This window comes from Streptomyces sp. NPDC001508, assembly GCF_040298665.1.
Lineage (GTDB): Bacteria > Actinomycetota > Actinomycetes > Streptomycetales > Streptomycetaceae > Streptomyces.
Genome location: NZ_JBEPAP010000004.1, coordinates 115,343 through 171,220, shown reverse-complemented (window position 1 = coordinate 171,220; position 55,878 = coordinate 115,343). Strand labels below are relative to the sequence as shown.

At 72.3% G+C, this 55,878-nt stretch carries 51 protein-coding genes and 2 pseudogenes (1 of these 53 running past the window's edge); 22 read left to right on the top strand and 31 right to left on the bottom strand.

Annotation, left to right across the window (positions count from 1 at the left end; all coding sequences use genetic code 11):
* Positions 1-637: 637 nt before the first annotated feature.
* Positions 638-1,705, bottom strand: a complete 1,068-nt coding sequence (locus tag ABT245_RS06375; RefSeq protein WP_351729322.1) for an alpha/beta fold hydrolase — start codon at positions 1,703-1,705, stop codon at positions 638-640.
* A gap of 209 nt (positions 1,706-1,914) precedes the next feature.
* Between ABT245_RS06375 and ABT245_RS06370 the strand changes: the two genes are divergently transcribed.
* The 4 genes from ABT245_RS06370 (at position 1,915) to ABT245_RS06355 (ending at position 3,829) form a co-directional block, all read left to right on the top strand.
* Positions 1,915-2,139 (top strand): Rv3202a family protein, encoded by a 225-nt coding sequence (locus ABT245_RS06370; RefSeq protein WP_351729319.1) that lies wholly within the window; start codon positions 1,915-1,917, stop codon positions 2,137-2,139.
* 168 nt (positions 2,140-2,307) lie between these two features.
* Positions 2,308-2,952: a TetR/AcrR family transcriptional regulator gene (locus tag ABT245_RS06365; RefSeq protein ID WP_351729316.1), complete on the top strand. Its 645-nt coding sequence runs from the start codon at positions 2,308-2,310 to the stop codon at positions 2,950-2,952.
* Between the two features lie 154 nt (positions 2,953-3,106).
* Positions 3,107-3,334 carry a DUF3107 domain-containing protein gene (locus ABT245_RS06360; protein ID WP_351729313.1) on the top strand — a complete coding sequence of 76 codons (228 nt, stop codon included), beginning with the start codon at positions 3,107-3,109 and terminating at the stop codon, positions 3,332-3,334.
* Positions 3,335-3,559: 225 nt separating this feature from the next.
* Positions 3,560-3,829, top strand: coding sequence for a hypothetical protein (locus tag ABT245_RS06355; RefSeq protein WP_351729311.1), 270 nt, complete (start codon positions 3,560-3,562; stop codon positions 3,827-3,829).
* A 106-nt stretch (positions 3,830-3,935) separates the two neighbouring features.
* Here the strand turns inward: ABT245_RS06355 and ABT245_RS06350 are convergent, their stop codons facing one another.
* Positions 3,936-4,694, bottom strand: a complete 759-nt coding sequence (locus tag ABT245_RS06350; RefSeq protein WP_351729308.1) for a ferritin-like fold-containing protein — start codon at positions 4,692-4,694, stop codon at positions 3,936-3,938.
* A 494-nt stretch (positions 4,695-5,188) separates the two neighbouring features.
* Between ABT245_RS06350 and ABT245_RS06345 the strand changes: the two genes are divergently transcribed.
* Positions 5,189-7,690: a DEAD/DEAH box helicase gene (locus tag ABT245_RS06345; RefSeq protein WP_351729601.1), complete on the top strand. Its 2,502-nt coding sequence runs from the start codon at positions 5,189-5,191 to the stop codon at positions 7,688-7,690.
* 206 nt (positions 7,691-7,896) lie between these two features.
* Positions 7,897-8,865, top strand: a complete 969-nt coding sequence (locus ABT245_RS06340) for an alpha/beta fold hydrolase (protein ID WP_351729306.1) — start codon at positions 7,897-7,899, stop codon at positions 8,863-8,865.
* 16 nt (positions 8,866-8,881) lie between these two features.
* On the opposite strand, the gene ABT245_RS06335 is transcribed toward ABT245_RS06340, so the two are convergent.
* Entirely contained in the window at positions 8,882-9,772 is an 891-nt protein-coding gene (locus ABT245_RS06335; RefSeq protein ID WP_351729303.1) for an NYN domain-containing protein, read from the bottom strand.
* Positions 9,773-9,943: 171 nt separating this feature from the next.
* Here ABT245_RS06335 and ABT245_RS06330 point away from each other — a divergent pair, with 171 nt between their 5' ends.
* Positions 9,944-10,096: a DUF8834 family protein gene (locus ABT245_RS06330; protein WP_121887214.1), complete on the top strand. Its 153-nt coding sequence runs from the start codon at positions 9,944-9,946 to the stop codon at positions 10,094-10,096.
* 157 nt (positions 10,097-10,253) lie between these two features.
* Here ABT245_RS06330 and ABT245_RS06325 read toward each other — a convergent pair whose 3' ends face one another.
* The 4 genes from ABT245_RS06325 to ABT245_RS06310 form a co-directional block, all read right to left on the bottom strand.
* Positions 10,254-10,859, bottom strand: coding sequence for a MarC family protein (locus ABT245_RS06325; protein WP_351729301.1), 606 nt, complete (start codon positions 10,857-10,859; stop codon positions 10,254-10,256).
* A gap of 49 nt (positions 10,860-10,908) precedes the next feature.
* Positions 10,909-11,766: a PHP domain-containing protein gene (locus ABT245_RS06320; protein ID WP_351729298.1), complete on the bottom strand. Its 858-nt coding sequence runs from the start codon at positions 11,764-11,766 to the stop codon at positions 10,909-10,911.
* A 342-nt stretch (positions 11,767-12,108) separates the two neighbouring features.
* Positions 12,109-12,750, bottom strand: coding sequence for a DUF6758 family protein (locus tag ABT245_RS06315; protein WP_351729295.1), 642 nt, complete (start codon positions 12,748-12,750; stop codon positions 12,109-12,111).
* 378 nt (positions 12,751-13,128) lie between these two features.
* Positions 13,129-13,725: a suppressor of fused domain protein gene (locus tag ABT245_RS06310; RefSeq protein WP_351729293.1), complete on the bottom strand. Its 597-nt coding sequence runs from the start codon at positions 13,723-13,725 to the stop codon at positions 13,129-13,131.
* A 491-nt stretch (positions 13,726-14,216) separates the two neighbouring features.
* Between ABT245_RS06310 and ABT245_RS06305 the strand changes: the two genes are divergently transcribed.
* The 3 genes and pseudogenes from ABT245_RS06305 to ABT245_RS06295 all read left to right on the top strand — a co-directional run.
* Complete coding sequence (locus tag ABT245_RS06305; protein ID WP_351729291.1) at positions 14,217-15,350, top strand: magnesium and cobalt transport protein CorA; 1,134 nt, start codon at positions 14,217-14,219, stop codon at positions 15,348-15,350.
* A 420-nt stretch (positions 15,351-15,770) separates the two neighbouring features.
* Positions 15,771-16,286 (top strand): hypothetical protein, encoded by a 516-nt coding sequence (locus ABT245_RS06300; protein ID WP_351729289.1) that lies wholly within the window; start codon positions 15,771-15,773, stop codon positions 16,284-16,286.
* A gap of 313 nt (positions 16,287-16,599) precedes the next feature.
* Positions 16,600-17,796, top strand: a pseudogene (locus ABT245_RS06295) (HelD family protein); the annotation flags it as partial.
* Positions 17,797-17,857: 61 nt separating this feature from the next.
* Here the strand turns inward: ABT245_RS06295 and ABT245_RS06290 are convergent.
* Positions 17,858-18,610, bottom strand: coding sequence for a hypothetical protein (locus ABT245_RS06290; RefSeq protein WP_502982070.1), 753 nt, complete (start codon positions 18,608-18,610; stop codon positions 17,858-17,860).
* Between the two features lie 236 nt (positions 18,611-18,846).
* Here ABT245_RS06290 and ABT245_RS06285 point away from each other — a divergent pair, with 236 nt between their 5' ends.
* Genes ABT245_RS06285 through ABT245_RS06275 form a run of 3 tightly spaced genes read left to right on the top strand, consistent with a single transcriptional unit; the run spans position 18,847 to position 21,960 of the window.
* Positions 18,847-20,172 (top strand): magnesium transporter MgtE N-terminal domain-containing protein, encoded by a 1,326-nt coding sequence (locus tag ABT245_RS06285; RefSeq protein WP_351729287.1) that lies wholly within the window; start codon positions 18,847-18,849, stop codon positions 20,170-20,172.
* The gene (locus ABT245_RS06280) at positions 20,169-20,771 is read left to right on the top strand and encodes a DUF1003 domain-containing protein (protein ID WP_351729284.1); all 603 of its coding nucleotides are present in this window, start codon (positions 20,169-20,171) and stop codon (positions 20,769-20,771) included. The genes ABT245_RS06285 and ABT245_RS06280 overlap by 4 nt, the downstream gene beginning before the upstream one ends.
* A 55-nt stretch (positions 20,772-20,826) precedes the next feature.
* Positions 20,827-21,960, top strand: a complete 1,134-nt coding sequence (locus tag ABT245_RS06275; protein ID WP_351729282.1) for an Mrp/NBP35 family ATP-binding protein — start codon at positions 20,827-20,829, stop codon at positions 21,958-21,960.
* Positions 21,961-22,195: 235 nt separating this feature from the next.
* On the opposite strand, the gene ABT245_RS06270 is transcribed toward ABT245_RS06275, so the two are convergent.
* From ABT245_RS06270 to ABT245_RS06260, 3 genes are all read right to left on the bottom strand, one after another.
* Entirely contained in the window at positions 22,196-22,867 is a 672-nt protein-coding gene (locus ABT245_RS06270; protein WP_351729280.1) for a hypothetical protein, read from the bottom strand.
* A 260-nt stretch (positions 22,868-23,127) separates the two neighbouring features.
* On the bottom strand, positions 23,128-23,577 hold the full coding sequence (locus ABT245_RS06265; protein WP_351729278.1) for a sec-independent translocase: 450 nt from the start codon (positions 23,575-23,577) through the stop codon (positions 23,128-23,130).
* 126 nt (positions 23,578-23,703) lie between these two features.
* Complete coding sequence (locus ABT245_RS06260; RefSeq protein ID WP_502982072.1) at positions 23,704-25,380, bottom strand: S1C family serine protease; 1,677 nt, start codon at positions 25,378-25,380, stop codon at positions 23,704-23,706.
* Between the two features lie 511 nt (positions 25,381-25,891).
* Between ABT245_RS06260 and ABT245_RS06255 the strand changes: the two genes are divergently transcribed.
* Positions 25,892-26,053: a hypothetical protein gene (locus tag ABT245_RS06255; protein ID WP_351729630.1), complete on the top strand. Its 162-nt coding sequence runs from the start codon at positions 25,892-25,894 to the stop codon at positions 26,051-26,053.
* Between the two features lie 91 nt (positions 26,054-26,144).
* Here ABT245_RS06255 and ABT245_RS06250 read toward each other — a convergent pair whose 3' ends face one another.
* The gene (locus tag ABT245_RS06250; RefSeq protein WP_351729276.1) at positions 26,145-27,146 is read right to left on the bottom strand and encodes an anti-sigma factor family protein; all 1,002 of its coding nucleotides are present in this window, start codon (positions 27,144-27,146) and stop codon (positions 26,145-26,147) included.
* The gene (sigE, locus tag ABT245_RS06245) at positions 27,143-27,856 is read right to left on the bottom strand and encodes an RNA polymerase sigma factor SigE (protein WP_351729274.1); all 714 of its coding nucleotides are present in this window, start codon (positions 27,854-27,856) and stop codon (positions 27,143-27,145) included. Before sigE ends, ABT245_RS06250 begins: the two co-directional genes overlap by 4 nt.
* Before the next feature lie 234 nt (positions 27,857-28,090).
* On the opposite strand from sigE, the gene ABT245_RS06240 reads away from it, so the two are divergent.
* Positions 28,091-28,789, top strand: coding sequence for an O-methyltransferase (locus tag ABT245_RS06240; RefSeq protein ID WP_351729594.1), 699 nt, complete (start codon positions 28,091-28,093; stop codon positions 28,787-28,789).
* Positions 28,790-29,057: 268 nt separating this feature from the next.
* Here the strand turns inward: ABT245_RS06240 and ABT245_RS06235 are convergent, their stop codons facing one another.
* Positions 29,058-29,225 (bottom strand): DUF3117 domain-containing protein, encoded by a 168-nt coding sequence (locus tag ABT245_RS06235; RefSeq protein WP_018544333.1) that lies wholly within the window; start codon positions 29,223-29,225, stop codon positions 29,058-29,060.
* Between the two features lie 373 nt (positions 29,226-29,598).
* Between ABT245_RS06235 and chcB the strand changes: the two genes are divergently transcribed.
* Positions 29,599-30,402 carry a 2-cyclohexenylcarbonyl CoA isomerase gene (gene chcB, locus ABT245_RS06230; RefSeq protein WP_351729271.1) on the top strand — a complete coding sequence of 268 codons (804 nt, stop codon included), beginning with the start codon at positions 29,599-29,601 and terminating at the stop codon, positions 30,400-30,402.
* A 408-nt stretch (positions 30,403-30,810) separates the two neighbouring features.
* Here chcB and ABT245_RS06225 read toward each other — a convergent pair whose 3' ends face one another.
* The gene (locus tag ABT245_RS06225) at positions 30,811-31,401 is read right to left on the bottom strand and encodes a DNA-3-methyladenine glycosylase I (RefSeq protein ID WP_351729268.1); all 591 of its coding nucleotides are present in this window, start codon (positions 31,399-31,401) and stop codon (positions 30,811-30,813) included.
* Positions 31,398-31,751, bottom strand: a complete 354-nt coding sequence (locus tag ABT245_RS06220; RefSeq protein WP_351729266.1) for a DivIVA domain-containing protein — start codon at positions 31,749-31,751, stop codon at positions 31,398-31,400. The genes ABT245_RS06225 and ABT245_RS06220 overlap by 4 nt, the downstream gene beginning before the upstream one ends.
* 154 nt (positions 31,752-31,905) lie before the next feature.
* Here ABT245_RS06220 and folP point away from each other — a divergent pair, with 154 nt between their 5' ends.
* Entirely contained in the window at positions 31,906-32,766 is an 861-nt protein-coding gene (gene folP, locus ABT245_RS06215) for a dihydropteroate synthase (protein ID WP_351729263.1), read from the top strand.
* A 557-nt stretch (positions 32,767-33,323) separates the two neighbouring features.
* On the opposite strand, the gene ABT245_RS06210 is transcribed toward folP, so the two are convergent.
* Together ABT245_RS06210 and dapE are read right to left on the bottom strand one after the other, a co-directional pair.
* On the bottom strand, positions 33,324-34,082 hold the full coding sequence (locus ABT245_RS06210; RefSeq protein ID WP_351729261.1) for an LOG family protein: 759 nt from the start codon (positions 34,080-34,082) through the stop codon (positions 33,324-33,326).
* 155 nt (positions 34,083-34,237) lie between these two features.
* Positions 34,238-35,317, bottom strand: a complete 1,080-nt coding sequence (gene dapE, locus ABT245_RS06205) for a succinyl-diaminopimelate desuccinylase (RefSeq protein ID WP_351729258.1) — start codon at positions 35,315-35,317, stop codon at positions 34,238-34,240.
* A 96-nt stretch (positions 35,318-35,413) separates the two neighbouring features.
* Between dapE and ABT245_RS06200 the strand changes: the two genes are divergently transcribed.
* Together ABT245_RS06200 and ABT245_RS06195 are read left to right on the top strand one after the other, a co-directional pair.
* The gene (locus ABT245_RS06200; protein ID WP_351729255.1) at positions 35,414-36,415 is read left to right on the top strand and encodes a VldE C-terminal domain-containing protein; all 1,002 of its coding nucleotides are present in this window, start codon (positions 35,414-35,416) and stop codon (positions 36,413-36,415) included.
* Positions 36,416-36,738: 323 nt separating this feature from the next.
* Entirely contained in the window at positions 36,739-37,182 is a 444-nt protein-coding gene (locus ABT245_RS06195; protein WP_351729253.1) for an ATP-binding protein, read from the top strand.
* Positions 37,183-37,476: 294 nt separating this feature from the next.
* Here the strand turns inward: ABT245_RS06195 and ABT245_RS06190 are convergent, their stop codons facing one another.
* Complete coding sequence (locus ABT245_RS06190; RefSeq protein ID WP_351729251.1) at positions 37,477-38,574, bottom strand: bifunctional succinyldiaminopimelate transaminase/glutamate-prephenate aminotransferase; 1,098 nt, start codon at positions 38,572-38,574, stop codon at positions 37,477-37,479.
* A gap of 139 nt (positions 38,575-38,713) precedes the next feature.
* On the bottom strand, positions 38,714-39,034 hold the full coding sequence (gene fdxA / locus ABT245_RS06185) for a ferredoxin (RefSeq protein ID WP_030929316.1): 321 nt from the start codon (positions 39,032-39,034) through the stop codon (positions 38,714-38,716).
* Positions 39,035-39,174: 140 nt separating this feature from the next.
* On the opposite strand from fdxA, the gene ABT245_RS06180 reads away from it, so the two are divergent.
* Both ABT245_RS06180 and ABT245_RS06175 read left to right on the top strand, forming a co-directional pair.
* On the top strand, positions 39,175-40,260 hold the full coding sequence (locus ABT245_RS06180) for a GNAT family N-acetyltransferase (RefSeq protein ID WP_351729248.1): 1,086 nt from the start codon (positions 39,175-39,177) through the stop codon (positions 40,258-40,260).
* Positions 40,257-41,129 (top strand): transglutaminase family protein, encoded by an 873-nt coding sequence (locus ABT245_RS06175; protein ID WP_351729246.1) that lies wholly within the window; start codon positions 40,257-40,259, stop codon positions 41,127-41,129. Before ABT245_RS06180 ends, ABT245_RS06175 begins: the two co-directional genes overlap by 4 nt.
* Before the next feature lie 327 nt (positions 41,130-41,456).
* Here the strand turns inward: ABT245_RS06175 and ABT245_RS06170 are convergent, their stop codons facing one another.
* The 9 genes and pseudogenes from ABT245_RS06170 to ABT245_RS06130 all read right to left on the bottom strand — a co-directional run bounded on the left by ABT245_RS06170 (position 41,457) and on the right by ABT245_RS06130 (position 51,472).
* Positions 41,457-42,071, bottom strand: a complete 615-nt coding sequence (locus ABT245_RS06170; RefSeq protein ID WP_351729243.1) for a response regulator transcription factor — start codon at positions 42,069-42,071, stop codon at positions 41,457-41,459.
* A gap of 10 nt (positions 42,072-42,081) precedes the next feature.
* Positions 42,082-43,263 carry a sensor histidine kinase gene (locus ABT245_RS06165; protein ID WP_351729592.1) on the bottom strand — a complete coding sequence of 394 codons (1,182 nt, stop codon included), beginning with the start codon at positions 43,261-43,263 and terminating at the stop codon, positions 42,082-42,084.
* A 5-nt stretch (positions 43,264-43,268) separates the two neighbouring features.
* Entirely contained in the window at positions 43,269-44,009 is a 741-nt protein-coding gene (locus ABT245_RS06160) for an ABC transporter permease (RefSeq protein ID WP_351729240.1), read from the bottom strand.
* A pseudogene (locus ABT245_RS06155) lies at positions 44,006-44,854 on the bottom strand (ABC transporter ATP-binding protein); the annotation flags it as partial. The pseudogene ABT245_RS06155 and the gene ABT245_RS06160, both read right to left, overlap by 4 nt.
* Before the next feature lie 684 nt (positions 44,855-45,538).
* The gene (locus ABT245_RS06150; protein WP_351729234.1) at positions 45,539-47,809 is read right to left on the bottom strand and encodes a hypothetical protein; all 2,271 of its coding nucleotides are present in this window, start codon (positions 47,807-47,809) and stop codon (positions 45,539-45,541) included.
* A 194-nt stretch (positions 47,810-48,003) separates the two neighbouring features.
* Entirely contained in the window at positions 48,004-48,429 is a 426-nt protein-coding gene (locus ABT245_RS06145) for a DUF6113 family protein (protein ID WP_351729231.1), read from the bottom strand.
* A complete protein-coding gene (mshB, locus tag ABT245_RS06140) occupies positions 48,426-49,289 on the bottom strand; it encodes an N-acetyl-1-D-myo-inositol-2-amino-2-deoxy-alpha-D-glucopyranoside deacetylase (RefSeq protein ID WP_351729228.1) in 864 nt (287 codons plus the stop codon). Before mshB ends, ABT245_RS06145 begins: the two co-directional genes overlap by 4 nt.
* 216 nt (positions 49,290-49,505) lie before the next feature.
* A complete protein-coding gene (locus tag ABT245_RS06135; RefSeq protein ID WP_351729226.1) occupies positions 49,506-50,393 on the bottom strand; it encodes a helix-turn-helix domain-containing protein in 888 nt (295 codons plus the stop codon).
* 884 nt (positions 50,394-51,277) lie between these two features.
* On the bottom strand, positions 51,278-51,472 hold the full coding sequence (locus ABT245_RS06130; protein WP_351729223.1) for a hypothetical protein: 195 nt from the start codon (positions 51,470-51,472) through the stop codon (positions 51,278-51,280).
* Positions 51,473-51,674: 202 nt separating this feature from the next.
* On the opposite strand from ABT245_RS06130, the gene ABT245_RS06125 reads away from it, so the two are divergent.
* Positions 51,675-53,813, top strand: coding sequence for a S9 family peptidase (locus ABT245_RS06125; protein ID WP_351729220.1), 2,139 nt, complete (start codon positions 51,675-51,677; stop codon positions 53,811-53,813).
* 109 nt (positions 53,814-53,922) lie between these two features.
* Here ABT245_RS06125 and ABT245_RS06120 read toward each other — a convergent pair whose 3' ends face one another.
* Together ABT245_RS06120 and ABT245_RS06115 are read right to left on the bottom strand one after the other, a co-directional pair.
* Positions 53,923-54,975 carry an ABC transporter ATP-binding protein gene (locus ABT245_RS06120; RefSeq protein ID WP_351729218.1) on the bottom strand — a complete coding sequence of 351 codons (1,053 nt, stop codon included), beginning with the start codon at positions 54,973-54,975 and terminating at the stop codon, positions 53,923-53,925.
* Positions 54,968-55,878, bottom strand: the 3' portion of a protein-coding gene (locus tag ABT245_RS06115) for an ABC transporter ATP-binding protein (RefSeq protein ID WP_351729216.1). It continues 64 nt past the right edge of the window; only the last 911 of its 975 coding nucleotides appear in the window; its start codon lies beyond the right edge, outside the window; its stop codon occupies positions 54,968-54,970. Before ABT245_RS06115 ends, ABT245_RS06120 begins: the two co-directional genes overlap by 8 nt.

Sequence of the window (55,878 nt, the reverse complement as noted above, 5' to 3'; positions counted from 1 at the left end):
CCCGCGCGGGCGTACCGTCCGCCCTCCGCGGAACCCCCGGGGCGGGAGCCCCGTCCCCCTGCCGAGGTACCCCCCGAGGAGGAGCCCCGTCAGGCAACCCCGGAAACCCATACGCCGGCGTACCGTCCGGCAACCGGGGCACCCCTCGGGCAGGAGTCCCATCCGCCAACCGCGGCACGCCCCGCGCAGGAGCCCCGTCAGGCAACCCCGGAAACCCATACGCCGACGTACCGTCCGGCAACCGCGGTACCCCCCGGCCGGGAGTCCCGTCGGGCAGCCGCGGCACGCCCCGGCCCGGAGTCCCGTCATCCGACCGAGGTACCCCCCGGGCGGGACTCCCGTCAGGCGACCAGGGGACCCCCTGGGTCCCGGTCCCATCCACCGCCCGCGGAACCCCCCGCGCGAGCATCCCGTCGGCCGTGGGGCGTCGTTGGCCGGGCAATGGTCCCGGTGTGGGGCCGGGCCGCGCCGCCTGTCCCGGCGCGCTCCCCGCGCGGGGGGCGCCGGCGTCGTCCGGGCCGCCCGCGCCACCGGTGCCGCCCGTCGCCGGCCCCGCCGCGTCTCGCCGTGCGGTTATGTCCGCGGCGTCGCCCTTGGGGGCGGATCCGCGGCGGCTGTGCCGTCCCACCTCGCCCCCTCAGCTCCTGGCGCCCGTGTCGTCGAGATCGGTTCCGACCTCCACGTCGACATCGGCCAAGCCGGGTCCACCGGGCTCTTCAGGTCGCCGCGCCGAGACCGACTCGCCGTCCAACTCCCGCACATCGCACAGGAGTTCCCGGAAGGCCACGGCCACCGTCTCAGGGTATTCCATCATCGCCACATGCCCGGCGTCCGGCAGGGACAGCAGCCGGGAGTCACGGAAGGAACGGGCCGCCTTCTGGGACATGCGGTAGCCGACGAGCAGATCGCGGCCGCCGTAGATCAGCAGGGTCGGGGCGAGCACACGCTCGGCCTGGCGCCACAGCCCGTGCTGGCCGCCCAGCGTGTACGCGTTCACCAGCCCGCGCGCGCTGCGCGCCATCGCGTCCCAGAAGTACGGCAGCCGCAGCCGCCGTTCCAGTTCCTCCACGGCGTGCTGGAACGCCTCCGAAGTCACCCGCCCGGGATCCCCGTAGCACAGCCCCGTGACGCCGCGGACCCGCTGCTCGGCGGTCCACTGCCGGGTGATCCGGGTGAACAGCGCGGCCACGCCGGGCAGGCCCAGCAGGGCCGTCGGCACGGCGGTGCGCTGCACACGCAGCTCCGGCAGGGCGGGAGAGACCAGCGTGAGGGTCCTGACGAGATCCGGGCGGACCGCGGAGACCCGGGTGGCGACCGCGCCGCCCAGGGAGTTGCCGAAGAGGTGCACAGGGCCGCGCCCGGCCGCGTCCAGGTAGCGGATCACCGCGCGCGCGTGGCCGGTGACGGAGTAGTCGCCGTCGTCCGGCGGCGGGGAGTCTCCAAAGCCCGGCAGGTCGACCGCTTCGCCGTCGACGATGTCGTCCAGCTGGGCCATCAGCGCCGACCAGTTCTGCGAGGAGCCGCCGAGCCCGTGCACGAACAGGGCGGGCGGCAGTCCCTCGCGCGCGGGAGGCCGCGACCGGATCGACAGGGTGATCCCCGGCAGCCCGACCGACCTCAGCCGCTCACCCTCCTCGACCCTGACCAGGGCCACCCTCGGAAGGACGCTGGTGGCCGACACGGACGGCAGTTCGGTCGAAGACATGCGGCAATGTTACGAGACGATCACGCCGCGGATCCTGTGTTCGCCGTCACAGAACGGCCGACGCCCGGGCGTGTCGCGGGGTGCGATCCCGACGTCGGCCGGCATCTCATGGCATAGCGCCCGTGTCGGTGTCTTACGCTCGTAGACACAGGGCACCCGCAGTGTGACCCCTGCTGCTTCCGGGGACGTTCGTAGGAAGGGAGCCCGCCATGGCCTATGACCCCACCGATCCCGACACCGTCGAGGACGCGGAGGTCCGGGGAGTTACGGAGATCGACGTCGAGGCGCCCGAGGTCGACGCGGCCGAGCAGCACGCGGACGTCGCGCCGGAGCACGACGATTCCCTGACCGGCGTGGAGCCGGACCGCGCCAACGAGGCCGACCTCATCGAACAGGCACGGGTCGTGACCCTGGACGAGGACGACTACCGCTGACGCCCGCCCGGACACGGTCAGTGACCTGCCCCTGCTGAGGGGACCCCGATCGGCTACCGCCACCGTCCGGTCCGTGAAATTCTGCGCTCGCACCGCGCACACCACGGTTACCGAAAAGTACGATGGCGGCGCGGCGCACACCGCATGTGGACGATCTTGGGAGGCGGCGTGACAGCCATCGAGCAGACAGAGGCGGCACGCCCGAGAGGCACGCGCCTGCCGCGCCGTGCCCGACGGAACCAGCTCCTGGGCGCCGCCCAGCAGGTCTTCGTGGCGCAGGGCTATCACGCGGCCGCGATGGACGACATCGCCGAGCGGGCCGGTGTCAGCAAGCCGGTGCTCTACCAGCACTTCCCGGGCAAGCTCGACCTCTACCTCGCGCTGCTGGACCAGCACTGCGAGTCCCTGATCCAGGCGGTGCGGGGCGCGTTGGAGTCGACGACCGACAACAAGCAGCGCGTCCGGGCGACGATGGACGCCTATTTCGCGTACGTCGAGGACGACGGCGGGGCGTTCCGCCTGGTCTTCGAGTCCGACCTGACGAACGAGCCCGCGGTGCGCGAGCGCGTCGACAAGGTCACCAACGAGTGCGCCGAGGCGATCTGCGAGGTCATCGCCGAGGACACCGGTCTGTCGCGCGCGGAGTCGATGCTGCTGGCCTCCGGGCTCGGCGGTCTCGCCCAGGTGGTGGCCCGCTCCTGGTTGCACAGCGACCGGAGCGTTCCCCGGGACCAGGCGGTGCAGCTGCTGACGTCGCTGGCCTGGCGGGGCATCGCCGGCTTCCCGCTGCACGGCGCCGAGCAGCACCCCTGAGCGGCCCGGCCGCCACCGGCCCGGTCTTTGTTCCCGCTCGCTGTTCGCTCCTGGCGTTCTTGCGCGCAGCGTGTACGTCCCCTCACCGGGCTAATGTGTGCTGGGTACGGCGCGCTGGGTCGCGCACTTCACTGACCGTCGGAGGGACATAGCCGTGGAGGTCAAGATCGGCGTGCAGCACGCGCCCCGCGAGATCGTTCTGGAGAGCGGTCAGAACGCGGAAGACATCGAGCGCGTGGTGGCCGAGGCGCTGGCCGGCAAGTCGCAGCTGCTGAGCCTTGAGGACGAGCGCGGCCGGAAGGTCCTGGTCCCCGCGGATCGTCTGGCGTACGTCGAGCTGGGCGAGCCGACCACCCGCAAGGTGGGCTTCAGCACGCTGTAGTCCGCCGTGGGCCGCCGCCCGGCGCGCGTCGGACGCACCCGCGGCACAGTCGGACGAGGAGCCCGGTGGCAGGTTGCCGCCGGGCTCCTCGCGTGTGTCCGACGCGCGGATGCGCTTCCACATCCGACGCACAAGTCGTACACAGAGGAGGATTGCATTCCGCAGGTCACGGGTAGGACGGGCTACGACCGTGAAGCGCCGGCCGGCCGTGTGGAAGGACCCCTGATGATCCTGGAAGCTCTCGGTTCGGCCCTGGTCGGCCTCGCCCTGGCCGCCGTCGCGATGCGCCGGCTGTCTCACCGGCTGCCCGCCCGCCTCCTCGTCTTCTTCACCGGGGTCGCCGGGGCCCTGTTCGGCGACTTCGTGACGCACACCGCGCTGGGCGCAGGCCCGGTGCCGGTCAGCCTGCTCGGCGCGGCGGTGGTCTCCGCGGCCTCGCTGTCGCTGCTGCTGCGCCCGGCGGGGCGGCTGCGCCGGCGATCCGCCCCTGCATGAGCGCACGGCCGGTCGTGGCGGCGCAGCCACCGGCGGGCCCGCGGCCGGCGGCGCTCCTTGTGGCACTCCTCGACCCGGTCAGGCGGCGTGGCGCTCCCCCGCCCGGTCAGGCGGCCAGCCCCAGGGCGGCCATGCGCTTGGTGTGCGCCTCGGTGATCCGGGAGAACATCCGGCCGACCTCGGCGAGGTCGAAGCCGTCCGCGACACCGCCGACGAGCATCGTGGACAGCGCGTCCCGGTCGGCGACGACCCGCTGGGACTGCGACAGCGCCTCGCCCATCAGCCGCCGCGCCCACAGGGCGAGCCGGCCGCCCACCCGCGGGTCCGCGTCGATCGCCGCGCGCACCTTCTCGACGGCGAAGCTGGCGTGCCCGGTGTCGTCGAGGACCGCGAGCACGAGCCCGCGCGTGTCGGCGTCGAGCCGGACCGCGACCTCCCGGTAGAAGTCGCTGGCGATCGAGTCGCCGACGTACGCCTTGACCAGCCCCTCCAGCCAGTCCGAGGGCGCCGTCTGGCGGTGGAAGCCGTCGAGCGCGGCGACGAACGGCTCCATCGCCCGAGTCGGCTCCTCCCCGATCTCCGCGAGCCGGTCCCGCAACTGCTCGAAGTGGTGGAACTCGGCCGACGCCATCTTCGCCAGCTCCGCCTTGTCCGCGAGGGTGGGCGCCAGCTTGGCGTCCTCCGCGAGCCGTTCGAACGCCGCCAGCTCGCCGTACGCGAGCGCGCCGAGCAGGTCCACGACCGCGGCGCGGTACTGCGGGTCGGCGGAGGCCGTGGCCCACTCCTGGGCGGCGACTCCGGTGGCCTCGGGCGAGGCGTCCTCGGGGGCGTGGTCAGGCTTGTCAGAGCTCGTCATGAAGCGCACAATAACCCGCTCAACGAGCGGCGGAAGTCCTTGATCGATCAGTGTGATGACGACTACGTGGCCAAATCGGCCATCGCATGTGCACGAATCCGGGGTATGGTGGTAATGCGCCTGCTGGGGACTCCGTCGTTCCGACGCCGCTTCCGGTCAGGCCGCACGCATGAGGATGCCCGGTCGGTGGCCCGATCGGCTCCGACCCGACAGCCCTCCATGAACGTACGGCACATCGCGTACGCCGACCGGAGGGAACCCTCAGCGGCGAGAGCGCTAGAGCGTCGGCAGAGGTCCCGTGCCAAACGGCTTGCCCCCGCGGTTCGCCCGTGAGGCAGCCGACGTCCCCGGCACGGTCCGACACGACCCCCGCGCTCGCCTCGCGCCGCGCACACAGAAGAGGCAGCACCCTGACTACGACGTTTCGAGAACTCGGAATCCTTCCCGAGACAGCCGAGGCCCTGGAGGCCGTCGGCATCACCACTCCCTTCCCCATCCAGGAGATGACCCTCCCCGTCGCCCTCTCCGGCACGGACGTCATCGGCCAGGCCAAGACCGGCACCGGCAAGACGCTGGGCTTCGGCCTCCCGCTCCTCGAACGCGTCACCGTCCCCGCCGACGTCGAGGCGGGCCGGGCCGCACCCGAAGCCCTCACCGACGCCCCGCAGGCGCTCGTCGTCGTCCCCACCCGCGAGCTGTGCACACAGGTCACCAACGACCTGCTGACCGCGGGCAAGGTGCGTAACGTGCGGGTGACCGCGATCTACGGCGGCCGGGCCTACGAACCCCAGGTGGAGGCCCTCAAGAAGGGCGTCGACGTGGTCGTCGGCACCCCTGGCCGGCTGCTCGACCTCGCCGGGCAGAAGAAGCTGAACCTGAAGCACGTCAGATGTCTGGTCCTCGACGAGGCCGACGAGATGCTCGACCTCGGGTTCCTGCCCGACGTCGAGAAGATCATCGACATGCTGCCGGTCAAGCGCCAGACCATGCTGTTCTCGGCGACCATGCCCGGCGCGGTGATCGGCCTCGCCCGCCGTTACATGTCCCGGCCCACGCACATCCGTGCCACCGCGCCGGACGACGAGGGCGCGACGGTCGCGAACATCAAGCAGTTCGTGTACCGCGGTCACTCCATGGACAAGCCGGAGATGATCGCGCGCATCCTCCAGGCCGAGGGCCGCGGGCTCGCGATGATCTTCTGCCGTACGAAGCGGACGGCGGCGGACATCGCCGAGCAGCTCCAGCGGCGCGGCTTCGCCTCCGGCGCGGTCCACGGCGACCTGGGCCAGGGCGCCCGCGAGCAGGCGCTGCGCGCGTTCCGCAACGGCAAGGTCGATGTCCTCGTGTGCACCGACGTCGCCGCGCGCGGCATCGACGTCGAGGGCGTGACCCATGTCATCAACTACCAGTCTCCCGAGGACGAGAAGACGTATCTGCACCGCGTCGGCCGCACCGGCCGGGCGGGCGCGAAGGGTACGGCGATCACCTTCGTGGACTGGGACGACATCCCGCGCTGGCAGTTGATCAACAAGGCGCTGGAGCTGGACTTCAACGACCCGGTGGAGACGTACTCCACCTCCCCGCACCTCTTCTCCGACCTCGGCATTCCCGAGGGCACCAAGGGTGTCCTGCCACGCTCCGAGCGCACGCGCGCCGGGCTGGAGGCGGAGGAGCTGGAGGATCTGGGCGAGACCGGTGGCCGCGGTGCGCGCGGTCGTGGTGGGCGAGCCGGCCGGGTCGAGTCCCGGCCGGCCGCGCAGGAGCGCCCGGCGGGCACACCGCGCCGTCGCCGCCGTACGCGCGGCGGGGCACCGCTCGACTCGGCGCCCGCCGGATCCGGGGCGGCACCGGTCGGCTCCGGGGCGCCGGCCGCCGAGGCCGTCACCGCGGAGGAGGTCACGGTGCCGCGTACGCCGCGCCGCCGTCGCCGCACCCGTAGCGGGGCGCCCACGGAGTCGGTGGCGGTCGCCTCGGCGGCCGAGCCTGCCGAGCCGGCGCCGACCGCCGAGGCCGCCCTGACGACGGCGGAGGGCACGGCCGCGGTCGAGACCCCCGAGCGGCAGCCGCGCCGTCGGCGCACGCGCAAGTCGACGGAGCGTGAGCGCGCGGCGACACCGGCCGAGAGCACGCCCGAGGCGGTCACCGAACCCGAGGCCGTCGTCCGCCCTGAGGCGAGCGTCGAACCTGAGGCCGTCGTCCAGCCCGAGCCGATCGTCCGGCCTGAGCCGATCGTCGAGCCCGTGTCGGCCGTCGAGCCCGTGGCCGCGGCGCCCGCGCCGGAGGCAGCGGCGGTTGTGGAGCCGGAGGCGCCGGCGAAGCCGCGCCGTCGCACGCGCAAGACGGCGGCTGCGGCCGAGACGGCGACCGCCGTCGAAGCGGCGATGGACACCGCCGAAGCCGCGGAGGCGAAGCCCAAGGCCCGTCGGACCCGGAAGACCGCCGCCGCGCAGATCACCGCCGAGCAGGCGCAGGGCACGGCCGACGTCGCGGAGACCGCGGACGCCCCCACGCCCCGCCGCCGCACCCGTAAGACCGCAGCCGTGGCCGAGACCGCAGTGGACACGGCGGAGGCAGCGGAGGCCAAGCCGAAGCGCACCCGCAAGGCAGGGGCCACCGCCGAAACCACCCTGGACACGGCCGAGGCCACGGAAGCGAAACCGAAGCGCACCCGCAAGACCGCAGCTGCCGCCGAGACACCCGCGGACACCGCGGAAGCCGAGGCCAAACCGAAACGCACCCGCAAGACCACAGCCGCCGTGGACGCCGCGAACGGCGCCGAGGCCGCGCCGAAGGTTCGTCGGACCCGAAAGGCCGCCGCCGCGCCGGTGACCGGCGGGATCCCGGCGCAGGCCACCGAGGAGCCGGAGGTCAAGCCGAGGCGCCGCACGCGCAAGGCCACGGCCAGCGCCGAAACCGCCTTGGACACGGCCGAGGCCACGGAGGCGAAGCCCAGGGCGCGCAGGACCCGCAAGGCCGCCGCGGCGGCGGAAACCCCGGAGGCCTGACCGGCACCGCCGCCACGCCCACGCCGACGCCGACGGCCCGGCCCGCCCAGCGGGACCGGGCCGTCGGCGTTCCCCGCACGGCACGCCGACCATCACGCCCCGTCGGCATCACCTCGTGCGGGACCGGGTCGTCGGGTCGGCGGGGTTCATCCAGGGTCCTTCCGACCGTTCTGCTCCCGGCCCCCGTGGCCGATAGCCTCTGGGGCATGAGCAGACCGCCCTCCTTCGTTCCGCCTCCCGGTGCCCGTGCCTACGCGTTGCGTACCGCGCGTGGCGAGTTCGCCGTGGTCGACTCGCCCGTGGCCGACGGTGTGGAGCCGCGGGGGGTCGCGCTGCTGCTGCCCGGGTTCACCGGGAGCAAGGAGGACTTCCATCCGCTGTTCATGCCGCTCGCACGGCGCGGTTATCGGGCCGTGGCGGTGGACGGACGCGGGCAGTACGAGTCGGACGGCCCGGAGCACGACGAATCCGCTTACGCACAGCGGGAGTTGGCGCGGGATGTGCTGGCGCAGGCGGAGGCCCTGGGCACTGCGGTGCATCTGCTGGGGCACTCCCTCGGCGGGCAGATCGCGCGGGCGGCCGTGCTGCTCGACGGGGCCGTGTTCCGCTCGCTCACCCTGATGGCCTCCGGCCCGGCGCAGATCTCCGCCTCCCAGCAGCAGCGCGTCAAGCTGCTGCGGGACGCCCTCGCCGTGATGTCGATGGCGGAGGTGTGGGACGCCATCCAGGCGATGGAGCCGCCCGAGGAGACCGAGGTCGACGGCGGTCCGGCCGACCGGGCGGCGCTGCGCCGCCGCTGGCTGGGCAACAAGCCGGCCCAACTGATCGCCACCGGGCGCCAGTTGTGCACCGAGCCGGACCGCGTCGGCGAACTCGCCGCGGTGGGGCTGCCGTTCCATGTGCTGTCCGGTGCGGCCGACGACACATGGCCGGTGCCGCTCCTCGACGACATGGCCGTACGGCTCGGGGCCCGCCGGACCGTCATCGAGGGTGCGGAGCACTCGCCCAACACCGATCAGCCGCTCCCGACGGCCCGGGCGATCGCCGACTTCTGGGACGGCACGGGGGAAGCCGGCGAGAACCACACCAGCAAGGACGGCGAGAACCACGCCGGCGAAGACGGCGAGAACCGCACCCGCGCGGACGGCGAGAACCGCACCGGCGCGGACGGTTAGCCCCTCCGCTGCCGGGTCAGTACTGCGTCTGCAGGTGCTCCCAGAAGCCGTCCCGCAGCGCGCGCCGCAGCTCCGCCTGGCCGCGCAGCGAGTACTGGAGCAGTCCTTCGGCCTCGACCAGCAGGTCCTGGTCGACCGAGCCGGGCAAGTAGGGGTGGCCGGGCAGCAGTTCCAGCAGGGCCTCCCGGCCGCGCGCGGACAGCCACTTCGCCGCGATCTGGGCGCCCACGAAGCGGACGTCCTCGCGTGTGGGCCGGTTCGCCGTGCCCTCGTAGGCGGCGGTGCGCCGGGCGACATACGGCTTGAAGAAGTCCAGGTCGAAGGTGCGCTGGCTGTCGACCTCCCAGAGCAGGGGCTCCGCCTGGTTGCGACCCTCGGGTGCCTCGATGCCCCAGAGGTGGACCCGGGCGCCGTAGCCCTGGGCCGCCTCCACCGCGGAGACCAGGTCCTCGTCGCCGCCGATGAGCGCCGCGTCGCTGATGGCGCGGTGCCGGGCCAGGGACTCCAGGTCGGTGCGGATGAGAGAGTCGACGCCTTTTTGCTGGTTGTTGGCGTTGAGGTTGCCGAGGCGGACCTTCACGTCGGGGAGTTCGGCGATGGACTGCTGCTCGGCGGTGTGGATGCGGCGCCGGGCACCGTCGTACCAGTAGACCCGGAGCAGCCTGCTGTCCGCGAAGATGGTGCGGGCGCGGTCGATGAGCGCCTCGATCAGGCCCTCCGCGTCGAGGTCGAAGGCGCGCCGGTCCTCCGTCCCGGCCACCAGCCGGCCCGCGGCGGCGTAGAGGTATCCGGCGTCCACGAAGATCGCGTGGGTCGAGGGCGTCTTCGCCACTTCGGCGAGCATGCGCTGGAGCAGCTCGTTGGTGCGCTCGATGCGGGCCTGGATGCCGGCTTGGTCGTCATTCATCGCTTCCATTGTCTCGGCGGTCACGCTGCGAACACAACCGGTCCCGGTCAGTCTCGTAAGAACCTCTTACCGGTCAGTAATTAGCCGTTCGAAAAATTTCCTTAGCGTAGGGAATGTTTGTAACAAGCATCCCGTTGACTCAGACGGAACAACGAGACGAAGGGAGAAGCCATGCGCTTCGAGATCATGCGACTCGACGAGGTCGACGGGACGCCCGTGGACAGCACCGTCGTGGACGCCGCCTCCGTCAACCGGATCGTGCAGCAGGCCGCCGCCATCGGACAGCGGCTGTGGATCCGGCCCGCCGAGAGCACGGCCTCGTAACAGACACTCAGGAAGCACGGACACTTCGCAAGCGGACCACCGGTCACGGATCACCCGGATCGCGGACCACCGTCGAAGAGCTTTCAGGGCCCCCGCGCGGCATCGACGCCGACGGGGGCCCTGCGCATGAGGTGGGGCCGCCGGGCCGGCCCCGGGCTCAGCCGCCCCTGATCACCTGGGTGATCCCGTTGATGATCTGCTGCACGGCGATGGCGGAGAGCATCATGCCCGCGAGCCGCGTCACCAGCACCACCCCGCCGTCCTTGATGACCCGGATGATCAGCAGCGAATAGCGCATCACCAGCCACAGCACGACATGGACGGCGAGGATCGCCGACCACACCGAGACCTGCGAGGCCACGGTGTCGGCCTTCTGCACGGCCAGGATGACCGACACGATGGCACCCGGACCGGCCAGCAGCGGCATGCCCAGCGGCACGAGGGCGACATTGACGTCCTTGGTCTGCTTCGGCTCGTCCGTCTTGCCGGTGAGCAGGTCGAGCGCGATCAGCAGGAGCAGCAGACCGCCCGAGATCATCAGCGCGGGCACGGAGACATGCAGATAGTCGAGGATCCGATGGCCCAGCACGCCGAAGACGGCGATCACCCCGCCGGCCACGCAGACGGCCTGGAACGCCATCCGCTTCTGCACCTTGGCGGGGCGTCCGGCGGTCAGCGCGAGGAAGATCGGGGTGATCCCGGGGGGATCCATGATGACGAAGAGGGTGAGGAACAGGGAGCCGAAGACGGCGAGGTCGACCATGGGTACAGCGGAGCCTTGCGGAAGAGAGGTACGGGGGCGCGGGCGGGTGTCAGGCCCCGCCGGTCCCGGGCACCGGGAAAGCGCCGGTCGCACGCCGGGTGATCTCGCCGTACACCTCGGGGTCCGTGGTGTACTCGCCGAGGGCCACGGGCTTGCGGCCGCCGTGGTAGTCAGAGGAGCCCGTGACCAGCAGCCCCAGGTCCTTCGCCAGTCCGCGCAGCCGGGTCCGGGCCTGTGCGTCGTGGTCCATGTGGTCGACCTCGATGCCGTCGAGGCCGGCCGCGGCCATCTCGGCGATGGCGGACTCGGGCACCGTACGGCCGCGCTTGACGGCGGCCGGATGCGCGAAGACGGTGACGCCGCCGGCGGCCTTGACCAGCCGGATGGCCTCGAACGGGTCGGTCTCGTGCTTCGCCACGAAGGCCCGTCCGCCGTCGGCCAGCCAGTCCTCGGTGAACGCGTCGCCCACGGTCGGCACGACGCCCAGTTCGACCAGCGCGGAAGCGACATGCGGCCGCCCGACGGAGCCATCGCCCGCGATCCGCTTCACCTGCTCCCAGGTGACCGGGACGCCCAGCCCGTTCAGCTTGGCGATCATGCCCTGGGCCCGCGGCACCCGGTCGTCGCGGACCAGCTCGCGCTCGGCGAGCAGGGCGGGCTCCTCGGGGTCGAAGAGGTAGGCCAGCAGATGCAGGGAGATGCCGTCGATACGGCAGGACAGCTCGGCGCCCGTGACGAGGGTGAGCCCCGACGGGAGCGCGGCGACGGCTTCGGCGTGGCCGCGGGTGGTGTCGTGATCGGTCAGCGCGACGACGTCAAGACCGGCCGCGGCGGCGTTGCGCACCAGCTCGGCCGGGGTGTCCGTGCCGTCGGACGCCGTGGAGTGGCAGTGCAGGTCGATGCGCACGACGCGGGCTCCAGGCGAAGACGGGACCGAAGGGACACCTAGGAGTGTCCTGAAAATCTTGCTTTCGACACCCGGTTCACCCCGGATCGCCGGTAAATGTCAATCGGGTTGAACCAGGGCAAGCCGGGCGCATATTCAAGATCTTCATCAGACTCCTAGGGCGTGTTTCGAACGTCCCGTCTGGCCCTTTGGGCGGACGACGCTACTTTCGAAACACGCCCTAAGGATAACGGGCGTCCACGGGTGTCGTGTCACGGACGAAGACGCCTGCGCCCCCTACAGTCCCCGGCCTTCCCACGGCATCCTCCGGCCGACGCCGCGCGGCCGGCCCGCGGTCGCCGCTCAGGGTTCCAGCAGCCGCGGCGACAGCGCTCCGCAGGGCACCAGATCCAGTTCGGCGCCCGCGTCCCGCAGGTCCGTCAGCACCAGTTCGTCGTACATGAGCAGGCCCGTCTGCTCGGGCCACACCACGGCCCACAGCCACAACCCGAGGGCCTCGCCGGCGAAGACGGCGCGGTCGCCCGGGGCGCCGGTGACATGCCAGAGCGGGGTCGGGCGACCGGCCGCCAGCACCTTCGCCTGGGGCGGCTTCTCGACGTTCAGATACGGTCCCGGGTCGGGGCCGGCGATGCCCGCGTAGCGCGCGCCGAGGCCGACGCCCAGTTCCTCGGCGACCAGGATCAGTTCGCCCATGCCCCCGAGCGGGCCGGGTCCCGAGCACGCCACCGCGGTCGCCCGGCCGCCGCTGCGGTCGTCGCCCGCGTAGGCCACCCCCGTGAACAGCCAGCCGACCGGCAGCGGCCAGGGCATCCACACCGGCACCTGCGTCCGATGGACGACCACGCTGAGAGCCTCGACGCTGGGCGGGATCACGGGCTGCAGCGGATGCACCGTCCCATGCACATCGCACTGCCAGGAATCGGCGAAGAGTCCGGGAGCCCTGACCCGGCCACCGCACTTCGGGCAACTGGGTTCGCCCCTCATAGGGCCCCACGGTCCTACCCGCACACCGCCACGTCAAGGACGATCACCCGTCCGGACGGAATCCCCGCCCACCCCGGACCGTCACGCGCCCGCCGCCCGGCCAAGGGAACTGGATACGCATTGATCAGCCACCCTGACTTACTGTGTGCCATCTCCTCGGGCTCTCCTCACGGCGCCCCGACTGGTGCTGCTCGCCGCGGCGCGCTCGTGGTCGTCGTACGGCGGGCCGCGCTCACCGACGAGGCCGAGCAGTCGAAGACCCGGCACGGTACCGAGGACGGTGTCGGCGTATTCGCCAACTGACCGGTTCCGGCCCGGGACTCGGTGAGACCGGCCACGCTCGGATCGCTCTCGGGTCGCTCTCGGATCAGCTTCGACTCAGCCGAGCGGGACGGATCCGCGGCCGGGGTCCCGCAGGTCCGTCCCGTTCGTCAGCCAGCGCTCCTGGAGGGCCTGGGCACCGTGTACGCGCTTCCAGGCGACCTCGTTCGGGGTCATCGGCAGCAACGGCAGGAACCGTACGGGATCCAGCGGCGCGTCCAGCTCCAGGTCCTCGACCAGTCCGCCCGGCTCGGCTACCAGGACCGAGCCGAAGGGCGCGCCCGGCCACAGCGGCTCCCCCACGTCGAGGGAGGCGCCCGGCGCCACCACCACGCCCTCCACCTGCGGCGAGGCGGCCAGCACGGCGAGCGGGCGGAGCACCTTGTCGGTGTCGGCGAGGCCGGCGCGCAGGGACAGGACCAGTTCGGCGCGGGGGCCTCGGACGGGGTCGGCGAGCATCGCCGTGGGCTCCGTCATGGGGTGGGCGGACATGCCGAGCGTGGCGTAGCGGACGACGGCTTCCTCGCGGTCGCGGTCCTGGAAGCGGAGCACCTCGATGCGGTCCGTGCCGAGGAAGGTGACCGCCGCGCGCGCGTCCGGTTCGCCCAGCGCGCCGCACAACCGTGCCTCGACCAGAGGAAGAACATCAGCCATGCGGCGAGCATAGAACTCGTCAGCAGCGGGCAAAGCGTCACCTTGACACCGCGGTCGGCTGATACTCTTGCTCGGTGGTTCGGGGCAGCACGCAGAAGCGTCGCATCGAGTCCCGACGCCCGTGAGACTCCCCTACGGGGAATGGACCGTCCCTTACGAGGGACCGGCTGGAGGAGGTGGGGCTGCCATGGATCGAAGTCGGCCGTGCAGTACCACTCGCTCTTCCGGCTGTTGATGTAGCCGTTCCGGACCCGGCCTACCGCCACCTCTCGCGCTCGCGCCGTCGTACGCGTCCTCGGAAGAGCACTTCGTTCTGCCCTGCCTGATCTGTCTGATCTGAATCAGCAGCGAAGCTCGCCACCGCGACGGTGCGGTGCTCCCCGCTTTGTGGACGTGCCAAACATCCGCACACAGGACGTCCTCATTCCGGGTAGTTCCAGCCGTCACCGCGGCCCTTTCGCGCTTCGCTGCCCACCGCGAAGGAGCCCGCCATGTCGATGATCCGCGACCTGCGTGCCGTGGTCCGTCCCTCCCGCCCCTCCCTGCGCAAGAGTGCCCCGCGCCGGGACAGCGGGAGCTACGACACCACCCGCGACCCCTCGACCCCCTCGGCCGTCGTCGACTGCGCCGTCTACCGGGACGGCGCCCGGATCGAGAGCGCCAAGCCGCTGACCCCGCACGAGGCGATGCGCCAGGTGCGGCGCGACGGGGGGTTCGTCTGGATCGGGCTGCACGAGCCCACGGAAGCCGAATTCGCCGGTATCGCAAGCGAGTTCGGGCTGCACCCGCTGGCCGTGGAGGACGCCGTGCAGGCGCACCAGCGGCCGAAGCTGGAGCGGTACGACGACTCGCTGTTCACGGTCTTCAGGACCGTCCACTACGTCGAGCACGACCAGCTCACCGCCACCAGCGAGGTCGTGGAGACCGGCGAGGTCATGTGCTTCACCGGGCGGGACTTCTTCATCACCGTCCGGCACGGCGGGCAGGGTTCGCTGCGGGCGCTGCGGCACCGGCTGCAGGACGACCCGCAGTTGCTCGCCAAGGGGCCGTCGGCCGTGCTGCACGCGATCGCCGACCATGTCGTCGACGGGTACATCGCGGTCGCCGACGCCGTGCAGGACGACATCGACGAGGTGGAGACCGAGGTCTTCTCGCCGAGCCGCAAGGGCGGGGCGGGGCGCGGTGTGGACTCGGCGCGTATCTACCAACTCAAGCGTGAGGTGCTGGAGTTCAAGCGCGCGGTGTCGCCCCTGCTGCGACCCATGCAACTGCTGAGCGAGCGGCCGATGCGGCTGATCGATCCGGAGATCCAGAAGTACTTCCGGGATGTCGCCGACCATGTCGCCCGGGTCCAGGAGCAGGTCGTGGGCTTCGACGAACTGCTCAACTCCATCCTCCAGGCCAACCTGGCGCAGGCGTCGGTCGCGCAGAACGAGGACATGCGGAAGATCACGGCATGGGCCGCGATCATCGCGGTGCCGACGATGGTGTGCGGTGTGTACGGCATGAACTTCCACAACATGCCCGAGCTGAGGTGGAAGTACGGCTATCCGCTGGTCATGGGCATCACGGTGGCCCTGTGTCTGACCATCCACCGCACGCTCAAGCGCAACGGCTGGCTGTGACGGCGACGGCTCGCGGTGACGGCGACCGGGGTCTGCGGTCAGGGGTCTGCGGTGGGCGGTCGGGGGTCTGCGGTCGGGGGTCTGCGGTCGGGGGTCGGGGGTCTGCGGTCGGGGGTCTGCGGTCGGGGGTCGGGGGTCTGCGGTCGGGGGTCGGGGGTCTGCGATCGGCGGTCTGCGGTCAGGGGTCTGCGGTGGGCGGTCGGGGGCCTGCGGTCGGCGATCGGCGATCGGCGATCGGCGGTCGGCGGTCTGCGGTCGGCAATGGGCGGTCGGCGGCCGGGGGTCTGCGGTCGGGGCTCTGCGGTCGGCGATAGGCGATCGGCGGTCTGCGGTCGGGGGTCTGCGGTTGGCGATCGGCGGTCCGCGGTCGGCAATGGGCGGTCGGCGGCTTGCGGTGGGGCGGCTGGATAGGCTGGGCGCATGACAAGCGAGCTGCTCGACCGTGCCCTCGTCGAGGAGGCCACGAAGAAGTCCGGGCTCGTCTGGGTCCGCGGTGCCGGGGCGCCCGCCGCGCGTGCGCTGTGGCACGCGTGGCACGACGGAGCGGTGTGCCTGGTCGGCGACGGGCCCGGGGAACAGCCGCTGCCCGGGCTCGCCGACGGCGGCTCGGCCGAGGTGACCGTGCGCAGCAAGGACAAGGGCGGCCGGCTGGTCACCTGGACGGCGACGGTGTCCGAACTCCCGCCCGGGTCCGCGGAGTGGGAGGCCGCGGTGGCCGAGCTGAAGGGCAAGCGGCTCAACGCGGCCGACGGGGAGGCCATGACGGACCGTTGGTCCCGCGAGTGCCGGGTGCTCCGGCTGACACCGACGGGGGCGACGGCGGCCCTCCCGGACGGGCCGCTCACCGCACCCCCGCTGCCGACGCCCGCGACGACCCGCCGCCCGGCCCCGGCGGCCCTACCGCGCCTCCTGACAAAACGCAGAAAGCGAAACTGACTCCGTTGCGGGCGGAGAAGAAGGCACCGAGCAACTGGTCAACGCGTTCAAGAAGGTGTCGGGCGAGGAGAACATCCTCTTGGGCCCTGGCCTTGGTGGCCCGGTGCGCAGCGGCGGGCCACGCGACGTACTACCCGCTGGACGAGAGGGTTGGCGGCCCGTACGCGGCCTCGTCGTGGAAGGCGCGGCGGGCGGTCCGCCTCCCGGCACGTGAGCAGGACCGAAGCCGAGGAGGCGTGACAGCGTACGGCTGGTCGCTGCGTACGCTTCCTGACATGGGCGACGTGGGCGGGCTGCGCGAGCGCAAGAAACAGCAGAGGTCCTGCGCCGCGCGCTCTACGCACGGGTGAACGTGGAGGCGACGCAGCCACTCGTACTGCCGGACGGTTCCTACCGCTGGCGTGTGCCCACCGACGAACTGGAGAAGATCGTCCGGGACGTACGCACCGAGGAACCCCCCTATGCCGTGGGGCGCGAACGCGTCCGTACCCGCATCGTCCACGCGATTCAGCAACAGGCCGAGCGCCGCGGCGGCCCCCGCACGAATACCTGGCTCCAAAAGGTCTCCCGGGCACGCCCGGTCACCACCCTGCTCAACACCATCTGGCCCGCCGTGCAGCCCGAGGAAATCCTCACCGATCTGCTCACCCGTCCGGACACTTTGGCCGCCGCGGCGGAAGGTGTTCTCCACGGGAAGGAGCAGAAGGCCCTCCTGTGGCCCAGACCCCCGCGCTCTGCCAGGTCGGCCCGCTGGTCGGCGGCCGATCTCGTCCTCCTCGACGAACTCGCCGGCCTGATCGAGCGCCCCGGCGGCTACGGGCATGTTGTGATCGATGAAGCACAGGATCTGTCCCCCATGCAGTGCCGCGCCATCGCCCGCCGCTCACCCTTCGGATCCGTCACCGTCCTCGGAGACCTCGCCCAAGGCACCACCCCCTGGGCCGCACGCGACTGGGCCCAGTTCCTCACCCACCTGGGGAAGCCAGACGCCATCGTCACCCCACTCACCACAGGATTCCGCGTCCCCGGCGCCGTCGCCGAACTCGCCAACCGCCTTCTGCACCACCTCGGCGCGGACGTACCACCCGCCCGATCCTTGCGCCGCGACGGAGAGGCGAGCATCGAGGCGACCGATGACACGACCGCCGCGACAGTCGCGGCCGTGAACTCAGCGCTGGGGCACGCAGGCTCCATCGGTGTCATCGCAGCCGACACCGAAGCGCAGAAGCTTCACCACGCTCTCATCGCGGCTGGGATCTCGGCATCCGGACCGGACACCCTTGGAGCCCGCCTCACCGTGGTGCCGGCCTCCACCGCCAAAGGACTGGAGTACGACCACGTCGTGGTGGTCGAGCCCTCAGCCATCGTCCAAGCCGAGCCCCGCGGAATGAACCGCCTGTACGTGGCCCTCACCCGAGCGGTCTCCCGCCTCCACATCGTGCACTCTGCGCCTCTGCCGCTCGCGATCCGGCCCTTGGATCCACAGCACATCGAACCCCCGACGCCCTGAACACCGAGCACGCCCGCCGTACGAACCGGTGCTCCAGCCTGCCTCGGTGAGGGCGTGCCGCTCAGGACGTCGGCAGTTGTTTGCCGTAGTCCACCGTCTCGTCCTTCGCCGGTCCGGCGAGGGTGAAGTCCTTGCCCCAGTCGGAGAAGCGGAGCGTCCCCGCGTCGCCCGCGCGGGTCAGGCTGAGCGGGTACGGCCGGCCCTCCAGGGAGACATCGAGGCTGCCGCCGGCGCCCTTGTCGCCGGTGATGCGGATGGTGCGGACACCGGACTGTTCGTGGTGGCCGGCGGTCGCCAGGGCACCGTGCAGGGCCAGCAGCCCGTCGAGGAGCACATCCTTGTCCGTGAAACCGCTGAACTTCTTGTACGCGGGGTCGCCCTGCGGCACCTTCACATACTTTCCGCCCAGCTTCTCCGTGGTCGCCGTCTCCCCGCCCTTCTCGCCGCCGTCCGCGTGGCTCCAGAAGTCCGCGTCGGCCTTCAGATACAGCTGCTCGCCGATCCGCAGCAGCCGGAAGGTCGCCCCCTGCGAGGTCACCGACCCGGTGCCGCCGTCGGCCTTCAGCTGCATGTCGAGCTTGTACGTGCTCCCGCTCGTCACCACGGTCCCCGACAGCCGCACCGCGCGGGCCGAGTCCGCCGCCGCCCGGGTCCGTGACTGGATCTTGTCGGCGGGCAGCTTGCCCACCCCGTTGGTGCCGGCGTCCGGATCCTCGCTGCACCCCGTGAGTCCCGTCGCGCCCGCCAGGGCCAGCGCGCACATCGCGCTCACCAGCGCGGCCCGGCGGATACGGCCCTGCGCAATCACGGTCACAGCTGGGGCTGCCTTTCTGCTGGAACCAAGCGGCGTACGGCAGCGTACCGGGGCCGTCGGGCCTTGGCGGAGCCAGTCCGTCCGGACCGCTCACCAGGGCGTATCCGATCGGGACGGGCTAGCCTGAAGCCCACCGAGCGGGCAATTCGGAAAGGGGGGGCACGGCTGGACACACAAGGCCGCGGCCGACGGCCTGCCGTACGCAGAGGAGCCAAGGAAGCTGAGGAAGCACAGTCATGGCAGCCGGCGTTCCCCGGATCTTCGTCTCGCATCTGGCCGGGGTCCCCGTCTTCGACCCGAACGGCGACCAGGTGGGCCGTGTGCGGGACCTCGTCGTCATGCTGCGCGTCGGGCGGCGTCCCCCGCGCCTGCTCGGCCTCGTCGTCGAACTGCCCACCCGGCGCCGCATCTTCCTGCCCATGAACCGGGTGACCAGCATCGAGTCCGGCCAGATCATCACCACCGGGGTGCTCAACGTCCGCCGCTTCGAGCAGCGCCCCACCGAACGCCTCGTCCTCGGGGAACTGCTCGACCGCCGCGTCACCCTGGCCGAGACCGGCGAGGAGGTCACCGTCCTGGACGTGGCCGTACAGCAGCTGCCGGCCCGCCGGGACTGGGAGGTCGACCGCGTCTTCGTACGCAAGGGCAGGAAGGGCGGCGCATTCAGGCGGACCGGGGAGGAAAAGCGTATGGCCCTGCCCTGGAAGGGGGGCGGGCGACGGGCGGGCGAGACACTGACCGTCGAGTGGTCGGCGGTCAGCGGGTTCTCGCTGGAGGAACACGGGCAGGGCGCCGAGAGCCTGCTCGCCACCTTCGAGCAGCTGCGCCCCGCCGACCTCGCCAACGTGCTGCACCATCTGTCCGCCAAGCGGCGCACCGAGGTCGCCGCCGCCCTCGACGACGACCGCCTCGCCGACGTCCTGGAGGAGCTGCCCGAGGACGACCAGATCGAGATCCTCGGCAAGCTGAAGGAGGAGCGGGCCGCCGACGTCCTGGAGGCCATGGACCCGGACGACGCGGCCGACCTGCTCGGTGAGCTGCCCGAGCAGGACAAGGAACGGCTGCTGAGCCTGATGCAGCCCGGCGACGCGGCCGACATGCGGCGGCTGATGTCGTACGAGGAGCACACGGCAGGCGGGCTGATGACGACCGAGCCGATCGTGGTACGGCCGGACGCCACCGTCGCCGACGCCCTCGCCCGCGTCCGCAACCCCGATCTGTCCCCGGCCCTGGCCGCGCAGGTCTATGTCTGCCGGCCGCCCGACGACACCCCGACCGGCAAGTACCTGGGCACGGTGCACTTCCAGCGTCTGCTGCGCGACCCGCCGTACACCCTGTGCAGCTCGCTCGTCGACGACGATCTGCAGACCCTCGCCCCGGACGCCACGCTGCCGGTAGTCGCCGGGTTCTTCGCCACGTACGACATGGTCGCGGCGCCGGTCGTGGACGAGGCCGGGGCGCTGCTGGGCGCGGTGACCGTGGACGATGTCCTGGACCACATGCTGCCCGAGGACTGGCGGGAGACGGAGTTCCATCTGGACGAGGGGACGAGCGCGCCATGACGCCCGAGCGCGAGAGCACTCGCGAGCGCGGCCCCGCCGGGGCCACCGCCGCCGCCCGGCCCCGCACCGCCCGTCTCGACCAGCCGGGCCCGCGCCGGCGGCGGCTCCTGCCGGAGTGGGACCCGGAGGCGTTCGGCCGGCTGTCGGAGAAGATCGCCCGTTTCCTGGGCACCGGACGCTTCATCGTCTGGATGACGGTCGTCATCGTGCTGTGGGTGCTGTGGAACGTCGCCGCGCCGTCCTTTCTGCGCTTCGACCAGTACCCGTTCATCTTTCTGACGCTGGCGCTCTCGCTCCAGGCCTCCTACGCCGCCCCGCTGATTCTGCTCGCGCAGAACCGGCAGGCCGACCGCGACCGCGTCAACCTGGAACAGGACCGCAAACAGAACGAGCGGTCCATCGCGGACACCGAGTATCTGACCCGCGAGATCGCCGCGCTGCGGATGGGCCTGGGCGAGGTCGCGACCCGGGACTGGATCCGCTCCGAACTTCAGGACCTCGTCCGGGACCTGGAATCGCCGCGCCGCCGCGACGGGCAGGTCGTCTTCCCGGCGGAACAGCCGGAACGGCCGCCGGGACATGACACGGACGAGCGCTGACGACCGCTGAAGGGGGCTTACCGGAGGCCCCGCCGGGCGCCGTACCATCGACCTTATGGCTACGGAAGACGCGGTGCGCCAGGCGCTGGCGACGGTGAACGACCCCGAGATCAACCGGCCCATCACCGAACTGGGGATGGTCAAATCGGTGCAGATCGGCGCGGACGGAGCGGTCGCGGTCACCGTGTACCTGACGGTCTCCGGCTGCCCGATGCGCGACACGATCACCCAGCGCGTGACGGAGGCGGTCTCCCGCGTCGACGGCGTCACGCGCGTGGATGTGACGCTCGACGTGATGAGCGACGAACAGCGCAGGGAACTGGCGGCGGCGCTGCGCGGCGGCCAGGCCGAGCGCGAGGTCCCGTTCGCCAAGCCGGGCAGCCTCACCCGGGTGTACGCGGTCGCGTCCGGCAAGGGAGGCGTCGGCAAGTCCTCGGTGACGGTGAACCTCGCGGCGGCGATGGCGTCCGACGGGCTGAAGGTCGGTGTCGTCGACGCCGACATCTACGGCCACAGCGTGCCGCGCATGCTGGGTGCCGACGGGCGTCCCACCCAGGTCGAGAACATGATCATGCCGCCGTCCGCGCACGGTGTGAAGGTCATCTCCATCGGCATGTTCACCCCGGGCAACGCCCCGGTCGTCTGGCGCGGCCCGATGCTGCACCGCGCGCTCCAGCAGTTCCTCGCGGATGTGTACTGGGGCGACCTGGACGTCCTTCTCCTGGACCTCCCGCCCGGCACCGGTGACATCGCGATCTCCGTCGCCCAGCTGATCCCGAACGCCGAGATCCTGGTCGTGACCACCCCGCAGCAGGCGGCGGCCGAGGTCGCCGAGCGCGCCGGCTCCATCGCCGTACAGACCCACCAGAAGATCGTCGGCGTGGTCGAGAACATGTCCGGACTGCCCTGCCCGCACTGCGGCGAGATGGTCGACGTCTTCGGCACGGGCGGCGGCCAGGTGGTCGCCGAGGGCCTGACCCGCACGACCGGTACGACGGTCCCGGTGCTCGGCAACATCCCCATTGACGTCCGCCTGCGCGAGGGCGGCGACGAGGGCAAGCCGGTGGTCCTGAGCGACCCGGACTCCGCGGCGGGCTCGGCACTGCGCGCAATCGCCGGCAAACTGGGCGGCCGCCAACGAGGCCTGTCCGGCCTCTCCCTGGGAATCACCCCCCGCAACAAGTTCTGACCAGCCCCCGCAACCCTGCGGCACCCAGGGAAACGGGAGCCTGTTTGCGCCAGGGGCGCGGGAAATGTGCCCCGTCAGAACCAGGGGCGCGGGGAACTGCGCGACCAGCCACGCACAACGGGCGCACGCCAAACAACCCAGACCCCAACGGCGAGGAGGCGCCCAACGGGGCGCGGGGAACTACGCAAACCGGTCGAAAGCGACCCACGCGGGCCCCCGCCCCCTGCGCCGTGAACTACCCGTAAGACGCGATGTCCTTGATCATGGCGAAGCCAAGCCCGTACGCGCTCATCCCCCGACCGTACGCCCCCAGGTGCACCCCTTCCCGCGTGGAACCGGCGAGCACCCAGCCGAACTCCGACTCCTGGTAGTGGAAGGACGCCGGCACACCGTCCACGGGCAGCGACAACGTCGACCACGTCGGCCCGGACAGATCGTCGGCCAGGGCCCACGCGATCTCCGTCTGCTGCTCCAGCCATTCGTCCCGCAGGGTGTGGTCCATCTGCCCGGGCCAGGTGAGGGACAGCAGCCCGACACCGGCCAGCCACGCCGCCGAGGAGACCGACGTGGCCTCCAGCAGCCCGGTGCCGTCGGCGCTGCGCCGGGACGGGTTCGCGGCGACGGTCACCACGACCGCGAACTTGTCCCGGGGCTCGCCCGTGGAGCCGACCGCGTACTCGTTCCTGACGGAGGGTTCGTCGCCGTGCCCGATCGACCCGTGCTCGACGGCGCCGTCCGCCGCCGTACCGACCTGCATCAGCCAGCGCGGCCCTGTGAACGCCTCGTCGAGCCCGTACCAGGGGAAGTGGGCCAGCAGATAGCCGTCGACCGTGCGCCGCGCGGAGGGGGGCTGCCGTCGGCCCGCCGCGGCCGACGCCTGCGTGGCCTCTCCACTTGTCGTCTCCATGTGCCCCGACGCCTCCCTCGCTCTCGTCGGACCGGGACGGGGCCCGCCCCCCTTCGGGCGTACTCGTCCGGTCCGCACAACAACTCGGCAGCATATCCACACCGCCGCGGGCAGCAGGGAAACCGCCCGGTGCGTGGGTCGCGCGGCAGGCCGGTTCGCGTCGCGCGCGGCGTACGCGGGGTATGAAACGCGTCACGTCCCGGTGCGGGGTGGCATCGGGACGTGTGGTGCGCGGGTGCGCCGAGGCTCCGGCCGTACGGTCAGGTGGCGTCCGCGTCGAAGGGCGGGCGCTCGTCCTTGCCGGGCTGCTCGGGCTTCTTAATCATGTCGACCCGGCCGCCGGACCCACCGGCAGAAGACGAGGACGACGAGGAGGGTGTCTCGCTCTCCCGGCCGTGGACCGCGTCGGTGACCTCGGCCATCTCCTTCTTCAGGTCGAAGCCGTTGCGAATCTCCTTCAGACCGAGGTCGTCGTTGTCCAACTGCTTGCGGATGAACGTCTTGGGGTTGAGGTCCTCGAACTCGAAGTCCTTGAACTCGGGACCCAGTTCGTTGCGGATGTCCTGCTTGGCGCTCTCCGAGAACTCCCGGACCTTGCGGATCGTCCGCATCACGTCCTGAATGACTTTGGGGAGCTTGTCCGGACCGAAGACGAGCACGGCGAGCACAATGATCGTCACCAGCTCTAGCGGTCCTATGTCATTGAACACCTGAAGCTCCTAGCGATGTCCTCAGTCCTCGGCCCTCGGTTGTCCGTGATGTTTCCGTGGTCCGGGCCGGGTCCACGGTACCCGGCCGACCTGTCCGACCGGTACTGCCCCGAGGTGAGGTTTCTGTCAGTTGTGGCCTGAGGAACCGAGCACCAACGAAACGTGTTTCTCCTTGCCGTCGCGTTCGACGGTGAGGTCCAGCCGGTCGCCGGGGCGGTGGGCGCGGGTCTTGACGATCAGTTCGTCGCCGGAGTGGACGTGTTGTCCGTCGACCTCGGTGATGATGTCGCCGGGCCGGAGTCCGGCCTGGTCTCCGGGGCCGCCCGTGGTGACGGCGGGGCCGCCGTCACCGCCCTTGGTGTCGATGCGGGCGCCGTCGCCGGTGTAGGCCGTGTCGAGGGTGATCCCGATCACCGGGTGGGTCGCCCGGCCGTCGTTGATCAGTTCCTCGGCGACGCGTCTGGCCTGGTTGACCGGTATGGCGAAGCCGAGGCCGATGGAACCGGACTGGCCGCCCTGGGTGTCGGAGCCGCTGTCGGCCGAACGGATGGCGGAGTTGATGCCGACGACCCTGGCCTGTGCGTCGAGGAGCGGGCCGCCGGAGTTGCCCGGGTTGATGGGCGCGTCGGTCTGCAGCGCATCGACGTACGACACATCGCTGCCGTCCTCGCTCTCGCCGCCCGCCGTGATGGGCCGTTCCTTGGCGCTGATGATGCCGGAGGTGACGGTGTTGGAGAGGTCGAAGGGGGCGCCGATGGCGACGACGGGGTCGCCGACCTGGACGTTGTCGGAGTTGCCGAGGGGCAGGGGCTTGAGTCCGTGTACGCCCTTGACCCGGACGACGGCCAGGTCGTATCCGCTGTCCCGGCCGACGACCTGGGCCTTCGCGGTCTCGCCGCCGCTGAACGTCACCGTTATGTCGCCGCTCGGCCCGGCGGGCTCGACGACGTGGTTGTTGGTCAGGATGTGGCCGCGCGTGTCCAGGACGAAGCCGGTGCCGGTGCCCTGTTCGCTGCTGCCGGTCACATGCAGTGTGACGACGCTGGGCAGGGCGCGTGCGGCGATCCCGGCCACGCTGTCCGCGGGCCGCCCGGCGGGCTCCTTGCCCGCCTGCGGCAGATGGACGTCCGACACTCCGCCGTTGCGCTCCAGATACACCCCTACGATGCCGCCGACGCCCCCGGAGACCAGGGCCAGCGCCAGGGCACCCCCGATGAGCGCCTTGCGCGCCCGCCGACGCCGCTGCCCCTCGGTGGGGACGGCGGCACCGTTCTGCTGGAGCGGAGCCGCTGCGGCCCAGGGGTCATAACGCTGCCAGGGACCGGGGTACGGCCCCGTATCGGGCGCGGGACAGGACGCGGACTGCGGCACCGCGCCCGGCACGGAGGACGCGGACTGCGGCACCGCGCCCGGCACGGAGGACGCGGACTGCGGCACCGCGCCCGGCATGGGAAAGCCCGTCGAGTCCCCCTGCGGGGCCGCGCCAGGCGCGGGAAAGCCCGTCGACTCCGGCTGCGGGACCATGCCCGGCGCTGCGTAGAGCGTCGACTCCGACTGCGGCGCACCCGCTCCGGCCTGCACAGCATGCGGCACACCGGGCGCCGTCGCCGGAGCCGGAAACGCCGTGCCATGACCGGGCGACGGCACCGGTGCAGGAACCGTCCCACCGTGAGCGGGCGACGGACCGGCCGGGATCGTCATGCCGTCAGCGGGCAGCGGGGCAGGGACCGCCGTGCCGCGGGCGGGCGGCGGAGCCGGGACCGTCGTGCCGTGAGCGGGCGGAGGACCGGCCGGGATCGGCATGCCGTCAGCGGGCAGCGGGGCAGGGACCGCGGTGCCGTGAGCGGGCGACGGAGTCGGGATCGTCGTGCCGCGGGCGGGCGACGAAGCCGGGACCGCCATGCCATGACTGGGCAGCGGACCCGCCGGGACCGCGGTGCCTTGGGCGGGCGGCGGAGTCGGGATCGTCATGTTGTCGGCGGGCGGCGGAGCCGGGTGCTGGACCGGCGGGGCCGGCGCCCAGGGACCGGGCTCACCGTACGGCGGCGTGCTGTACGGATCAGGGTCATGCAAGGGCTTGTCCCGCCCACCGGACTCCCCAGCCCCGGCCACCCCGGCACCGACAACGCCAGCACCAGCACCAGCACCGGCACCGGCACCGGCACCGCTGTCTACGCCCGCACCCTCGCTATCGGCATCCGCGCCACCGACGGCCTCGGCACCCGAACCGGAACCGGAATCGGCGCCCGCGCCCGCGGCCCCGGCGCCCGCGCCCTCGGCGTCCGTGGCCGTGAGATGCCTCGATACGAGGTCGGTGTCGGCGTCGGCCGCGGTGGTCGGGCGGGCCAGTTCGAAGTCGCCGTCGCTCGCGGCGACCGGTGCCGATGTGTCCCCCACGGCCTCCCCCGGCAAGGCCGGCTTCCCCTCGTTCATGTTCTCCCCACAGCTGGCCATGGCCGGGCGCTCCGGCGGCTGACCGCACATCGTCGACCCCGTGCCCGAAACAGTGCCGCGGGCACGGCCTCACAGGATTCAACCAGGTTCGCGGGCAGCCGCGCAGGAGTCGGTCAGTGAGCGGGGCGCGCGGAGGACGCGGCGCTGGAGGGGGACCACGAAGAAGACGAAGACGATGAGGACGGCGGTGACGGGGAGGGAGCGGGGGTCGAGTCGGGGACGGGTGCGGCAAGCACACCGGGTGGGGCCAGCCCGGGGGCGCTGGACCAGGAGATCAGCGAGATCGGCGGGGTCGCACCGAACGGACGTATCAACGGCGACACGGTGGCCGCACCGGCTTCCACCGGTGTGGTCAGCATGGGGGCGGGGGCCTGCCCGGTGGCGGGGGCCTGCGCCCCGGGCCGCAGCGGCGCGGACACCGAGGCCGACGCGACCGGTGTCTCGCCCAGCAGCGTGCCCTGCATGAGCAGTGGCCCGACCGGGCGGCGGCGCTGGGCCTCGGACGTGGTGGCCGCTCCCGTGCCCGCCGTGCGCGTCGGCGTCACGCTGTCGGCACCGCCACGGGCGTCCGCGGCGGTGTCGCGGGGAATGCCGGTGGTCACACCGCCCAGCGCGACCGCGGCCAGCGACACCGCCCCGGCGGCGACGAACGCGAACCGCATTCCGCGCGAGTGCCGATCGGCGGTGTCCGGGCGGCCGACGGGGTGGATACGGAAGCCGCGGTCCGCGAGTGGGGACGGCGAGTGCGGGCGCGCGGGGACGTAGCCGAACTCGAACCGGTCCTCGCGCCCGACTTCGAAGACGCCGGGCGTGGAACCGCCGGGGAGCCCGCCCTCCAGCGGCGAGCCGCCGTCCGGGCCGTCGCTGGCGGGCAGCCCCTGGAGGCGCGCGAGGAAGCTCTCGGAGGGCGGCGGGGGCGCCGACTCCGCGAAGACGTTCTTCAGCTGCCGCTGGGCGTCCGCCTCCGCCTTGCACCTGGCGCAGGTCGCCAGGTGGGCCAGGACCCGCTCACGCGCGTCATGACCGAGCTCTCCGTCCACCAGGGCGGAGAGCCGGTCTCCCAGATGCTCTTCTGCGAGGTGCCCCCGCGCAGGTTTCGACCGTGATCCACTCACGCGGTCGCGCCCCCTCCCCCCAGCGCGGGAACGCGGGGCAGAAAGGAGCGGCGTTCGGCGGCCCGTGCCTCCGGCGAGCGGTGCGCGAGGGCCTTGCGCAGCTGCGAGCGGCCACGGTGGATACGGGAGCGGACCGTGCCGAGCTTCACACCGAGGGTCGCGGCGATCTCCTCGTACGACAGTCCTTCGATGTCGCACAGCACGACCGCGGCGCGGAACTCGGGCGCGAGGGTGTCGAGGGCCTGCTGGACGTCCGCGTCGAAGTGCGCGTCGTTGAAGATCTGCTGGGGCGTGGGCTCGCGGCTGGGCAGCCGCTCGGCCGCGTCCTCTCCGAGCGCGTCGAAGCGGATGCGCTGCTTGCGCCGCACCATGTCCAGGAAGAGGTTCGTGGTGATGCGGTGCAGCCAGCCCTCGAAGGTGCCGGGGGTGTAGGTCGACAGGGAGCGGAAGACACGGACGAAGACCTCCTGGGTGAGGTCCTCGGCGTCGTGCTGGTTGCCGGTGAGGCGGTAGGCCAGACGGTAGACCCGGCCGCTGTGCGTGCTGACGATCTCCTCCCACGTGGGCGGAGTCCACGCCTGCCCGTCCGCGTCGGTGACGAAGGTCGCGGTCTGGGTCCCGCCCGCGGCGGTACCGGTGGCGTGGCTGTGGTCAGCGGTGTCGTTCACGGATTTCGGCCTGCCCGCCGACCCGAGGAAGCGCCGCAGCACTCCTCCCCGATCCTCGGGCGCAGCCGCACCTCCCCTGTCAGCTCTGGTGGTGTCCAGTGGAGCCCCTACCATAGCCACCTCGCCCGTTAGCTCCGGATAAGCGGTTTTGCGAGAATTTGATCTGGGCTGATACGGCTCATGTGGCTGCGTCAGCACTTGCTCGTCGTCCTGGTCCACCTCATACCCCCCGCCGGCTCCCCCACTACTCGCTCATCCCCTTAAACGCGCGGTCCCATCTGCGGGTTCCCGGGCCCAACGGATACAGTCACGCCGAGGCAACCACGGGGACAGGAGAGGGTCATTACCGGCAACCGGCAGACGAGCTGGGCGTTCGCCGACGCCTTTGTCGCCGAGGACGACGCGCTGCGCTGGGCCCGCGACCGGGCCCGCGAGGCAGGGCTGCGCTCGGTGACGCCCAGCACGGGCGCCGCGCTGCGGATGCTCGCCGCCACCGTGGACGCCAAGGCGGTGGCGGAGATCGGCACCGGCTGCGGGGTGTCCGGCATGCATCTGCTGCACGGCATGCGGCCGGACGGCGTGCTGACCACCGTCGACCCGGAGCCCGAGCACCAGCAGTTCGCCCGGCAGGCGTTCCGGGCCTGCGGCTTCGCCAGCAACCGGGCCCGCTTCATCCCGGGCCGCGCGCTGGACGTGCTGCCCCGGCTCGCGGACGCGGGGTACGACCTCGTCTTCTGCGACGGCGACCGGCTGGAATACCTCGACTATCTAGCTGAATCGTTGCGTCTGCTACGGCCCGGTGGCCTGGTGGTCTTCGAGGGCGTCTTCGCCAACGGCCGCACCGTGGATTCGGGCCCGCAGCCCACCGAGGTGCTGCGGCTGCGGGAGCTGCTGCGCACGGTGCGGGAGAGCCCGGAGCTGATGCCGTCGCTGCTGCCGGTGGGCGACGGGCTGCTGTGCGCCGTCAAGCGGTGACGGGAGGCGGGCGCCCCGACCGCGGCGACCGGTGCGGACCGCGGTGACCGGTGTGGGCAGCGGTGATCGGTGTGGGCAGCCGCCCTCGGTGACCGGTCTGGGCAGCCGGACGCCGTACGCGGTCGGCCTGCCGCGTGGGTGGGTTCTGGAGCGGGTTCCGGAGCGCGCACGCCCCGCCGCCGTGCCGGCGTGACCCTCCCCCGGGAATGCGGCTGCCCCGGCACGGTGTGCGTGCCGGGGCAGCCGAAAGGTCATGGTCGCCAGCGCCTCAGACGACGACCTTCTTCAGGGCGTCGCCAAGCGCCTCGGCCTCGTCAGGGGTCAGCTCGACGACGAGCCGACCGCCGCCTTCGAGCGGAACGCGCATGACAATGCCCCGCCCCTCCTTGGTCACCTCGAGCGGGCCATCGCCCGTCCGCGGCTTCATGGCCGCCATGCTCGTTCCCCTTCCTGAAACCAGCTCATCGTCTGCCGACGTCCCCAGAAGGGGCACGCGCGGTCCGTGCGAGACCCGCGGCACCGGCATCGAACACATTGCTTCCAAGCCATTATCCCGCATCTCAGGACCCGATGACCAACATCCGTCGGCATCGCTTGGGCAACGCGCGCGAGCAAAACCACTCAATTCGGCGATGTGGCTGCGATACTGCGCCACCGCACCGACGTCCCCCGGCCGGATCCTGGCGAAAATTCTTTGACGCAGGTCACACACCGGGTCCGGCACCCGGGCGGAGATCTCCGCCATGCTGTCCCCAGACAACGACGTACCGAGCGGTACGTCAGTGCCGCGACACCGGAGGGGATGCCCCATGACCGACACCGTGCTCTACGAGGTGAGCGACGGACTCGCGACGATCACGTTGAACCGCCCCGAGGCGATGAACGCGCTGAACATCGCGACCAAGGTCGCCCTCCGGGACGCGGCGCGGGCCGCGGCCGACGACGCCGCCGTACGGGCCGTACTGCTGACCGCGGCCGGGGACCGGGCGTTCTGCGTGGGCCAGGACCTCAAGGAGCACATCGGGCTGCTGGCCGCCGACCGGGAGACGGGGTCGGGGCAGACGATGAGCACGGTGCGGGAGCACTACAACCCGATCGTGCGGGCCCTGGCCGGCGCGCCCAAGCCGGTGGTCGCCGCCGTGAACGGGGTCGCGGCCGGGGCCGGTCTCGGCTTCGCGCTCGCCGCGGACTACCGGGTGGTGGCCGAGACGGCGTCCTTCAACACATCGTTCGCGGGGGTCGCGCTGACCGCCGACTCCGGGATCTCCTGGACGCTGCCCCGGGTCGTCGGCCCCGGCCGCGCCGCCGACCTGCTGCTCTTCCCGCGCAGCATCAAGGCACCGGAGGCGTACGAGCTGGGCCTCGCCAACCGGGTGGTGCCCGCGGACCGGCTGCGGGCCGAGGCCGAGCAGGTCGCCCGTGCACTCGCCGAGGGGCCGACGGTGGCATACGCAGCGATCAAGGAGGCGGTGGCGTACGGGCTCACCCACTCCCTCGACGAGACGCTGGACAAGGAGGACAAGCTGCAGACCCGGGCGGGCCGGTCCGAGGACCACGCCATCGCCGTGCGGGCGTTCGTGGACAAGGAGAAGCCGAAGTACCTGGGCCGCTAGGCGCTCCGCTGGAAGGGCGGGGACGGCTCATCGGCCGGCTGCGACTGCGGCTGCGTAGTGGCTGGCCCCGCCCGCGCGGCGGACCCGCATACCGATACAGCCCCACGCCCCACGGGCCGCTGTCGAACCGCGGGCGCTCCGCCGGAAAGGCCGAGGTGCGGCGTCGGTCGACTGCGGCGCCATCATGGCCAGTCCCGCCCGCAGCGGCGAAGCCGGAGATCGATACAGCCCCACGCCCCACGGGGCCCTGTCGAACCGCGGGCGCTCCGCCGGAAAGGGCGAGGTGCGGCGTCGGTCGGCGGCGGCGCCATCATGGCCGGTCACGCCCGCAGCGGCGGAGCCGGAGATCGATTCAGGCGCGCGTCCTTCGGGGCGCGGGCGGGTCGTTGCGGGCTTGGTTCGGGGTGCTCAGACGGCGGCGGTGCGGCTGATGCACTGCTCCAGGTGGTCGTCGACCAGGCCGCACGCCTGCATCAGTGCGTACGCCGTTGTGGGGCCGATGAAGCGCAGGCCGCGTTTCTTCAGGTCCTTCGACAGGGCCGTCGACTCGGGGCTGGCCGGAGGGACGTCGGAGAGGGTCTTCGGGGTCGGGCGGGCGGCCGCATCCGGGGCGTACGACCAGATCAGGGCGTCCAGCTCACCCGGCGACCAGTCGGCGAGCACGCGTGCGTTGGCGAGAGTCGCGTCGATCTTGGCGCGGTTGCGGATGATGCCGGGGTCGGCGAGGAGGCGTTCGCGGTCCTCATCGGTGAAGGCCGCGACCTTCTGGATCCTGAAATCGGCGAAGGCGGCCCGGAAACCCGGGCGGCGGCGCAGGATGGTGATCCAGGACAGTCCGGACTGGAACGCCTCCAGGCTGAGCCGCTCGTACAGGGCGTCGTCGCCGTGGACCGGGCGGCCCCACTCCTCGTCGTGATACGTCACGTAGTCCTCGGTGGACAGGGCCCAGGGGCAGCGCAGCGCGCCGTCGGGCCCGGCCAGGACGGTGCCGTCGGTCACCGCTGGTCCTCCGGATGTGCGGGCTTGTCCAGCCGGACGTGCGCGGTGGCCTGGGCGCCGGCCAGGGCGGACTCCAGGCCGGCGATGCGGGCGTCCCGCTCCGCGAGTTCGGCGGCGACGCGGCTGAGGGCGTCGTCCACGTCCGCCATGCGGTAGCCGCGGGCGGACAGCGGGAAGCGCAGTCGCTCCACGTCCGCGCGGCCCACCGGGCGGTCCGGGGGCAGCGGGTCGTGCAGCCGCTCCGGCGCCGCCTCCGGCAGCGGGCCGCTCTCGCCGCCGCCCACCACGGCGAGCGTCACCGCGGCGACCACCACGGCGAGCGCGACGACCAGGAACAAGAACATAACCATCGCCGGCTCCCCAGGCTCGGTGTGCTCGGTGCACCCGATGTGCTCGGTGTCGAAAGTGTCAGGGTCCGATCGTGCCATGCGAGTCTGACAGTTAGGGTCACAGGCGGCTGTGCAGCGGGATGTACCGGGGATGGATGAGGAGAGGTCACAGGGGATGCTCAGGCTGGGCACGCGGGAATTCGGGCCGCATGAACCGGTGATCATGGCGATCGTGAACCGGACCCCGGACTCCTTCTACGACCAGGGGGCCACGTTCGGTGACGAGCCGGCGCTCGCACGCGTCGAGCAGGCGGTGGCCGAGGGCGCGGCGATCATCGACGTCGGCGGGGTCAAGGCGGGGCCCGGGCAGGAGGTCACCGCGGAGGAGGAGGCGCGGCGGACCGTGGGCTTCGTGGCGGAGGTACGGCGCCGGCATCCTGACGTGGTCATCAGTGTGGACACCTGGCGGGCCGAGGTCGGGGAGGCCGTGTGCGAGGCCGGGGCCGATCTGCTGAACGACGCGTGGGGCGGGGTTGATCCGCGGCTGGCGGAGGTCGCCGCGCGGCACCGGGTGGGGCTGGTGTGCACGCACGCCGGCGGGGCGCGGCCCCGGACCCGGCCGCACCGGGTGACGTACGACGATGTCATGGCCGACATCCTGCGGGTGACCGTGGGGCTGGCCGAGCGGGCGGTGGCGCTGGGGGTGCCCAGGGAGTCGGTGCTGATCGATCCGGGACACGACTTCGGGAAGAACACGCGGCACAGTCTTGAGGCGACGCGGCGGCTGGACGAGATGGTGGCCACCGGGTGGCCGGTGCTGGTGTCGCTGTCCAACAAGGACTTCGTCGGGGAGACGCTGGACCGGCCGGTGAAGGAACGGGTGCTGGGTACGTTGGCGACGACCGCGGTGTCCGCGTGGCTGGGGGCACGGGTGTACCGGGTGCACGAGGTGGCCGAGACCCGGCAGGTGCTGGACATGGTGGGGTCCATCGCGGGCCACCGCCCGCCCGCGGTGGCCCGGAGGGGCCTGGCCTGACCCGCCGCCGCTGACCGACGCGGGCGGGCCCCTGCCGGGAGGCTGAGCGGGCCCTCAGATGGTCGGCTGGCTCGGGGCGATCGCCCCGCACCGGCAGGCGCGCCGGCCCCACGGCAAGACGAACGGGCCTCTCGGACGGGCGCCATGTCTTGTGAGGCGTCATACGCGGCCGTCAGCCATGCCTGTGGTGCGTCACGCTCGGCTGGGTTTCGGGTCAGGTCGGTCGTCATGGCTGCTGGGGCGTCGTGGTTTTTGGTGGGACGCCGGGTGTGGCGGTCAGCCGACCGCAACGTGCCGACCACACACGACCCCCGCCCAGCACATCCGTCAGCCGGACACGACGCCCCCGCCCAGTCCCGACGCCCAATCGCGCACCACGCGCCGCCAGGCGGGACCGGCGGCCGCGCATGCCACCTGGCCCGGCAGGGCTCCCGGCCCGGCATCGAGCCCCGTAGGGCCTGGCTGACGGACGGGCACGGCGCACGGCTCGGCGTAGCGTTCGGTCGGGGGCGTTCGCTCCCGGCACGGCTCGACCGGCGGAGCCTTGGGGTGTGGGGTCAGCGGGCTGCTTCCTTGGAGACCAGGGCCACCGCTTCCTCCACGTCGTCCGTGACGTGGAACAGGAGCAGGTCCTTTTCCGCTGCCTTGCCCTGGGCCACCAGGGTGTTCTCCAGCCAGGAGACCAGGCCGCCCCAGTACGCGCTGCCGAACAGGACGATGGGGAAGCGGGTGACCTTCTGGGTCTGGACGAGGGTCAGGGCCTCGAAGAGTTCGTCGAGGGTGCCGAGGCCGCCGGGCAGGACCACGAAGCCCTGGGCGTACTTGACGAACATCATCTTGCGGACGAAGAAGTAGCGGAAGTTCAGGCCGATGTCGACGTAGGGGTTCAGCCCCTGCTCGAAGGGCAGTTCGATGCCGAGGCCCACGGAGACACCGCCCGCCTCGCAGGCGCCCTTGTTGGCCGCCTCCATGGCGCCCGGCCCGCCGCCCGTGATCACCGCCCAGCCGGCCTGCACCAGCCCCCGCCCGAGCCGCACGCCGGCGTCGTACTCGGGCGACTCGGCCGCCGTACGCGCCGAGCCGAACACGCTGATGGCGGGCGGTAGTTCGGCCAGGGTGCCGAAGCCCTCGATGAACTCGGACTGGATCCGCAGCACCCGCCAGGGGTCGGTGTGCACCCAGTCCGAGGGGCCGCCCGCGTCCAGCAGGCGCTGGTCCGTGGTGCTCGCCGTGACCTGGCCGCGGCGGCGGAGGACCGGCCCGAGGCGCTGCTCCTCCGGCGGCTTCTTCGTGCCCTCCGGGTTCCCAGTGGCCATGTGCGCTCCCTACAGATTGCGGACTTTCCGCCTCAGCGTAGATCGCCGCGGGTTACACGCGGGGGACCTGCGCATGTCCGCCGTCGAGCGCCGCGCCCTCACCCCGGCCGTCCGACCCGGCCATGGCGTCGGTCATACCGTCGGTCATGCCGCGGTCATGCCGTCAGCCACGCCCGCAGACGGGCCTCCCCCGCCAGAATCTTCCTGGTTTCCACCCGTTCATCCCTCTTATGAGCCAAGTGTGGGTTTCCGGGGCCGTAGTTGACCGCGGGGATGCCCAGCGCCGAGAACCGCGACACGTCCGTCCAGCCGTACTTGGGCCGCGGCTCGCCGCCCACCGCCTCGATGAAGGCCGCCGCCGCGGGGTGGGACAGCCCCGGAAGCGCGCCCCCGCTGTGGTCGTCGACCACGAACTCCGCCACGCCGCAGTCCGCGAAGACCTCCCGGACGTGCGCGAGCGCCTCCTGTTCCGTGCGGTCGGGCGCGTAGCGGAAGTTCACGGTGACGACGCACTCGTCGGGGATGACGTTGCCCGCCACGCCGCCGCCGATGCCCACCGCGTTCAGGCCCTCGCGATACTCCAGACCGTCGATCACCGGGCGGCGCGGCTCGTAGGACGCGAGCCGGGCCAGGATCGGGGCCGCCGCGTGGATCGCGTTGGCGCCCATCCAGGCGCGCGCCGAGTGGGCCCGCTCGCCCGCCGTCCTGAGCAGCACGCGCAGGGTGCCCTGGCAGCCGCCCTCGACCTCGCCGTCGGAGGGCTCCAGCAGCACCGCGAAGTCGCCCCGCAGCCACTCCGGGTGGGCCTCGGCCACATGCTTGAGGCCGTTGAGGTCGGCCTGGACCTCCTCGTTGTCGTAGAAGACGAACGTCAGGTCGCGGTTGGGGGCCGGGACGGTGGCCGCGATGCGCAACTGCACGGCGACGCCCGACTTCATGTCGCAGGTGCCGCAGCCCCACAGGACGCCGTCGGCGTCGAGCCGGGAGGGCACGTTGCCGGCGATCGGGACCGTGTCGATGTGGCCGGCCAGGATCACCCGCTCCGGGCGGCCCAGATCCGTCCGGGCGACCACGTTGTTGCCGTACCGGTCCACCGTCAGGTGCGGCAGGGCGCGCAGGGCGGCCTCGATCGCGTCCGCGAGCGGCTTCTCCGTGCCGCTCTCCGAGGGGAAGTCGACGAGTTGCGCGGTGAGCGCGGCGGCGTCCAGCGTGAGGTCAAGCGAGGTGTCGGCCATGCTCTCGACCCTAACGCGCCGCCACGCGCGGGATGGCGCGCACCGGCACGCCGCATCCGGCACCCGGGCCTCGGTGACCTCCAGTACCTTGTACGCGTGCCAGAGCCGACCCCTCCTTCTCCCAAGCGTCGCGGCCGCCTCTTCCGCTTCGGCGCGGCCCTCGTCGTCCTGTGCGCGCTCGCGGGCTATCTCGTCGTGCAGTACGTCACCGGTGGTACGCGGACTCCGGCCTGCAAGGTGGTCGCGACCGGCAACGACCGTACGTCGTACCGGTTCACGCCCGAGCAGGCGGTGAACGCGGCGACGATCACCGCCGTCGGCACGGGGCGCGGTGTGTCCGAGCGGGCCGTGGCCATCGCGCTGGCGACCGCGCTCCAGGAGTCCGGGCTGCGCAACCTGCGGCACGGCGACCGGGACTCGCTCGGGCTGTTCCAGCAGCGTCCGTCGCAGGGCTGGGGCACCGACAAACAGATCCTGGACCCGGCCTACGCGGCGGGCATTTTCTACGACCACCTGGTCAAGGTGCGCGACTACGAACGGCTCCCGCTCACCGTGGCCGCACAGCGCGTGCAGCGCAGCGGCTACCCGGAGGCGTACGCCAAGCACGAGCCGGACGCCACGCTGCTGGCCGCGGCCCTGACCGGACAGTCGGCGGCCACGCTGACCTGCCAGGGGCGCCCCGCGGCCGGCGTGGGGGCGACGGCCCTGGCCACGGGCGCCGACGCGGTACGTGCGGCGCTGGTACGGGACTTCGGCCCGCGGGACACCCTGGAGGAGGCCGGCGCGGAGGTGGGCGGCTCCAAGCGGCCGTCGCCGGCGCCGACGGTGACCGCCAGCGCGAAGGGCAGGACGGTGACCGTGCCGGTGCCGGAGGGCGCCAGGACCGACGCGGCGGGCCGTACCGAGGTGGAGCGGGGCTGGCAGCTCGCGCACTGGGCGGTGGCCAACTCCTCGGCCCTGCACATCCAGCGGGTGTCGTACGCCGGGCGCGAGTGGTCCGCCGGAAGCACGGACAGCCAGTGGCGTCCGGTCGCCACGCAGGGCGCCGCGGGCGCGGAGCGGGCCGCGGGTTCCGTGCGGATCGTGACCGGGCAGTAGTACAGCGGCTCACTCTCAGGGGTTAGCCGACGCGGCTCGAAGTGGACGGCGCGCCGGTGGTCGCGCGGTCACCCCCGCGATCGGGAAAACCCTTGGGAACGCGGGGATGCAAGGGTTCTGCGGGCGCCCCGAAGGAGCGCCCTTTGCCCGTTTTTATCCACACCCGATAATGCGATGCGTCATCAATTCTTTACCTGCGGGCGCCGCAACCTTCGCGGGCTTCGAGCGGTAGTCACTGCGTCCGCGCCCGGACGACCAGCAGCGTTCGGTCAACTGCCGGGTGCGGTCGGATACTTCACAGTTCTCCCGTCGAATGGAGCATCATGTCCCTCCCCCTGACCCGCCGGATCGCCCGTACCGCGCTGCTCGTCGCAGCGGGAGCGGCAGCCGGGGTCGGTGTGGCCGGCTCCGCCAGCGCTGCGCCGAGCCTCCCGGCCACCCCGAACCTCGGCGGGTTGACCGCCCTGGACGGGGCGAGCGTCGGCAACACCGTCGACGGCGCGGCCCGGCACGTCACCGGGGTCGCCGGCGACACGGGCGGCAAGGCCGTCGAGAAGGCGGTGCCGGCCGCGGGCAAGACCGGTGGCAAGACCGTGAAGAAGGCGGCGGGCGACGCGGCCGGCACCGCCAGGGGCGTCGTCGGCGAGACGGCCCGGTCGGCCACGCGGGGCGGGCTGCCGACGGACGGCCTCGCCAAGGGCGGGCTGCCGACGTCCCAGCTGCCGGCCTCCCAGCTGCCGGTGCAGGGGCTGCCGCTGGGCGGCTGAGGCCGGCGGTGGCCGAGGCCACCGACCGAGCGGTGCCGGGGTCCAGGACGCCTCCTGGGCCCCGTCGCCGTGTCCGACGGCACGCGGCCACCGGCGGTCAGTGGGACAGCCCGCGGCGGGCCGACAGCCCGTGTCCGTCCGGCAGCCCTGTCGGCCCGACAGCCGTGCCGGTCCGGCAGCCGCGTCCGTCCGACAGCCGCAGCCGTGTCTGTGCACGTGTCCGTCCGGCAGCCGTGTCTGTGCACGCGTCCGTCCGGCAGCCACGTCCGTCCGTGTGTCCGTCCGGCGGCCCTGTCAGTCGGACAGTCGGCGTACGGCCGTCGTGATTCTCTCGTCCGTGGCCGTCAGCGCGACGCGTACGAACGTCTCGCCCGCCGCGCCGTAGAAGTCGCCCGGTGCGACCAGGATGCCCCGGTCGGCGAGATGGGCGACCGTGTCCCAGCAGGACTCGTCGCGGGTGGCCCACAGATACAGGCTCGCCTCGCTGTGCTCGATGCGGAAGCCGTGGGCGAGCAGTGCCTCGCGCAGGACCGTGCGGCGGGCGGCGTAGCGTTCGCGCTGCTCGCGGACGTGCGTGTCGTCGCCCAGGGCCGCCACCACCGCCGCCTGTGTCGGCGCGGAGGTCATCATGCCGCCGTGCTTGCGGATCTCCAGCAGGGGGCCGAGGACGGCCGGGTCACCGGCCAGGAAGGCGGCCCGGTAGCCGGCCAGATTGGAGCGCTTGGAGAGGGAGTGGACGGCGACGATCCCGTCGAACGAGCCGCCGTTGACGTCCGGGTGGAGCACCGAGACCGGGTCGGCCTCCCAGCCCAGTTCGAGGTAGCACTCGTCGGAGAAGACCAGCACGCCGTGCGCGCGGGCCCAGGCCACGATGCGGGTCAGCTCCTCCTTGGCCAGCACCCGGCCCGTCGGGTTCGACGGGGAGTTCAGCCACAGCAGCCTCAGGTTCGCGGGGTCCAGGTCCGTCGGGTCGTCGTAGACCACGTGGTCGGCCCGGGCCAGGCGGGCACCCACCTCGTACGTGGGGTAGGCGAGGCGCGGGAGGGCCACCTTGTCGCCGGGGCCGAGGCCCAGCTGGGTGGGGAGCCAGGCGACCAGTTCCTTGGAGCCGACGACAGGCAGGACATGACGGTGGGTGACGTCGCGGGCACCGAGCCGACGTGCCACCCAGCCGGTGATCGCGTCACGGAGTTCGGGGGTGCCCCAGACGGTCGGGTAGCCCGGCGAGTCGGCCGCGGCGATCAACGCCTTCTGGATCAGCTCGGGGACCGGGTCGACCGGGGTGCCGACGGACAGGTCGACGATGCCGTCGGGGTGCGCGGCGGCCGTCTTCTTGTACGGCTCCAGCTTGTCCCAGGGGAAGTCGGGAAGGCGGTCGGAGACTGCGGACACGGTGGGGTGGCTCACTTTCGTCGGTACGGCAAACGCCTCGGTCCCGCGCGGCGGCGATCGGGGCGACCGGACCGTGCGGGACCGAGGCGGCGCCGGGGCCCCGGTTGCCGGGAACCGGGGTGGCGGGCCGTCGTGCGGGTTACTCGGCCTGCGGCGGCAGCGCCGCGATGAAGGGGTGGTCGCGCTCGATCAGGCCCAGCTTGCTGGCGCCGCCGGGGGAGCCGAGTTCGTCGAAGAACTCGACGTTCGCCTTGTAGTAGTCCTTCCACTCCTCCGGAGTGTCGTCCTCGTAGAAGATCGCCTCGACCGGGCAGACCGGCTCACAGGCACCACAGTCGACGCATTCGTCCGGGTGGATGTACAAGGACCGCTGGCCCTCGTAGATGCAGTCGACCGGGCACTCCTCGATGCACGCCTTGTCCTTGACGTCGACACAAGGCTGCGCGATGACGTAGGTCACGCTGTCGTTCCTCCTCGATAGGGCGCTGGCGGGCCTCCTCAGGCTCCGCCGCCTGGCGCGCGGGAGCGCGGCGTCGTCGATGCCCGCACCTAGTATCTCCGTTCTTGGGCATGATCCGAACAGGAGGGGTGAACCGACCTGTGGAAATCTCTGCCGCTGGACGACTTGAGGTCCGTATCACTGCTGCTGACGTGGGTAAACGGGTCTCCGTGCGGCGCCTTTGCGATCCCGGAAGTCCCACGGCGAAGTTCACCGACACGGTGGGTGTTCTCACATCCTGGGACGACGGTGTGCTGCTGATCACACGGAAGGACGGGCAGAGCGTCCGGATTCCGGAGTCCGCGCTGGTCGCGGGCAAGACGGTGCCCGCAGCCCCGGCGCGTCGCCGGGGTCCCGCCGCCACCTACGAGGAACTCGCGCGGGTGTCCGCGCGGGCCTGGCAGCCGATCGAGAGCGAACGGCTCGGCGGGTGGGAACTGCGCGCTGCGGCCCAGGGCACGCCGCGCGCAGCGCATCCTCGGGGGGCGGTGGCCGGGCGACGGGTGGGATTCACCAGGCGGGCCAACAGCGTGCTGCCGCTCGGCGACCCGGGGCTTCCGCTCGACGCGGCACTGCGGGCCGTACGACGCTGGTACGGCGAGCGCGGGCTGCCCGCGTACGTACAGACCGCGACCGGCGCCGCGGGCACACAGGAGCTGCTGTGCGCGGAGCTGGAACGGCGCGGCTGGCGGCGCGAGGTGACCTCCGAGCTGTGGATCGGGGCGCTCGCACCGGTCGCGGACCGGGCCGAGGGCGACGAGGTCGTGCTGTCCAGGACCGCGGATGCGACATGGCTGAGCAGATACCAGCGCAAGGGGGTGAGCGAGGTGGCCCTGCGGGTGCTGGGCAGCGGGCCTTCGGTGTGGTTCGCGACCGTGCCCGGTGCGGGCGGGGGCGCCCCTGCCGCGATCGGCCGGTGCGTCGTGGACGGGCGGTGGGCCGGGTTCGCCGCCGTCGAGGTGGATCCGGAGCAGCGCCGGCGGGGGCTGGCCACGGCCGTGATGGCCGCGCTGGCCCGGCGGGCCCTCGACGAGGGCGCCTCGGCCGCCTGGCTCCAGGTCGAGGCGGACAACGCGGGGGCGCGGGCGCTGTACACCGGTCTCGGCTTCGCCGCGCACCACGCCTACCACCACTACCGGGAGCCGGATGACACCGGCGACGCCGACCTGCGGCGCGGACCGTCGTGACCGGGCACGGGCCTGCCGGGCGTCCCCCCTATCCCCCGTCCCCGGAGCGCTCCGCCGAGGTGCGACGCCGGTTCGCCGCGGAGGCGCGCTGCGAGCGGCCCGACCTGTCGCTGCTGTGTCTGCTGCTCGGCGCGGTGGCCGACGGGGCGCTGGACGAGGCGGGCATGGATGCCGCGCAGCTGGAACTCGACCGGCTCGCCGGGCAGCTGCCGTACGGTCCGGGCGGGCCGCCGGCCTGGGCCGCGGCGCTGCACCAGCTGCTCGGGGTGCGGTACGAGTTCCGCGGCTCCCGGGCCGAGTACCGGCGGCTGGAGGCGTCGCTTCTGCACGCGGTGCTGCGGCGGCGGCACGGGCTGCCGATCCTGCTGTCGGTGATCTGGATGGAGGTGGCCCGGCGGGCTGGGGCGCATGTGTACGGGGTGGCGTTGCCCGGGCACTTCGTGGTGGGGTTCGGCGCGGCCGGCGAACAGGTGCTGGCCGACCCGTTCGACGGTGGCCGGGTGCTCACCGGGACGGACGCGGAGTTGCTGGTCGCCGGGGCGACGGGGGCTCCGCTGGAGCCGTCCATGCTGGTGCCCGCGGCGCCTCTCGATGTCGTCGTGCGGATCCTGAACAACATCCGGGCGTGGGCGGCGGCGCGGCCGGAGCGGTCGGATGTGGCGCTGTGGGCCGTGGAGCTGTCCCTGCTGCTGCCGTCGCATCCGGCGCGGCTGCGCTATGAGCGGGCGCAACTGCTTGTTCAGCGGGGGGAGTTCGTCGCCGGGGCGGCGGAGCTGGATGCGTATGCGGAGGTGCTGGCCGCGGCGGATGAGTCGGGGGCGCGGCGGGTACGGCGTCAGGCGAATGCGGCGCGGGCGCTGTTGAACTAGGCGGGGTTGGGGTTTGGGCGGCGGGCTTGTGCGGGTGGGTTGTGGCCGGTTGCGCCGTTCCCCGCGCCCCTATCGAGGCCGCGTCCGTCCGTCGTCGGGTGCGGGTCCGTTGTGGTTCTTCGCGCCGTTCCCCGCGCCCCTATCGAGGTCGCAGCCGTCCGTCGTCGGGTGCAGGCCCGTTGTGGTTCTTCGCGCCGTTCCCCGCGCCCCTATCGAGGTCGCGCCCGTCCGTCGTCGGGTGTGGGTGCGTTGTGGTTTGTTGCTCCGTTCCCCGTGCCCTTATCGGGGCCACGCTCGTCGGCGTTCGCGGTGGTTCTGGCGGGGTGGTTATAGCCAGCCCTTTTTTTGGGCTATGTGGGCTGCTTCTGTTCTGTTGCGGGCCGTCAGTTTTTGGATGGCTGTGGAGAGGTAGTTGCGGACCGTGCCCTGGGAGAGGTGCAGGGCCTTGGCCAGTTCCGCGTTGGTGGAGCCGTCGGCGGCGGCGCGCAGGATCTCGCGTTCGCGGTCGGTGAGCGGGTTGGCACCTTCGGCGAGGGCCGCGGCGGCGAGCGTGGGGTCGATGACCCGCTCCCCGGCCAGCACCTTGCGTACCGCCTCGGCGAGCTGCGCGGCGGGCGCGTCCTTGACCAGGAACGCGTCGGCGCCCGCTTCCATCGCGCCGCGCAGATAGCCGGGGCGGCCGAAGGTGGTGAGGACGACCAGCTTCACCCCGGGCAGCTCCCGGCGTACCTGGGCCGCGGCCTCGATGCCGGTGCAGCCGGGCATCTCGATGTCGAGCAGGGCGACGTCCACGCCGTGCTCGCGCGCCGCGTCCAGCACCTCGTCCCCGCGCGCGACCTGGGCGACGACCTCGATGTCGTCCTCCAGGCCGAGCAGTGCGGCCAGCGCCTCGCGGACCATCGACTGGTCCTCGGCGAGGAGGACCTTGATCGTGCTGCTCATGCCGGGGATCCTATGCCGCGCCGCCCGCCAAGGGCACGCGGGCGACCAGGCGGAAGCCGTGCTTGACGCGGCCCGCCTCCAGGGTGCCGCCGGCCTTCTCCAGTCGTTCGGTCAGACCGGTCAGGCCGTTGCCGGGACCCATACCGGAGCCGCCCGCGCCGTTGTCCTCGACGCAGAGTTCCAGGACCGGGCCGTCCAGGGTCTGCCGGCGCAGCACCCGCACCGCGCACCGCTGGGCGCCGCTGTGCCGTACGACGTTGGTGACCGCCTCGCGCAGCGACCAGGCCAGCGCGGACTCGGCGTCCTCGGGCACCCCGGCGAGATCCGGTTCGGCCGGCATCTGGGCGGTGACCCCGGCGGCGGTCAGGGCGACCTGGGCGCCGGCCAGCTCGGCGGCGAGCCGGGGGCGCCGGTAGCCGGTGACCGCCTCCCGGACGTCGACCAGGGCCTGGCGGCTGACCCGCTCGATGTCGGCGACCTGCTGGGCCGCCCTGTCGGGGTGGGCGGGCAGCATCCGGCCCGCGAGTTCGCTCTTCAGCGTGATCAGCGAGAGGGAGTGGCCGAGCAGGTCGTGCAGGTCGCGGGCGAGCCGCAGCCGCTCCTCGTTGGCGGCGAGCTGGGCGACGGTGGCTCGGGCCTTGCGCAGCTCGATCGTGGTGCGGACCAGCTGGCCCACGCCGCTCATCGCGAACCCGATGAGCAGTTGGAGCAGGAGCAGATCGCGGGCCGTCGCCTCGTCGCCGATGTGCGTACCGACGAGGTACATCACGGCGGCGGACGCCGGGATGGCCCCGTACGCCACGCGCGGCGGCAGCGTCGCCCCGCAGGCCACGGAGAGGTAGACGAACAGGCCGAGCCAGGGGCCGCCCAGGGTGAGGGCCAGCACGGGGGCGAGGACGCCGAGCACCGCGAGCAGCAGGCCGGCGACCCGCGCGGGGCGGGGCCGGCCCACGTTGCGGAAGAGCAGCGTCAGGTAGACGCCGACGAAGGCGACCAGGCCGATCGCCCCGGCCACGGTGCCGCCGGCGCTGTGGCGGCCGCGCAGCAGGTTCTCGACCGGCGACTTGAGGAAGATCAGCCACACCCCGATCCACAGCACCTTGACCGGCAGCTCACGGCGGCCACGCAGGGGCCGTCCGATCGGGACCCGCGCTTGCGTTCCGCTTCCGTCGGCCCTCGCATCCCCTGTCATCGTGCTCACGCCTTCAGCGTGTCCTTCCGGTACAGCCAGGCGGCACCGCCCGTGAACAGCACGAAGAAGACCGCGAGGACGGCGATGTCCTGGGCGTGCGGCGCCTGGCTCTGCTCGATCGCGCGCCCCAGGGCAGCGTACGCGTGCGTGGGCAGCCATTCGGCGATGTCCTGGAGCCATCGCGGGAAGGTCGTGGACGGCATCCACAGGCCGCCCAGGATCGACAGGCCGAAGTAGATGATCATCGTGATCGGGCGGACGGCGTCCCCGGCGGCCAGGTAGCCGAGGGCGACTCCGAGCGCGGCGAAGACCAGGCTCCCGGCCCAGATCGCGCCGGTGAGGGCGAGCCACTGCCAGGCGTCCAGGCGTACGTCCTTCACGGCCGCGGCGACCACGAAGACGATGACGATCGACGGGAGGCTGACGACGGCCGCGCTCGCGGTCTTGGCGAGGACGTAGCCGCGCCCCGGCAGGCTGGTCAGCCGCAGCTGCCGCACCCAGCCGCTCTCGCGTTCCTTGGCGATGCGCTCGCTGTTGCCCATCAGGACGGCGGTCAGGGCGCCGAAGGAGGCCATGGAGACCATCATGTACGTCGGCAGGGTCAGGCGGGTGCCGTCGACCGTGCCGGTGGAGTCGGCGCTGCCCGCGATGAGCAGGAACAGGGCCGAGGGATAGATCACCGAGAAGAACAGGAACTTGCGGTTGCGCAGGGCACGGGTGAGTTCCAGCTTGATCAGGCTGTTCACGACTGCTTGGCCTCCTCGGCCTCCGTGAGGGCGACGAACGCCTGCTCCAGTCCGAGCCCGGCGACTTCGAGATTGCGGGGGTAGAGGCCGAGCCCGTACAGGGCGTGCACGGTGGCGTCGGCGTCGGTGGACCGGATACGGACGGTACGGCCGCTGATGTCGAGCGTGGTCAGGAAGGGCAGGGCGCGCAGGGCGGCCCGGTCGATGTCGCCCGTGAGGTCGAAGGAGATCCGGCGGGCGCCCGCCTTGGCCTTGATCTCGGCGGCGGTGCCGTCGGCGAGCAGCCTGCCGCGGTGCAGCACGAGCACGCGGTCGGCGATCGCGTCGGCCTCTTCCAGGTAGTGGGTGGCGAACAGCACGGTACGGCCCTGGTCGGCCTGCTCCCGCATGGTGGCCCAGAACGCCTGGCGGGCGGAGACGTCCATGCCGGTGGTGGGCTCGTCGAGAACGATCAGGTCGCTGTCGCCTGCGGTGGCGAGGGCGAAGCGGACGCGCTGCGCCTGGCCGCCGGAGAGCTTGTTGACCTTGCGCCCGGCGATCTGGGTGATCCCGGCGCGGGCCAGTACGTCGGCGACCGGGTACGGCCGCGGGTGCAGGGCGCAGCCGAGGGTGACCAGTTCGGCGACGGTCACCTCGTCCATCAGTCCGCCGGACTGCAGCATGGCGCCCATCCGGCCGGCCACGATCGCCTCGCGCGGGCCGGTGCCGAAGACGCGGACGGTGCCGCTGTCGGGGTGCTTGAGGCCGAGCAGCAGGTCGAGGGTGGTCGACTTGCCGGCCCCGTTGGGTCCGAGCAGGGCCACGGTCTCGCCCGGGCGGAGGGTGAGCGAGAGCCCGTCCACGGCCCGCACGTTCCCGTACGCCTTGCTCACCTGGTCGAATCCGGCCGCGGGGGTGGTGGCCGGTGCCGCTGTCGTTGTCATGGCGTTCATGGTGACGGCGCGAGGCCGGGGCACGGCAGTGTCGGCCGTCCCGAGTGCCGGATGACGGATGTCATGTCAGGGGGTGCGCTCCGAGCGCCCCGGCCCACTGCCCGCCCGTCCCCCCGGTGGCGGCGCGGGCCCCGCCGTCGGGCCCTCCGGTGGCGGTGCCGGGCCGGACCGTCTGGCGGGCCGGTGACGTTGCCGGACCGGGCCGTCGGGCGACCCGGCGCCCCTCCCCGCACGCGTCCGCGACGGTGCCCGGCCCGCGCAAGGCCCACCCGGGACCGACCCCGGCGGGCTTGTGCACACGCGCCTGCGATCACGCCCCAGGACCGGCCTACGCGCGCGTGCCCATCCCAGGAACGACCTGTACGCGCGTGTGGGAGCACTCCCCATGACGGGCCTGCACACGCGCGTGGAAGCACGCCCCAGAAAAGACCGGCACACGCGCGTGGAAGCACGCCCCAGAAAAGACCGGCACACGCGCGTGGAAGCACGTCCCAGGAACGATCTGCACGCGCGCGTGGGAGCGCGGACGTCGCGGCTGGTGCCCGGCGGCGGGTGCTACGGACGCCTCGGCCCGCTGCCCGTCCGGGCGGACCGGCGTCAGTTCGGGTTGGTGTCGATGACTCCGATGCGCTCGGCCGGCGTCTTGCCGCGCAGGGCCTTGCGCAGCGCGGCGACGACGTCCTGCGGCTGGACGGCACGCTTCCCGGTCGCGGTCACGATCTGTACACCGTCGTACGTGCTGCCGTACGCCTTCTTGAGCGCCTCAAGGTCGTACGTCTCGACGAGCTTGCCGTCGATGGCCTTGACGCCGAGGATCTTCGGCAGGGACAGCGGGCCGAACGGGATGCTGTGCGCCGGGTCGGTCTGCACCTGGACGATGTCGGACATCGCGGGTTCGGCGAACGCCTTCATCATCCGGTCGACCTCGGCGTTGGAGATCGTCGGCTGCTGGGTCGTGGTGGGCACGGTCACGGGGGACGCCGTGCCGGTCTCCACCAGGGTGCGGTAGGCCTGTTCGACGGCCTGCACGGACCGGCCGGCATCGACGCCCTTGCCCGCCTTGCCGTAGACGGCGACGGCCTTGCCGGACTCGAACTTGATCGTGCCCTCGGTGACGGATCCGGAGTCGCCGCCGGCCTCCTTCAGGGCTGCCTGGAGCTTCTCCTCGTCGACCGGCATGTCCGGTTGGACCTCGCGCTTCTGGCCGAACAGGGAGCCGACCACGGACACCGGGTTGTAGTCGCTGCGCGCGGCCGTGCTCACCGTGGTCTGGAAGTCGAACTGGAGGCCCGCCCTGTCGGGTGCCAGCGAGACGGTCTTGCCGCCCACCGACAGCTTCAGCGGCTTGCCGACCCGGCTGCCGAACGCGTCGTCGAGCTTCTTGACGGCGTCGTCGCGGGTGCCGCCGCCGATGTCGACGCCGAGCACGGTGGTGCCCTTGGGGACGTCGGAGTGGTTCATCAGCAGCCCGGCGCCGTAGACGCCGGCGCCGAGGAAGACGACGACACCGCCGAGCAGCACCAGTTTGCTGCGGCCCTTCTTCTTCGGCTTGGCCTTCGGCACGTTCTGCGCGACCGGTTCGGGCAGCTTCGGGGCGGTGCGCGGCACCGGTCCCTCGGCGTGCGGGCCCGGCGTGAACGCGACCTCGGGGCCGGGCGGGACGACCGGCATGCCGCTGGTGACGGTGTGTCCGGAGACGTTGTCGGGCGGGACGCCGTAACCGGGCTCGGCCGGTTCCGGGACCTGCTTCTGCGGGGTGAGGATCGCGGTGTCGTCGCTCAGCCCGCCGCCGGGTCCATGGTGCGTACCGGGTCCGCCGGGGCCGGGGTGGCTGCCGGGGTTCGGGCCGTCGAAGGGCTCGCCCGCGGCCAGGGCGTGGTCACCGCGGACGGCCGGGCCCGCGGCGGTGGCCGGCAGCATCGGCGCGTCCCCGGTGACCGGTCCGCTGGTCGGTCCCGCGGGTCCGCCGCGGCCGGGGAGGCCCCCGGGGCCGCCGGGTCCGCCCTGACCGCCATGGCCATGGGTGCCGCCATGGCCATGGGTGCCGCCGTGGCCCTGGGTGCCGCCGTGGCCCTGGGTGCCGTCCTGGCCGCCCGCACCGGGCCCGTCGCCGTCGTGCCCGTTCTCCGAGAAGTACGGCAGGTCGTCGCGGCGCGAGTCGCCCGCGCCGTCCGGGCCGGGCCGCCGGCCACCGCCCAGGGGGCCCGCGGCGAGCGCCTCGGTCACGTCGAAGGAGCCGGTGCCGCCGCCGTGTCCGGGGGCGACGGGTCCGCCGGTGGCGCCGGGCAGCCCACCACCGTTGGTGCCGCCACCGCCGGGCCTGGCCCCGCCGGACACGCTCATCGCGCCGACGATCCCGCTGGGCCGGCCGCCACCGGGCCGTGCCGCCCCGGGCGCGCCCGGGACCGCGGCGCCGCCGGCCGCCGAAGCGCCGGGCGCCGGGGCCCCGTTGGCGTCGACGCCGCCCGGACCGCCCTTGGCCGGGCCGGACTTGCGGGGGGCGAACCAGTCGCTCGTCTTCTCCTTCTCGGCGGCCGGGGCTGCGGGTTCCGCCGGGGCCTGGCCTTGGCCGGTGGGCGGCTGGGCGGGAGCCGGCCGCGCGTCGGCGCCCTCCTCGGGACTCTCCGCGTCCGCGACGGGCGTGCGCATGACGACCGGCGGGATGGGCCGCGATCCGGGGATGTTGATCCGGATCCGGGTCGTCAGCGTGGTCTCGGTCTTACGCTCCTCCGGCTGCGCGGCCGAACGGCCCGCGCCCGCGTCGCCGTCGGCTGCCATGGGGGTCCCGTACGGCGGCGTCCCCGACGGGTATGCGGCTCCGCCGCGCCCGCTGGGCCCGGAGGACGGAGTGTCAGTTTCACGACTCAAGGCAGGTTCTCCCGGTTGGCTCCACCGCCCATGACGACCTCAGTGTGGGGGTCCCCCCGGCACGAGCGCAGTCGAGTGCTTGGGGGAGGCTCGGCGGCGCGCACCACCATACTGTCCGCTTAGGGCGCGTATCCCATGACCACTGGGGAAACCCACACCGGACTCGCACGTGCGTCGCACGGCGAAGTGGTACGTCACTTGCCAAGTCGGACGGCGCCCCCGTTCGGTTGCCGCCCCGGCCCAAGGGTGGCGCAGATCACAGCAACGGCCATCCCGCCGAGCAGATAGAGATACGAGCCGATTCCGGCGCCGAACAGGAAGTCACCTTCCGGGCGGCTGGCGGTGAGCAGCATCACGGCGATGATCCACCCGACGGCGGGCGCGACCGCCCCGGCGCGGGAGCCGGTGGCGCGGGCCCCGCCGAGGAACAGCCCGGCCGCGCCCACCAGCGCGAGCAGCAGCCCGCCCGGGAACCAGCAGCTCTGCACCAGCGCCCCGGCCAGCGCGACCACGGCGCCGAGCAGGAGCAGCCCGGCGCAGGCCGCGATACGCCCGGCGGAGGGCCGGTGCAGCGGCTGGGCGAGCATCGGTCCGTGTCGTTCCCGGCCCGCCCCGCTCATGACGCCTCCTCGGGGGTGAGCCCGGCGAACAGGTCGCTCTCGCGCGCATCCGGCCGCGGGCCCCGCACCAACTCGTAGTACTCGGTGGTGAACAGCGGCTGCGCCAGTTCGTTGGACAGCGCGAACCAGGGTTCGGCGACCTCGATCTGGGTGGCGTGGGCGCGCATCGCGGCGGCCTTGGCCGCGGCGTGCGCGGTGCCGTCGACCGCGGTGGTGATCCGGTCGTCGTCCACCACGCCCGGCAGGTCGTCGACGGAGCCGCCCCGGGCGAAGGGGAGTCCGGGCAGTGCGTCCCGGAGCCGGGCGAAGGCGGTCTCGGCGACGGAGCGCGGGATGCGGTTGACGTAGACCTTGGGGACGCTCCAGCCGGTGTCGGCGGCCAGTTCGACGGCGCGCAGGGCGACGCGGTGGGCCTGGATGTGGTCCGGGTGCCCGTATCCGCCGTTGTCGTCGTAGGTGACGAGGACCTGGGGCCGCAGCTCGCGGACGATGCCGGCGAGCCGACCGGCGGCCTCGTCGAGGTCGGCCTGCCAGAAGCAGTCGGGGTCGTCGTTCTCGGGCAGGCCCATCATCCCGGAGTCGCCGTAGCGGCCGGCGCCGCCGAGCAGCCGGAGATCCGTGACGCCCAGTTCGCCGAGGGCGGCCCGCAACTCGGTCAGCCGATGCGCGCCGAGCGCGGGTCCGGTCAGCTGCCGCAGCCGCGGCGGAATGACCTCGCCCCGCTCCCCCAGGGTGCAGGTGACCAGTGTCACCTGTGCTCCCTGGGCGGCGTACCGGGCCATGGTCGCGCCGTTGTTGATCGACTCGTCGTCCGGGTGCGCGTGCACCAGCAGCAGCCGGCGGGATGGCTGTTCCGTCATGCACCCCACCCTACGCAGCCCCACCGACGGCGCCGGGCCACCTCCCTGCCCGACCGTCGCCCTTAGCCGTACCGAGGCCGGTCAAGCCGAGCCGTGCCCGTCCCGCACTGCCTTCAGCGCCTCTTCGAGGACCGCACTCAGCTCGCGAAGGGCCTCTTGCGCGATGGCCGGATCATCGTGCGCCGGCCCGGGGCCGAGGAACCGGGCAGAGCGGTTTCACGCGGCGGTGGCGACGGAAGGGCGGCAGGCATGGCAGCGTCCTGGTTCCGGGGAGCGGAAGGCACGGTCGCAGCCGTCGCAGTTCTGGAGCGGAGCCCGGACGGCCGGCGGTGCGGCCGAGGCCCGGAACGGCGGCGGGGGTGGCAGCTGGGCGGCGAGGCGATGGGCCAGCAGGGCCGCCGGACGGCGAAGCAGCCCCTCAGGTGGCAGGTCCGCGGTGAGCGCGTGCCGTACGGCGACGGTGCTGACGTCACGCTCCAGCCAGGCGGCCACACCGGGAGCGAGCTGGGCCGTGTCGCGGGCGGAGAGGAGCAGGCGGGGGTCGTCGCGATGGAGGGCGGCGAGAAGATCGGTGGCCGCCTGCATGAGCTTGGGGTGGGGGTGCGAGGGCCGCGGTACGGCGGGCAGGGGCTTGCGGGGTGCCTTCGGTTCCGGTGCCGCCGCCGGTTGCCGTGGCGGCGGGCACACAGGGGATCGGGGCTCCCGGTGTTCCGCCCTCGGCTGGTTGCAGGAGATGGTCCGGGTGACGATACGGCCGCCGGGCACGCGTGCACGCTCGCGGCGCAGGTAGCCGTGGGCCTCCAACTCGCGCAGCGCGGCGGCGATCCGGATCGCGCCCTCCGGGAAACGGGCGGTGAGGGACTTGATGTCGACGCGAGCGCCCTTGGGCAACGACTGGAGGTGACAGCCGAGTCCGATCGCGAGGAGGGACAGCTCCGGGTGCTGGGTGAGGTGGTTGCCGATCACCGCGAAACGCTCGGTGTGGCGGGTGTTGTCGTGGATGAGGCCGCCGCCGGACGAAGAGCCGGTGTGCCGCTTCGGGTGGTTGTTCCCGGCACCAGGGGCCTGGGCGCGCGAGGGCGCGCTAGGGTTCTGCGTATCCATCTGGGAAGTTGTTGCCTTCCTCGGTGGTCAGGCCCTCGCACTGGGATTGCCGTCCCGGCGGGGGCCGTCGCATGTTTGCGGTTGTGTTGGGCCGAGCGTAGGGCAGGCAAGGGGCCCCGAATCCAGTCGGGTTCGCGATGTTCACTCGCGTGAGTGAGATTGAGCGGCGGGCAGGAGGGGTGGGGCTTGGAAGGGTCCTTTTCCTCCGTCGTGGTCCTTGGGAAAGAGAGCGCCCCTGCCACCGGAGCACGGGGGCCCGGGTTCCGGTGACAGGCGAACACGTACGTCGGCGTGTTGCCGGGCATGGGGGCCGCAGCAAGACCAGCTGACGCCCCATACAGGGATCCCGAAGCCGAACAGACACTCTGTCTGAGCGATGGCGTCGTCACGCTCGGAGCCGGGCCTTCAACAGATGCGCGCTCCTTGCGGCCAAGGCGGACATCCGCATGGGCCGAGGTGGTTGCGGTCGGGGGCGGCGGAAGCCGCCTCGGACGGGAGCGTCGGCGGAACGAATGTGGCCACGGCCCGTTCGCCGCCCACGGCCCGGTCGAAGAGATCAGCCAGCCGACGGGCACACCGGCCCGCATGAGAGAGTTGAGGCGGTCGACCTGGGTCGTCCCCTGGACGCGCTTGCCCGTACGAGTGATGAACTCTGGCCAGAAGAAGCCGGTAGGGGCAGAGACGCCCGAAGGTGGGCGAAGCCTTCGGCGGCGCCCGAGGCCGATCAGCGGCGTGGTGTCCCTCCACGCGCCCCCGCCGCAGCCGTTCGCCCGCCCTGGATCCGCCACGCTTGCGGAGCCCGGGGCCACGACGCGGCCGGACAGGGCAGAGGACAGCCGACCGCCGGTCGCGTCAGCGTCCGGCGGTCCGCACCGAGGCGCGCATCAGAACTTGATGCCGCCGATCATGCTGGCCACGTTCGTGGTCAGCTCGCTGATCGTGGGCGCGATGGTGGAGGAGGCGAGATAGAAGCCGAGCAGGACGCAGACGACCGCATGGCCGCCCTTCAGCCCTGACTTCTTGATCAGCAGGAAGACGACGATCGCCAGCAGCACCACCGCCGAAATCGAAAGTGCCACGGCGGCTCACCTCCAAGGATCCCAGGGACGCGGGGGGTTCGGACTATGGGGGGGTGTGGATCGGTTGTAGCTCGGAACAGCAAATCCATGCAGACGCCAGCAGGTTCATACCCACTCAGCGGTAGTGATCATAACTATCCGTGCTCGCGCATCGGTCGGCGCACGGCCGCACAAGGGGGCGCATGGCCAATATGGTCAAGGCATGACGACCGAGCCTGACTCCTTCCCCCGACGGCACGCCCGCACCCAGCGGTTCACCCTCGGCGCGCCGCGCGCGTTCAGCGTGGCGCCCGACGGATCGCGTGTCGCGTTCCTGCGTTCCGAATCCGGTACGGACCGGGCCAACTCCCTGTGGGTGCTCGACACGGAAGACGGCCGGGAGCGCCTTGCGGCCGATCCGCGCGCCCTGCTGGGCGGCGCCGTGGAGCATCTGTCGCCCGAGGAGCGGGCCCGCCGCGAGCGCAGCCGTGAGGGCGGTGCCGGCATCGTCGGCTACGCCACCGACACGGCCGTGGAGTTGGCCTCTTTCGCCTTGTCAGGGCGGCTTTTCACGGCGGAGCTGCGGGCCGGCACGGCGCGGGAACTCCCGGTGCCGGGGCCGGTGATCGACCCCCGTCCCGCCCCTGACGGACGGCATGTCGCCTATGTGGCGCGGGGCGCGCTGCGGGTGGTGGACGCCGCGGGCGAGCATGACCGGGCCCTGGCGGAACCGGAGTCGGACGGGGTCACCTACGGGCTGGCCGAGTTCGTGGCGGCCGAGGAGATGGGGCGGGCGCGGGGCTTTTGGTGGGCGCCGCAGGCAGACCGGCTGCTCGTGGCGCGGGTGGACGACACGCCGGTGCAGCGGTGGTGGATCGCGGACCCCGCCCGGCCGGAGCGTGAGCCACACCACGTCGCCTATCCCGCCGCGGGCACCGCGAACGCGGACGTACGGCTGTTCGTGATCGGTCTGGACGGGTCGCGCACGGAGGTGCTCTGGGACCGGGCGCGCTATCCCTATCTGGCTCGTGTGCACTGGTCAGAGGCGGGTGCGCCGCTGCTCCTCGTGCAGCCGCGTGACCAGCGCAGCCAGCTGTTCCTGGCCGTAGAACCGGAGTCGGGGGCGACCCGGATGGTACACGCGGATGAAGATCCAATTTGGCTTGAACTTTTCCCCGGGGTGCCCTGCTGGAGCCCGTCCGGACAGCTCGTCCGGATCGCCGACGAAGGGGGCGCTCGGGTGCTCGCGGTGGGTGAACGTCCGCTGACCGGAGCCCTGTTGCACATCCGTGCGGTGCTCGACGTGGGCGCCGACGACGTGCTGGTCTCGGCCTCGGCCGGCGAGGAGGCCGACATCGGGGAGTCGGCCGAAATCGGGGAGGTGCATGTCTACCGGGTGAACGAGCTGGGCGTGGAGCGGGTGTCACGGGAGCCCGGGGTGCACACGGCGGTGCGCGCCGGCGGGGTGACGGTGCTGATCTCGGCCGCGCTCGACCGGCCGGGCGCCCGGTGCCAGGTGCTGCGTGACGGAAAACCGCCCGCGACTGTCCTGTCGCACGCAGAAGACCCCGGTTTGTCCCCGCGCGTGACCCTCACCCAGGGGGGCGCACGCCGAATTCCGTGCGCCGTGCTTATGCCGCGGGACTACCCCTCCGACACACTCCTGCCCGTGCTCCTCGACCCCTATGGCGGGCCGCACGGACCGCGCGTGGTCGCCGCGCACAACGCACACCTGACCTCGCAGTGGTTCGCCGACCAGGGTTTCGCGGTGGTCGTCACCGACGGCCGCGGCACCCCCGGCCGCTCACCGGCCTGGGAGAAGGCGGTGCACGGCGACCTCACGGTCACCCTGGACGACCAGATCGAGGCGCTCCAGGACCTCGCCAAGACGCACCCGCTCGATCTGAGCCGGGTGGCGATCCGCGGCTGGTCCTACGGCGGCTGGCTGGCCGCCCTCGCCGTGCTGCGCCGCCCGGACGTCTTCCACGCGGGCATCGCGGGCGCCCCGGTCACCGACTGGCGGCTGTACGACACCCACTACACCGAGCGCTACCTCGGCGACCCGGAGCGGGACGCGCAGGCCTACGCCCGTAGTTCCCTCGTCACCGACGACGGCCTGTCGGCACCGGCCGAACCGCACCGCCCGCTGATGATCGTGCACGGGCTCGCCGACGACAACGTGGTGGTCGCGCACGCGCTGCGGCTGTCCTCCGCGTTGCTGGCCGCGGGCCGCCCGCACGAGGTGCTGCCGCTGTCCGGCGTCACCCATATGACCCCGCAGGAGCAGGTCGCCGAGAATCTGCTGCTGCTTCAGGTGGACTTCCTCAAGCGCTCCCTGGCGCAGCGCGGCACACATCTGTGAACCGCCGTAACACACAGGCAACTTCACGGAAGCGGTACCGATATACGGGCGCGGGACGCTGAGCGGCGTACGGCCGTGCGGGTGCCGTGAAGGGCCGGGGTGCGCCATGTCACCCCGGCCCGTTGCCGTGCTCCTCCTCCGCCGGCACCACCTGCTTCTCCTTTGCGAAGTGACAGGCCGAGTCATGGGCCGCGGGACCCGGGGTGTGCCGGAACTCCTCCGGGACCGCGAGGGCCGGCACCTCCCGCGCGCACCGCTCCTGCGCCTTCCAGCAGCGGGTGCGGAACCGGCAGCCGGAGGGGATGTCCGTCGGCGAGGGCACATCGCCCGTCAGGATGATCCGCTCACGGCGCGCACGGGCCCCCGGGTCGGGCACGGGCACCGCGGACAGCAGCGCCTGGGTGTAGGGGTGCGTCGGGTGTTCGTAGATCTCCGTGTCGGTGCCGCTCTCCACGATCCGCCCGAGGTACATCACACCGACCCGGTCCGCGATGTGCCGCACGATCGACAGGTCGTGCGCGATGAAGACATAACTGAGGTCGAACTCCGACTGAAGCCGCTCCATCAGGTTGATCACCTGTGCCTGCACCGACACATCCAGCGCCGACACCGGCTCGTCGGCGACGATGATCTCGGGGCGCAGCGCCAGTCCGCGCGCGATGCCGATGCGCTGGCGTTGGCCCCCGGAGAACTGGTGCGGATAGCGGCCCGCGTACTCCGGGTCGAGGCCGACGACGTCCAGCAGCTCCCGGACCCGTCCGCGCCGGTCGCCCTTGGGGGCTGCCTCCGGGTGGATCTCGAACGGCTCCCCGATGATGTCGCCCACCGTCATCCGCGGGTTGAGGGAGGTGTACGGGTCCTGGAAGACCATCTGGATGTTGCGCCGTACGGCCTTCAGGGCGCGGCCGGAGAGCCGGGTGATCTCCTGGTCCTTGAACCGGATCGAACCGGCCGTCGGCCGTTCGAGGCTGCACAGCAGCCGCGCGACCGTCGACTTGCCGCAGCCCGACTCGCCGACCAGGCCGAGGGTTTCGCCCCTGGCAAGGGTGAAGTCGACACCGTCGACCGCCTTCACCGCGCCGATCTGCTTCCTGAAGAGGATGCCGCGGGTGAGCGGATAGTGCTTGACCAGCCCGCTGACCGCCAGGATCGGCTCAGCCATCCAGGCACTCCCGCCAGAAGTGACAGGCGCTTTTGCGGTTCTCGTCCACGGTGTACAGCGGGGGTTCGTCCGTCCGGCACACGTTGCGCGCCATCGGACAGCGGGGATGGAAGGCGCAGCCGGGCGGGATGTGCATGAGGTTCGGCGGCAGGCCCTTGATCGCGTACAGCTCCCGGCCCTTGCGGTCCAGGCGCGGGATGGACTCCAGCAGTCCCCGGGTGTAGGGGTGGGCGGGGGCCTTGTAGAGGTCGTGCACCGGAGCCGACTCGACGATCCGGCCCGCGTACATCACGGCGATCCGGTCGGCGACGTCCGCGACCACGCCCAGGTCGTGGGTGATCAGGACGAGTCCCATGGTGTACTCGCGCTGCAACTCCGCGAGCAGGTCCATGACCTGGGCCTGGATCGTGACATCGAGCGCGGTGGTGGGCTCGTCGGCGATCACCAGGGCCGGTTCCAGGGCCAGCGCCATGGCGATCATGATGCGCTGGCGCATACCGCCGGAGAACTGGTGCGGATAGTCGCGCACGCGCTGCGCCGCGCCCGGGATGCGCACCCGGTCCATCAGCTCGACCGCCCTGGTCCGGGCGTCCCTCTTCGACATGCCGCGGTGCACGACGAACATCTCGCCGAGCTGGTCGCCCACGCTGAGCACCGGGTTGAGGGCGGACAGCGCGTCCTGGAAGATCATGGCCAGTTCGGCGCCGCGGATCCTGCGCCGCCCGTCCTCCTTCAGTTGCAGCAGGTCGCGGCCCTGGAAGAGGATCTCTCCGCCGGTGATCCGGCCGGGTGGTGTGTCCAGGATGCCCATCACCGCCTGCGCCGTCACCGACTTGCCGGAGCCCGACTCGCCGAGCACGGCCAGCGTCTCCCCCGCGGCCACCTCGCAGGTGACACCGTCGA

Bases quoted from the DNA above. Each gene is read 5' to 3' on its own strand.
- ABT245_RS06375 (WP_351729322.1), bottom strand. From the start codon at position 1,705: ATGTCTTCGACCGAACTGCCGTCCGTGTCGGCCACCAGCGTCCTTCCG.
- ABT245_RS06370 (WP_351729319.1), top strand. From the start codon at position 1,915: ATGGCCTATGACCCCACCGATCCCGACACCGTCGAGGACGCGGAGGTC.
- ABT245_RS06355 (WP_351729311.1), top strand. From the start codon at position 3,560: ATGATCCTGGAAGCTCTCGGTTCGGCCCTGGTCGGCCTCGCCCTGGCC.
- ABT245_RS06345 (WP_351729601.1), top strand. From the start codon at position 5,189: ATGACCCTCCCCGTCGCCCTCTCCGGCACGGACGTCATCGGCCAGGCC.
- ABT245_RS06340 (WP_351729306.1), top strand. From the start codon at position 7,897: ATGAGCAGACCGCCCTCCTTCGTTCCGCCTCCCGGTGCCCGTGCCTAC.
- ABT245_RS06335 (WP_351729303.1), bottom strand. From the start codon at position 9,772: ATGAATGACGACCAAGCCGGCATCCAGGCCCGCATCGAGCGCACCAAC.
- ABT245_RS06330 (WP_121887214.1), top strand. From the start codon at position 9,944: ATGCGCTTCGAGATCATGCGACTCGACGAGGTCGACGGGACGCCCGTG.
- ABT245_RS06325 (WP_351729301.1), bottom strand. From the start codon at position 10,859: ATGGTCGACCTCGCCGTCTTCGGCTCCCTGTTCCTCACCCTCTTCGTC.
- ABT245_RS06315 (WP_351729295.1), bottom strand. From the start codon at position 12,750: ATGAGGGGCGAACCCAGTTGCCCGAAGTGCGGTGGCCGGGTCAGGGCT.
- ABT245_RS06310 (WP_351729293.1), bottom strand. From the start codon at position 13,725: ATGGCTGATGTTCTTCCTCTGGTCGAGGCACGGTTGTGCGGCGCGCTG.
- ABT245_RS06305 (WP_351729291.1), top strand. From the start codon at position 14,217: ATGTCGATGATCCGCGACCTGCGTGCCGTGGTCCGTCCCTCCCGCCCC.
- ABT245_RS06300 (WP_351729289.1), top strand. From the start codon at position 15,771: ATGACAAGCGAGCTGCTCGACCGTGCCCTCGTCGAGGAGGCCACGAAG.
- ABT245_RS06285 (WP_351729287.1), top strand. From the start codon at position 18,847: ATGGCAGCCGGCGTTCCCCGGATCTTCGTCTCGCATCTGGCCGGGGTC.
- ABT245_RS06280 (WP_351729284.1), top strand. From the start codon at position 20,169: ATGACGCCCGAGCGCGAGAGCACTCGCGAGCGCGGCCCCGCCGGGGCC.
- ABT245_RS06275 (WP_351729282.1), top strand. From the start codon at position 20,827: ATGGCTACGGAAGACGCGGTGCGCCAGGCGCTGGCGACGGTGAACGAC.
- ABT245_RS06270 (WP_351729280.1), bottom strand. From the start codon at position 22,867: ATGGAGACGACAAGTGGAGAGGCCACGCAGGCGTCGGCCGCGGCGGGC.
- ABT245_RS06260 (WP_502982072.1), bottom strand. From the start codon at position 25,380: ATGCCGATCCCGGCCGGTCCTCCGCCCGCTCACGGCACGACGGTCCCG.
- ABT245_RS06235 (WP_018544333.1), bottom strand. From the start codon at position 29,225: ATGGCGGCCATGAAGCCGCGGACGGGCGATGGCCCGCTCGAGGTGACC.
- chcB (WP_351729271.1), top strand. From the start codon at position 29,599: ATGACCGACACCGTGCTCTACGAGGTGAGCGACGGACTCGCGACGATC.
- ABT245_RS06220 (WP_351729266.1), bottom strand. From the start codon at position 31,751: ATGGTTATGTTCTTGTTCCTGGTCGTCGCGCTCGCCGTGGTGGTCGCC.
- folP (WP_351729263.1), top strand. From the start codon at position 31,906: ATGCTCAGGCTGGGCACGCGGGAATTCGGGCCGCATGAACCGGTGATC.
- ABT245_RS06210 (WP_351729261.1), bottom strand. From the start codon at position 34,082: ATGGCCACTGGGAACCCGGAGGGCACGAAGAAGCCGCCGGAGGAGCAG.
- dapE (WP_351729258.1), bottom strand. From the start codon at position 35,317: ATGGCCGACACCTCGCTTGACCTCACGCTGGACGCCGCCGCGCTCACC.
- ABT245_RS06195 (WP_351729253.1), top strand. From the start codon at position 36,739: ATGTCCCTCCCCCTGACCCGCCGGATCGCCCGTACCGCGCTGCTCGTC.
- ABT245_RS06170 (WP_351729243.1), bottom strand. From the start codon at position 42,071: ATGAGCAGCACGATCAAGGTCCTCCTCGCCGAGGACCAGTCGATGGTC.
- ABT245_RS06165 (WP_351729592.1), bottom strand. From the start codon at position 43,263: ATGACAGGGGATGCGAGGGCCGACGGAAGCGGAACGCAAGCGCGGGTC.
- ABT245_RS06145 (WP_351729231.1), bottom strand. From the start codon at position 48,429: ATGAGCGGGGCGGGCCGGGAACGACACGGACCGATGCTCGCCCAGCCG.
- mshB (WP_351729228.1), bottom strand. From the start codon at position 49,289: ATGACGGAACAGCCATCCCGCCGGCTGCTGCTGGTGCACGCGCACCCG.
- ABT245_RS06135 (WP_351729226.1), bottom strand. From the start codon at position 50,393: ATGGATACGCAGAACCCTAGCGCGCCCTCGCGCGCCCAGGCCCCTGGT.
- ABT245_RS06125 (WP_351729220.1), top strand. From the start codon at position 51,675: ATGACGACCGAGCCTGACTCCTTCCCCCGACGGCACGCCCGCACCCAG.
- ABT245_RS06120 (WP_351729218.1), bottom strand. From the start codon at position 54,975: ATGGCTGAGCCGATCCTGGCGGTCAGCGGGCTGGTCAAGCACTATCCG.